Genomic DNA, 56,749 nt, shown 5'->3' on the forward strand with positions numbered 1-56,749 from the left:
CGCATCGGAAACAACGACTCCACAGGGAGAGCATCATGAACAAGTTCGACACCACCGCCGCCGTCACCGCCGTCCTGAACATCCCCGCCGGCCGCATCCAGGTCATCGCCGCCGACCGCACGGACGCCACCGTCGAGGTCCGCCCGAACGACCCGGCCAAGAACCGGGACGTGAAGGCCGCCGAGCAGACCACCGTCGAGTTCACCGACGGCGTCCTGCGGGTCACCGGCCCCGCCGCGGCGAAGCAGATGTTCGGCCCGTCCGGCACCGTCGAGGTCACCCTTCAGGTGCCGTCCGGCTCGCGGGTCGAGGCGACCGCGGGCGCCGCCGAGTTCCGCGGCGTCGGCCGGCTCGGCGACGTCACCGCCACCGGCCTGCACGGCACCGTCAAGATCGACGAAGCCGGCAGCCTCGCCATCGACGCCCTCGGCGCCGACATCACCATCGGACGGCTCACCGGCTCGGCCGAGATCAGCACGCAGAAGGGCGACATCACCGTCGCCGAGGCCACCGCCGGCACGGTCGTCCTGAGCGCCCAGATGGGCAACGTCACCGTCGCCGCCGCCAAGGGTGTTTCGGCCACCCTCGACGCCGGAACCGGCTACGGCCGAGTCCACAACACCCTGCTCAACACCGAAGGCGCCACGGCCGCCCTCACCATCAAGGCCACCACCGCCCACGGCGACATCACCGCCCGCAGCCTCTGACCCCCTCGCAACTGACGACCAGGAGAAACAGATGACCACCGGAATGATCGACGTCGACGACACAGCCCTCGCCTTCACCGACACGGGCGGCCCCGGCACTCCGGTGGTCTACCTCAACGGACAATTCGCCACCCAGGGCTACTGGCGGCGCACCATCGCCGACCTCGGCCCCGGCTACCGGCACGTCACCTACGACGAACGCGGGCGCGGCCGAAAGTCGAGAACATCCGCCGACTACTCCTTCGAAACCGTCGTCAACGACATCGACGCCGTCCTCGCCGACCGGGGCATCGACCGGGCCCTACTGGTCGGCTGGTCCTACGGCGCGTACGCCGCCGCCTACTGGGCCAGCCGCAACCCGAAGCGCACCATCGGCGCGGTCCTCGTCGACGGCGCCATGCCCTACGACTGGCTCGACGAGGTCACCGAGGAACGAATCCGAACCCTGTTCCGCCGGCTCCGCTGGATCAGTCCGGTACTGCGGCCGTTCGGCCTGATGCCCCGCCTGACCCCCGACCAGCAGGCCGACAGCAACATCGAACTCGGCCGCATCGGCGAAGAGAAGACACTCGGCCCGGTTCTCGACGCCATCACCGTCCCCACCCGCTACGTCATCGCCTCCGGCGCCTCGTTCGGCAGCCAAGGCGACGAGCAGGAACGCATCCGCGCCAACCTCGACACCGTCACCACCCGCAACCCCAACGTCAAAATCCACGCGAAAGTCCCCAGCAACCACGGCGCCATCCTCCGCAAGGACCACACCACGATCGCCGCAGCCATCCGCGAGATCACCACCCTCGACCGCGACTGACACACCGCAAGGCGGGTCCCCATCCGGCGCAAGCCCCGGGCGAGGACCCGCCCGCGGCGTCTGCCCCGCCGGTCCGCGCCATCGGGACGGAGACCGCAACCGCCGGCGGTGCCAGGTTCCTGGCAGTGCTGAGCAAGTGCGTGGTGCGTACCCACCGTCTCGCCCAGATCGAGCCTGGCCGGAAGACGGATCAGCACAGGGGGCCCGGAACTCCGGAAACTACGGCGAGCCGCGGACTGGGGAATCTTGATACTCGTGGTTCACCGGTCCTTGAGGCTGGGTGCTGTGATGATGTCCGGCTACGGTCGAGGCGCTGGACGAGCTGGCTAGCGACGGCGCGGCCAGTAGTTCGTTCATGTCGCGGAATCGTCCTGGCCGGGTGGAGAGTTCGGCGTGGGTGCCTGCTTCGACGATATGGCCGTGGTCGATGACGTATACCTGGTCTGCGTGGCGCAGGGTGGTCAGGCGGTGGGCGATGACCAGGACGGTGCGTCCTGCGGTGAGCCGGGCCAGCCCGCGCATCACGTAGGACTCGCTGACCGGGTCCAGTCCGCTGGTGGGTTCGTCGAGCACCACGATGGGGGTGTCCGCGGCGAGGGCGCGGGCGATGGCGACGCGCTGTCGCTGTCCGCCGGACAGCGAGAGGCCACCCTCGGCGACCTGGGTGTCGTACTTGTGTGGGAGGCGGTCGACGAACTCGTCGACGTAGGCGGCTTGCGCGGCGGCGAGCAGCTCGTCGCGGCTGGCGTGGGGGGCGCCGTAGGCGATGTTGTCGAGAATCGTGCCGGAGACCATCAGTGGTTCTTGGAGGACGACGGCGACCTGACTGCGTACCGAGCGGAGGGTGAGGTCGCGGACGTCGTGCCCGTCGAGGAGAACCTGGCCCGCGGTGACGTCGTAGAGGCGGGGTACGAGGGTGGCGATGGTGGACTTGCCGGCCCCGGTGTGCCCGGCGAAGGCGACGACCTGGCCGGGGCGGACGTGCAGGGACACCTCGTGCAGGACGGGTTGGTCGGGCTGATAGCCGAAGCAGACGTTTCTGAGTTCGACGTCGCCGGACAGCCGGGGAGCGGGTATGGCATCGGGGCGTTCGTGGACCACCGCGGTGGACCGCAGCACCTCTTCCACGCGTTCGGTGCCGGCCTGTGCCTTGCTGATCGTCGAGGTGAGCCGGGCAAGGGCTTTCATCGGGGCGTACACCTGTTGCAGGTAGGCCAGCAGCACCAGCAGGACACCCAGGCTGAGCTGGCCGCGCAATACGAGGGTGGCACCTACGAACAACACGGTGGCGCGGCCGGCCTGGGCCACGAGTTCGACCGCGGCGGGAAGCCGTGATTGCAGTTCGACGGCGCGGAGTCCGGCGTCGAGCCGGGCTCGGTTGTGGACGCGGAACCGCTCCAGAACGCGGCGCTCCGCGGCGAAGGATTGCACCAGGCGGATCGTGGTCAGGGTCTCGGTGACGTGGCCCGAGACCCGGCCCTCATGGGTACGCGCTTCGCGGGAGGCGTGCTTGATGGCGCCGCGGTAGTGCCGGACGACGGCATACAGCGCCGGGGTGACGCACAGCAGCAGCACGGCGAAGACCGGCTGGATCGCGATCGCCACGATGACGATGCCGATGAGCAGGGCCAGGTTGGGCAGTAGCGTGCTGAATGCGGCTACCAGCAGCGCCTGGATGGCTGTCACGTCGCCGGTCAGCCGGGTGGCGAGGTCCCCGACCCGTTGCTGGTCGTGAAACGTAAGGGACAAACGTTGCAGGTGGTCGAAGATGTCGGTGCGTAGGTCGGCGACGAGCCGCTCCCCGACGCCCTGCAGCAGCCGGGAGGCCAGGTAGGTGCCGAGCGCGGCCAGTGCGGCGAGCGCAACCAGGGACAGGGCGCAGACGGCGAGCACGGCTGTCGGGGAGTCGGCGACCGGACCGAGCAGATTGCCGAACAGGCCGCTGGGCGGGCGCTGTCGCAGGACGTCGTCGACGACGACCATCAGCGGCCATGGCTGCGCGAGTTCGACGGCCGCCACCAGCATCACCAGCACGCCACCGGCCATCATCCTGGGTCGGTAGGGGCGTAGGTTGGGGCCGAAACGGCGCAGGATCTCAAACACGGTCACTCCTTGCCTCTCGACGATGCTGGATCTCTTCGCGTATGGATCATGGTCGTGTTCACCTGGCTCCGACCGTCGTGGGCATCCTGTCGGTTTGCCTGGCCGGCGCGGCCGCGTGTAGTTGGGCGTTCGCGGCGGCGATGTGTGCCGCGCCGGTGCTGTCGTCGACCGGGCCGGTGCCCAGCACCAGGTGCAGGTGGCGGCCGCAGCCGTCGACGGCGCCGACCAGGGCGTGCCCGGTGGTCGGGCTGGTGGCGACCAACTGGCCGGTGTGTTCGGCCGGGTCGTGCGCGACCCATGCGTCGATCATGGGGGTGCTGGCGCCCCACCAGGTTCGGCCCTGGCGCAGGTCGGTGTGGCACCGGCCGGCCCGTAGCAGCGTCGGGTAGTTCGGGGACAGCGCGACGGTGGTGCGCAGTTCTCCGGGTAGGCCGCTGCGCCGTACGCACACCACCAGGGCGGTGCCGTCGGCGGTCAGGAGCATCTGCTTGGTCAGGCCCCGGTCGGGGCCGGGCTCGACGTCGATCAGCTCAACGACCGCGGCCGCGGGGGTGACTGTGACGCGGCCCAGCTCGTGCCGGTGGGTCTCGGTGCCGAGCACGGCCAGCGCGCCCGGATGGTTGGGCGGCGTCCGCATGTGCTGGTGCAGCTCGGCCTGGAAGTTCCAGTGGTCGGCCGGGTTGCCCACGAGCATCACCGCGCACGGAGCCGTGCCGGTGTGGGTGTCGCGGCGCACGAGCAGGCTGAGACGGCCCCCGTGACGCGGGGAGAGCACAGCGAACAGCCGGTCACTGCTGAGAACGACCTCGTCGCCGCCGTCCTCGTCCACGTCGGTGACCAGGACCCGCAGACCGTGCGGGCTCGGGTCGGCGGCCCAGCGGGCGGCGGCGAGCACGGGCAACGCGTCGGCGGCGTGGGCGGCGGTGGCCTGCACCCACGGGGCGGGGGCGCGGCCGCTTTCGGTGTCGGGATCCTGCCAGGCGGTCTCGTGGCGGCCGAGCAGCACCAGCCGTTCGGCCAGCGCGCACAAGGTGGGGTCGGCGTCGTCGTTCTCGGCCTGTTCGAGGGCGGCTTCCACGTGATCGAGGCGTTCGGCGCGCGGGCGCCAGCGTGGGTCGTCGGCCCATGGGGCGTAGTTCTCGCCGGCGCCGTGCTGGTGGGCCAGTTCGTAGTAGGTGCCGGCCTCGACGGGTAGCTCGGGTGCGGGGTCGATCTGACCGCACCAGTCGTCGAGCGCGACCGGGCGTACCGCGTGACTGTGGCTCAGCCAGCGCAGGAACCGTGCGTAGCGCTCCAGTCCTTGTTCCCAGCCGGCGACGCCGGCGACCCGTTCGAGGTCGTCGGCGAAGACGAGCAGTGATCCCTCGGGGGCCTGTCGGGCGTCTTCGCCGAGTTCGGTGAGCAGCCGGAGGTGGTCGGGGTTGTGCGGCGGCACCAGGTAGCGCAGGTGGGAGGCGATGGGGACGGCGACCAGCCCCTGGCCGTCGGCGATCCGGTACGGCATCAGCGATGGGCAGTGCAGCCGGCCGTGGACGCTGGCGGGGAAACCGTCGCTGTGCCAGCGGTACGGGCCGGCGGAGTCGAAGGCTTCCCGCGCGCTGCCCGGGTAGCGGCCCTCGCGCAGGGGATGGGCCAGCCGATCGTCGAGCAGCACCCGCTGGTAGCGCACGCCGGTAGCGGCGGTGTCGCGCAGCGGCGGCGCGCACGACGCGGTGTCCCACACCCGTTCGGGCACCCAGGCGGTCCTCAGCTGCTGGCGGGGAACTTCGAGTAGATCCTCGGCGAGATCGTGGAAGGCCCGCAGCTGTCGGCGGTTGTGTCGGGGCGAGGACAGCGGCATGACGTTCTCCCCGTAGGTGCCGCCGATCAGGGTGACCACCCCGCTGGCCAGGTGCTGGCGAAGCCGGGCCAGCAGGGCGGGCCGGTGCCAGGCGATGGCCTCCAGCACCGGGCCGGATATGTGTAGCGAAGCTGGGACGCCGAGTTCGACGTGCAGCGACAGGACCGCGTCGTAGCTGGCGGCGATGGTGCTGATCCCGTCCCGGTCGGCGTACCCGTCGGTGATCACGAACTGGTTGGCGTGGTGGACGAAGGCGATCGGGGCGGCAGTCATGGCACGGGCTCCTGGACGGTGGTGAGGGTGTGGAAGGCGGCACAGAGGCCGTCGGCGAGCACTGCCTCGGCGATGTCCAGCCAGCGGTCGAGCAGGGCTGTCCGGGCGGTGCGGTAGGTGATCAGCTCGAAGTGCAGGCTCTGCATCAGGGTGCGGGCGACCTCGGCCGGCACGGCGTCGGCGTCGGTGCCGTTGTGGGCAGTCCATCGGCGCCAGAACGCCAGGCCGGCGCCGGCTCCGGGCCGGAACGATCCGGTGCGCATCCATGAGGCGACCAGCAGTTGGGCCAGGGCATAGCCGACGTCGTAGGACGGCCGGCGCAACCCTGCGGTGTCGACGTCGATGGCGGTCACCGTGGGCGATCCACCCCGTGTCACGTGCAGGTTCTCCGGGTGTAGGTCTCCGTGGGAGGGCACCAGGCCGGGGCCGGCCGCCTGCCGGTTGTCGTGCAACAGTCGGTGGGTCGTCTCGGCGACCCGCAGCAGCCGGGTGGCGTGATCCGGATACTGGTCGGCGAGCCGGCCGGCTTGCCAGCGCAGCTGCTCCCCGGCGCGGTAACGGGTGCGGTCGGGCAGCGTCACCGACAGCGACTGCAACCGGATCAGCCAGTCGGCGGCGGCGACCGCGGCGGCGCAGCCGGCGGCTGGAGCCCGCAACCAGTGGGTCCAGGGATGACCGCCAGCCACGTCGGTGACCAGGGTGTGGTGGATACCGGACCATCCCCGCGCTGGAGTCACCGCGAATCGGGCCGGTGGGGCGAAACCCGCATCGGTCAGCCGCTGCAACCATTTCCGGGTCCAGGCGCCCTGGCTGTCGCGGTACTGCTTGAGCGCCAACCACCGGCCGTCGCAGAGTTCGAGCAGAGCCAACCGCCTGTGGCCATCACGCAGCATGACGACCTGGTCCAGGCTGCCGGCCAGAGGCGGAACCGCCGTGGCCAGGACGTTGCGCGCCCACCGCATGGCCTCCCGGGAAGCGATGGTGTCGAACCCTGGCCGCAGAGCTACGGCTGGGTTCACCTGACCGGACGTCAGCAGTCGTCCAGGGCTGGACGGGGGCTGGTGCTGCGAGACCGTCATGTTCACCCGCTCCTACGGCCGTTACCGGATTCCTCGTCTACGAGGTTGTGCGCCCCGGATGACACCCGCCTTGGCCCTGCCTTAGAGCCCTCTCATATCGGTCAGCGGGTCGTCGCCGGCCGCGAGCATCGCCGCGGACCTGAGAGTTTTCTCATCGTTGGCTCATCCGGCCGCAAGGCTGCGACGGAGACTTGATGGCATGACTGGTCGCCGGCTGGCGGCGCTGCTGGCGGTACCGCTGCTCTTGGCTGCCGCGTGGATGATCGGTGGAGCGTTGTTCACGCATCCACCGCTGGACGTGGGCGGCGTGGTCGTGGTCCCCGCCGGCAACCGGCCGACCGCGCCCGCGACCGCTCCCGCGATCGGCGCCTCGACCCAGCCGGGCGACCCGGCGACCCGCGCTCCCGCACCGCCTTCGTCGGGGACCGCCACCTCGGCTCCGGCCACCACCCCTTCCGCCCGAACCCCAGCACCGCCGGGAGCCACCAGGGTGACCAACGGACCCGCGCCGACAGCCGGAGACGACGACGATGACGACGACGGCATCGACGACGACTGCGCCGACAGGTGAATCGCCATGTTTCGCCACCCTGCGCCCCGTGCCGCGAGCTTGAGCGCCCGCAGCCGGATCATCGGCTGGATGATGCTGCTGGTGGCTTTGGCGCTGAGCGCGGAACTACTCATCGCCGCCCGCGTGCTGACCGAACGGGCCGAGGCCGAACTCGACCAGGAATTGGTCCATGAGGGCCATAAGCTGCGTGACTATGCGGGACGGACCGTGGACCCCGCAACAGGCAAGCCCTACCGTGAGGTTCGTGGCCTGCTCGCCGGCTACCTCGCGGAGGCCGTTCCCGACGCCGATGAGACGCTGTTCAGCCTGATCGACGGCCGTCCCGCGCATCGCGCCCGCACCGAGCCGCTGGCCCGGCTGGACACCGATCCGCAGTTCGTGGGCCGGATCGCCGGGCTGGGGCAGCCGCAGACGGGAACAGTGACCAGCACTGCCGGCCCGGTCCGGTACGCCGTCTTCCCGGTGCGCTTCGAGGGCGCTCCGGACCTCGGAGCCCTGGTGGTGGTCGAGTTCGCCGCACCGGTCAAGGAGCGCGTCGCCTCGACGGTCCGGGTGCTGGGCGTGGTCAGCTTCGTGGCGCTGAGCCTGGCGGGTCTGGCGAGCTGGCAGGTCGCCGGTCGGGTCCTGGCCCCGATCCGAACCCTCCGGCGGACCGCGGAGACGATCCGCGAGTCCGACCTCGATCAACGGATCACCGTGACCGGCACTGACGACGTCGCCGCCCTGGCCCGCACCTTCAACGAGATGCTCGACCGCTTGCAGAGCGCCTTCGCCGGCCAGCGGCAGTTTCTCGACGACGCCAGCCACGAGCTGCGTACCCCGATCACCGTGATCCGCGGCCACCTCGAACTGATCAGCGAAGACCCGGCGAAACGGACACGGACCCTCGCCCTCGTGCTGGACGAACTGCAACGGATGAACCGCCTGGTCGACGACCTGATGCTGCTGGCCAAAGCCGAACGCCCCGACTTCCTGGACCTGTCCGAAGTCGATGTCACCGACCTGGTGATGCAGGTCCTGGCCAAGGCCAGCGCCCTGGGCGACCGGCACTGGACGGTGTCCGGCCTCACCGAGCAGACGGTGCTCGCCGACAACCAACGGCTGACCCAGGCGCTGATGCAGCTGGCCGCCAACGCCGTACGCCACACCCGGCCCACCGACCGGATCTCCATCGGCGCTTCGACGGTCACCGACCGGCTGCGGCTCAGCGTCACCGACACCGGCACCGGCATCGCACCTGAGGACCGCACCCGCATCTTCGACCGCTTCACCCGCCTCGATCACCACGGCCGCCGAAGCCGCGGCGGCGCCGGCCTCGGCCTGGCCATCGTCGCCTCCATCGCCCACGCCCACGGCGGTCGGGTACTGCTGGACAGCACTCCGGGCAAGGGCTCAACATTCACCCTCGACCTGCCCCTGACCCCGGCCTGCCGTCCACACGATCCCGCTGCTGCCACCACAGCCGCCGACCTGCCCAGGACCCACCGATGAACCGCGTCCTGGTCGCCGAGGACGAACCCCGGATCGCCTCGTTTCTGGAGAGCGGCCTGAACAGCAACGGGTTCGTCGTCACCGTGGTCACCGACGGTGAGTCGGCCTACCAGTACGCCCGAACAGGCGCGTTCGACCTGATGGTGCTCGACCTCGGCCTACCTGTCACCGACGGCCTGACCGTTCTGCGCCTGCTGCGCGCCGAGAAGATCGACCTACCCGTGGTCGTACTGACCGCCCGCGACAGCGTCGCCGACACCGTCACCGGCCTGGAAAGCGGCGCCGACGACTACATCCGCAAGCCCTTCGGCTTCGATGAGCTTCTCGCCCGCGTCCGGCTCAGGCTCAGAGGGCCGGGACACGCACCGGAGCCGACAATGCTACGTGCCGGCGACATGACCCTCGACCTGCGCACCCGCAAGATTCTGATCGACGGCGGCGCGGCGGAGGTAGCGCTGACCGCCCGCGAGTACGCCCTCGCTGAAGTGTTGTTCCGCCACGTCGACCAGGTCCTGACCCGGGAACAACTGCTGAGCCAGGTATGGGGCCTGGACTTCGACCCCGGCTCCAACGTCGTCGAGGTCTATGTCCGCTACCTACGCCGAAAACTCGGCGACTCCCGGATCGAAACACTGCGCGGAATGGGATACCGCCTGCACGCACATCCTCCACCCCACACCACGGACTGAGCCGACGGCGGCGGCTGCTGAGACGCTGGTGGGCGGTATGCCCACCCGCTGCTCGTGACTCTGGGTCAGGTGCACGCCGACACGGCCCGCCGGTGGGTCAGCCATGGTCGGTGACGTGCGGGTGGCGAGGGGATGTCCGGCGGGCAGGATGGCGATCAGCTGCTCGGTCAACAGGTCTTCGGTGTCGAATCCGGCGAGGTCGTCGTGGGTGCCCGCGACAAGGCCCGGGGTGAGGCGGCCGTATCCCCTGGTGACCGCCCGGGAAGGGTTCGGCAAGATATCACACGATTTTAAACAATGTCGGTTGTCTATCTATTAACAAATGTTTCTACGCCGAGATTGTCAAGCTCAGGACGCATCGGACAGCACCAACTGTCCACTGTGGGTCAACTTCAGATGACGAAACCATGGGGTCGTTAACCTCGCATTCGCTCGGGTAGCAGGATGTTCAGCGGGAGTTACCGAAAAGACTCCAGAAGAACGATCGGCGTAGCGGATGTTCACCACCGCTTCGCCTCGACGGCGCTCGCCTGCCGGTTTCCGCCGGGCGCATCCACGACCTCACGACGGGATTCCTGCTGCCCTGAGCACGCCCGGAAACGAAGGAGCATCATGGCGTTACACCACCCTGCCTTGACCTCTCCGGCGAGCAACTCCTCGTCGGCGTACGGGATGCAGCGCGGCTCACCCGCCGCCCTGCTGGGCTCGAAGGCCGAAACACTCGAGCAGCTCGCGCCACTGGTCCGCACGGCCCGGGTGCTCCCTCTGCTGTACTTCCCGGTCGACGCCTGGCAGTCCGGCCCGGACCGGTTGCTCGACGACGTGCTGAGCCGGCCATGGGGCGGTCAGCCGCTGATCGTGCGCAGCAGCACCCGCAGGGAGGACGACGCCGGAACCCTGATGCCGGGCAGCTACCTGTCGGTGGCCGGCGTCGCCGGCAGGCAAGGGCTGCGCGAAGCGGTCGACGCGGTCATCGACTCCTACCGGCAGCGGCCGGAGACGGCGGTCCTGGACGGATTCGGCGAGGAGCTGGTGCTGGTGCAGCCGCTGGTCGTCAACGCCACCATGACCGGGGTCGTCTTCACGTGCGATCCCAACACCGGCGCCCCGTACCTGGTGATCAACTATGAGGAGAACGGTGACTCCGCGGCGGTCACCAGCGGGGCACGGGCCCGGCTGCGCACCTTCTACGCCTGGAAGACCAGCGGCACCGGCCGGGGCGATCCCCACCTGCAACGGCTGACGGATCTCTCCCGGGAGCTGGAGGAGCTGCTGGAGCGCGACAACCTCGACATCGAGTTCGCGTTCGACGACACCGGCGATCTCTATCTGCTGCAGGTGCGGCCGATGGTGGTCGAGACCCTGCTCGACAACGTCGACCACGAACAGGCGCTGACCGCCATCGCGACCAAGGTCCGCACGGCCGCCCAACCGCATCCCCACCTGCGTGGCAAGCGCACGGTCTTCGGGGTCATGCCGGACTGGAACCCCGCGGAGATCGTGGGCACCCGGCCGCACCCGCTCGCCCTCTCGCTGTACCGGCGGCTGATCACCGACGGTCTCTGGGCAGATCAGCGGGCCCGGTACGGGTACCGCGACGTCCGCGGGTTCCCGCTGATGGTGGACTTCTTCGGTCTGCCGTACATCGGTGTCCGGGAGAGCTGCAACTCGCTGATTCCCGCCTCGATCGACGACGAGCTCGCCGAACGGCTGGTCGACCACTACATCGACCGGTTGGCCGCGAACCCGGAACTGCACGACAAGGTGGAGTTCGACGTCGTGTTCTCCTGCTACTCGCTGACCCTGCAGGAACGCCTGAGCAACCAGGCGGAGCACCTGTTCAGCGTGCGGGAGCGCGACGACCTCGTCAGCGCGCTGCGGACCCTGACCAACCAGCTGATGGATCCGGAGCACCCGGCGCGCCGGGAGGACCTGGCGAGCATCGCGTCGCTGCGCGCCAAGCTGGGCGAGGTTCGCCAGTCCGACCTGGACCTGCCGACCCAGATCTACTGGCTGCTGGAGGACTGCCGCCGGTTCGGAACCCTGGCCTTCGCCGGCTTCGCCCGACTGGGGTTCATCGCCACCGAGATCCTGCGGTCGCTGGTGGACACCGAGGTGCTCACCGAGAAGGACGTCGCCCGGCTGATGGCCTCGCTGGACACGGTCACCAACCGGATGCTGCGCGACCGCACGGGGCTCTCGCGTGCCGAGTTCCTGCGCCGGTACGGCTTTCTGCGCCCCGGAACGTACGACATCCGCTCCCCGCGCTACGACGAGGAGCCCGACGGCTATTTCGACTGGCCGAACTCGCGGGTCAAGCTGGCGGCGCCCGAGCCGTTCCGGCTGCCGGCGCCGACCATGCACCTGATCGATGACCTGCTGCGCCAGCACCGCCTGGAGCAGGACGCGTACGGGCTGCTGAACTTCATCATCACCAGCATCGAGCTGCGGGAGAACTCCAAGTTCGAGTTCACCCGGCACCTGAGCGAGGCGCTGTCGCTCTTCACCCAGCTGGGCCGCGGTGTCGGCATGGACGCCGAGGAGATGTCGTACCTCGACGTGGACTGCGTCGACGAGCTGCACCGCGGCGCCGAGAGCCCCGCCACGGTGCTGCGCCGGTGTTCCGCGGAGGGCCGGCGGCGCTACGAGCTCACCCGCCGGCTGGTGCTCCCGCCGATGATCACCGAACCGGCCGACGTGAAGGCGTTCCACCTGCCCAGCACGGAGCCGAACTATGTCACCCAGGAGTGCGCGGCCGGGCGGGTGGAGCTGGTCTCGGCGCATCCGGCCGACCTGGCGGGCAAGATCATGATGCTGCCCAGTGGTGACCCCGGCTACGACTGGATCTTCTCCGAGGGGGTCGCCGGATTCATCACCCGCTACGGCGGCGCGAACTCCCACATGGCGATCCGCGCACACCAGTTCGGCATCCCGGCGTCGCCGCCGCCAAGGGTGTTTCGGCCACCCTCGACGCCGGAACCGGCTACGGCCGAGTCCACAACACCCTGCTCAACACCGAAGGCGCCACGGCCGCCCTCACCATCAAGGCCACCACCGCCCACGGCGACATCACCGCCCGCAGCCTCTGACCCCCTCGCAACTGACGACCAGGAGAAACAGATGACCACCGGAATGATCGACGTCGACGACACAGCCCTCGCCTTCACCGACACGGGCGGCCCCGGCACTCCGGTGGTCTACCTCAACGGACAATTCGCCACCCAGGGCTACTGGCGGCGCACCATCGCCGACCTCGGCCCCGGCTACCGGCACGTCACCTACGACGAACGCGGGCGCGGCCGAAAGTCGAGAACATCCGCCGACTACTCCTTCGAAACCGTCGTCAACGACATCGACGCCGTCCTCGCCGACCGGGGCATCGACCGGGCCCTACTGGTCGGCTGGTCCTACGGCGCGTACGCCGCCGCCTACTGGGCCAGCCGCAACCCGAAGCGCACCATCGGCGCGGTCCTCGTCGACGGCGCCATGCCCTACGACTGGCTCGACGAGGTCACCGAGGAACGAATCCGAACCCTGTTCCGCCGGCTCCGCTGGATCAGTCCGGTACTGCGGCCGTTCGGCCTGATGCCCCGCCTGACCCCCGACCAGCAGGCCGACAGCAACATCGAACTCGGCCGCATCGGCGAAGAGAAGACACTCGGCCCGGTTCTCGACGCCATCACCGTCCCCACCCGCTACGTCATCGCCTCCGGCGCCTCGTTCGGCAGCCAAGGCGACGAGCAGGAACGCATCCGCGCCAACCTCGACACCGTCACCACCCGCAACCCCAACGTCAAAATCCACGCGAAAGTCCCCAGCAACCACGGCGCCATCCTCCGCAAGGACCACACCACGATCGCCGCAGCCATCCGCGAGATCACCACCCTCGACCGCGACTGACACACCGCAAGGCGGGTCCCCATCCGGCGCAAGCCCCGGGCGAGGACCCGCCCGCGGCGTCTGCCCCGCCGGTCCGCGCCATCGGGACGGAGACCGCAACCGCCGGCGGTGCCAGGTTCCTGGCAGTGCTGAGCAAGTGCGTGGTGCGTACCCACCGTCTCGCCCAGATCGAGCCTGGCCGGAAGACGGATCAGCACAGGGGGCCCGGAACTCCGGAAACTACGGCGAGCCGCGGACTGGGGAATCTTGATACTCGTGGTTCACCGGTCCTTGAGGCTGGGTGCTGTGATGATGTCCGGCTACGGTCGAGGCGCTGGACGAGCTGGCTAGCGACGGCGCGGCCAGTAGTTCGTTCATGTCGCGGAATCGTCCTGGCCGGGTGGAGAGTTCGGCGTGGGTGCCTGCTTCGACGATATGGCCGTGGTCGATGACGTATACCTGGTCTGCGTGGCGCAGGGTGGTCAGGCGGTGGGCGATGACCAGGACGGTGCGTCCTGCGGTGAGCCGGGCCAGCCCGCGCATCACGTAGGACTCGCTGACCGGGTCCAGTCCGCTGGTGGGTTCGTCGAGCACCACGATGGGGGTGTCCGCGGCGAGGGCGCGGGCGATGGCGACGCGCTGTCGCTGTCCGCCGGACAGCGAGAGGCCACCCTCGGCGACCTGGGTGTCGTACTTGTGTGGGAGGCGGTCGACGAACTCGTCGACGTAGGCGGCTTGCGCGGCGGCGAGCAGCTCGTCGCGGCTGGCGTGGGGGGCGCCGTAGGCGATGTTGTCGAGAATCGTGCCGGAGACCATCAGTGGTTCTTGGAGGACGACGGCGACCTGACTGCGTACCGAGCGGAGGGTGAGGTCGCGGACGTCGTGCCCGTCGAGGAGAACCTGGCCCGCGGTGACGTCGTAGAGGCGGGGTACGAGGGTGGCGATGGTGGACTTGCCGGCCCCGGTGTGCCCGGCGAAGGCGACGACCTGGCCGGGGCGGACGTGCAGGGACACCTCGTGCAGGACGGGTTGGTCGGGCTGATAGCCGAAGCAGACGTTTCTGAGTTCGACGTCGCCGGACAGCCGGGGAGCGGGTATGGCATCGGGGCGTTCGTGGACCACCGCGGTGGACCGCAGCACCTCTTCCACGCGTTCGGTGCCGGCCTGTGCCTTGCTGATCGTCGAGGTGAGCCGGGCAAGGGCTTTCATCGGGGCGTACACCTGTTGCAGGTAGGCCAGCAGCACCAGCAGGACACCCAGGCTGAGCTGGCCGCGCAATACGAGGGTGGCACCTACGAACAACACGGTGGCGCGGCCGGCCTGGGCCACGAGTTCGACCGCGGCGGGAAGCCGTGATTGCAGTTCGACGGCGCGGAGTCCGGCGTCGAGCCGGGCTCGGTTGTGGACGCGGAACCGCTCCAGAACGCGGCGCTCCGCGGCGAAGGATTGCACCAGGCGGATCGTGGTCAGGGTCTCGGTGACGTGGCCCGAGACCCGGCCCTCATGGGTACGCGCTTCGCGGGAGGCGTGCTTGATGGCGCCGCGGTAGTGCCGGACGACGGCATACAGCGCCGGGGTGACGCACAGCAGCAGCACGGCGAAGACCGGCTGGATCGCGATCGCCACGATGACGATGCCGATGAGCAGGGCCAGGTTGGGCAGTAGCGTGCTGAATGCGGCTACCAGCAGCGCCTGGATGGCTGTCACGTCGCCGGTCAGCCGGGTGGCGAGGTCCCCGACCCGTTGCTGGTCGTGAAACGTAAGGGACAAACGTTGCAGGTGGTCGAAGATGTCGGTGCGTAGGTCGGCGACGAGCCGCTCCCCGACGCCCTGCAGCAGCCGGGAGGCCAGGTAGGTGCCGAGCGCGGCCAGTGCGGCGAGCGCAACCAGGGACAGGGCGCAGACGGCGAGCACGGCTGTCGGGGAGTCGGCGACCGGACCGAGCAGATTGCCGAACAGGCCGCTGGGCGGGCGCTGTCGCAGGACGTCGTCGACGACGACCATCAGCGGCCATGGCTGCGCGAGTTCGACGGCCGCCACCAGCATCACCAGCACGCCACCGGCCATCATCCTGGGTCGGTAGGGGCGTAGGTTGGGGCCGAAACGGCGCAGGATCTCAAACACGGTCACTCCTTGCCTCTCGACGATGCTGGATCTCTTCGCGTATGGATCATGGTCGTGTTCACCTGGCTCCGACCGTCGTGGGCATCCTGTCGGTTTGCCTGGCCGGCGCGGCCGCGTGTAGTTGGGCGTTCGCGGCGGCGATGTGTGCCGCGCCGGTGCTGTCGTCGACCGGGCCGGTGCCCAGCACCAGGTGCAGGTGGCGGCCGCAGCCGTCGACGGCGCCGACCAGGGCGTGCCCGGTGGTCGGGCTGGTGGCGACCAACTGGCCGGTGTGTTCGGCCGGGTCGTGCGCGACCCATGCGTCGATCATGGGGGTGCTGGCGCCCCACCAGGTTCGGCCCTGGCGCAGGTCGGTGTGGCACCGGCCGGCCCGTAGCAGCGTCGGGTAGTTCGGGGACAGCGCGACGGTGGTGCGCAGTTCTCCGGGTAGGCCGCTGCGCCGTACGCACACCACCAGGGCGGTGCCGTCGGCGGTCAGGAGCATCTGCTTGGTCAGGCCCCGGTCGGGGCCGGGCTCGACGTCGATCAGCTCAACGACCGCGGCCGCGGGGGTGACTGTGACGCGGCCCAGCTCGTGCCGGTGGGTCTCGGTGCCGAGCACGGCCAGCGCGCCCGGATGGTTGGGCGGCGTCCGCATGTGCTGGTGCAGCTCGGCCTGGAAGTTCCAGTGGTCGGCCGGGTTGCCCACGAGCATCACCGCGCACGGAGCCGTGCCGGTGTGGGTGTCGCGGCGCACGAGCAGGCTGAGACGGCCCCCGTGACGCGGGGAGAGCACAGCGAACAGCCGGTCACTGCTGAGAACGACCTCGTCGCCGCCGTCCTCGTCCACGTCGGTGACCAGGACCCGCAGACCGTGCGGGCTCGGGTCGGCGGCCCAGCGGGCGGCGGCGAGCACGGGCAACGCGTCGGCGGCGTGGGCGGCGGTGGCCTGCACCCACGGGGCGGGGGCGCGGCCGCTTTCGGTGTCGGGATCCTGCCAGGCGGTCTCGTGGCGGCCGAGCAGCACCAGCCGTTCGGCCAGCGCGCACAAGGTGGGGTCGGCGTCGTCGTTCTCGGCCTGTTCGAGGGCGGCTTCCACGTGATCGAGGCGTTCGGCGCGCGGGCGCCAGCGTGGGTCGTCGGCCCATGGGGCGTAGTTCTCGCCGGCGCCGTGCTGGTGGGCCAGTTCGTAGTAGGTGCCGGCCTCGACGGGTAGCTCGGGTGCGGGGTCGATCTGACCGCACCAGTCGTCGAGCGCGACCGGGCGTACCGCGTGACTGTGGCTCAGCCAGCGCAGGAACCGTGCGTAGCGCTCCAGTCCTTGTTCCCAGCCGGCGACGCCGGCGACCCGTTCGAGGTCGTCGGCGAAGACGAGCAGTGATCCCTCGGGGGCCTGTCGGGCGTCTTCGCCGAGTTCGGTGAGCAGCCGGAGGTGGTCGGGGTTGTGCGGCGGCACCAGGTAGCGCAGGTGGGAGGCGATGGGGACGGCGACCAGCCCCTGGCCGTCGGCGATCCGGTACGGCATCAGCGATGGGCAGTGCAGCCGGCCGTGGACGCTGGCGGGGAAACCGTCGCTGTGCCAGCGGTACGGGCCGGCGGAGTCGAAGGCTTCCCGCGCGCTGCCCGGGTAGCGGCCCTCGCGCAGGGGATGGGCCAGCCGATCGTCGAGCAGCACCCGCTGGTAGCGCACGCCGGTAGCGGCGGTGTCGCGCAGCGGCGGCGCGCACGACGCGGTGTCCCACACCCGTTCGGGCACCCAGGCGGTCCTCAGCTGCTGGCGGGGAACTTCGAGTAGATCCTCGGCGAGATCGTGGAAGGCCCGCAGCTGTCGGCGGTTGTGTCGGGGCGAGGACAGCGGCATGACGTTCTCCCCGTAGGTGCCGCCGATCAGGGTGACCACCCCGCTGGCCAGGTGCTGGCGAAGCCGGGCCAGCAGGGCGGGCCGGTGCCAGGCGATGGCCTCCAGCACCGGGCCGGATATGTGTAGCGAAGCTGGGACGCCGAGTTCGACGTGCAGCGACAGGACCGCGTCGTAGCTGGCGGCGATGGTGCTGATCCCGTCCCGGTCGGCGTACCCGTCGGTGATCACGAACTGGTTGGCGTGGTGGACGAAGGCGATCGGGGCGGCAGTCATGGCACGGGCTCCTGGACGGTGGTGAGGGTGTGGAAGGCGGCACAGAGGCCGTCGGCGAGCACTGCCTCGGCGATGTCCAGCCAGCGGTCGAGCAGGGCTGTCCGGGCGGTGCGGTAGGTGATCAGCTCGAAGTGCAGGCTCTGCATCAGGGTGCGGGCGACCTCGGCCGGCACGGCGTCGGCGTCGGTGCCGTTGTGGGCAGTCCATCGGCGCCAGAACGCCAGGCCGGCGCCGGCTCCGGGCCGGAACGATCCGGTGCGCATCCATGAGGCGACCAGCAGTTGGGCCAGGGCATAGCCGACGTCGTAGGACGGCCGGCGCAACCCTGCGGTGTCGACGTCGATGGCGGTCACCGTGGGCGATCCACCCCGTGTCACGTGCAGGTTCTCCGGGTGTAGGTCTCCGTGGGAGGGCACCAGGCCGGGGCCGGCCGCCTGCCGGTTGTCGTGCAACAGTCGGTGGGTCGTCTCGGCGACCCGCAGCAGCCGGGTGGCGTGATCCGGATACTGGTCGGCGAGCCGGCCGGCTTGCCAGCGCAGCTGCTCCCCGGCGCGGTAACGGGTGCGGTCGGGCAGCGTCACCGACAGCGACTGCAACCGGATCAGCCAGTCGGCGGCGGCGACCGCGGCGGCGCAGCCGGCGGCTGGAGCCCGCAACCAGTGGGTCCAGGGATGACCGCCAGCCACGTCGGTGACCAGGGTGTGGTGGATACCGGACCATCCCCGCGCTGGAGTCACCGCGAATCGGGCCGGTGGGGCGAAACCCGCATCGGTCAGCCGCTGCAACCATTTCCGGGTCCAGGCGCCCTGGCTGTCGCGGTACTGCTTGAGCGCCAACCACCGGCCGTCGCAGAGTTCGAGCAGAGCCAACCGCCTGTGGCCATCACGCAGCATGACGACCTGGTCCAGGCTGCCGGCCAGAGGCGGAACCGCCGTGGCCAGGACGTTGCGCGCCCACCGCATGGCCTCCCGGGAAGCGATGGTGTCGAACCCTGGCCGCAGAGCTACGGCTGGGTTCACCTGACCGGACGTCAGCAGTCGTCCAGGGCTGGACGGGGGCTGGTGCTGCGAGACCGTCATGTTCACCCGCTCCTACGGCCGTTACCGGATTCCTCGTCTACGAGGTTGTGCGCCCCGGATGACACCCGCCTTGGCCCTGCCTTAGAGCCCTCTCATATCGGTCAGCGGGTCGTCGCCGGCCGCGAGCATCGCCGCGGACCTGAGAGTTTTCTCATCGTTGGCTCATCCGGCCGCAAGGCTGCGACGGAGACTTGATGGCATGACTGGTCGCCGGCTGGCGGCGCTGCTGGCGGTACCGCTGCTCTTGGCTGCCGCGTGGATGATCGGTGGAGCGTTGTTCACGCATCCACCGCTGGACGTGGGCGGCGTGGTCGTGGTCCCCGCCGGCAACCGGCCGACCGCGCCCGCGACCGCTCCCGCGATCGGCGCCTCGACCCAGCCGGGCGACCCGGCGACCCGCGCTCCCGCACCGCCTTCGTCGGGGACCGCCACCTCGGCTCCGGCCACCACCCCTTCCGCCCGAACCCCAGCACCGCCGGGAGCCACCAGGGTGACCAACGGACCCGCGCCGACAGCCGGAGACGACGACGATGACGACGACGGCATCGACGACGACTGCGCCGACAGGTGAATCGCCATGTTTCGCCACCCTGCGCCCCGTGCCGCGAGCTTGAGCGCCCGCAGCCGGATCATCGGCTGGATGATGCTGCTGGTGGCTTTGGCGCTGAGCGCGGAACTACTCATCGCCGCCCGCGTGCTGACCGAACGGGCCGAGGCCGAACTCGACCAGGAATTGGTCCATGAGGGCCATAAGCTGCGTGACTATGCGGGACGGACCGTGGACCCCGCAACAGGCAAGCCCTACCGTGAGGTTCGTGGCCTGCTCGCCGGCTACCTCGCGGAGGCCGTTCCCGACGCCGATGAGACGCTGTTCAGCCTGATCGACGGCCGTCCCGCGCATCGCGCCCGCACCGAGCCGCTGGCCCGGCTGGACACCGATCCGCAGTTCGTGGGCCGGATCGCCGGGCTGGGGCAGCCGCAGACGGGAACAGTGACCAGCACTGCCGGCCCGGTCCGGTACGCCGTCTTCCCGGTGCGCTTCGAGGGCGCTCCGGACCTCGGAGCCCTGGTGGTGGTCGAGTTCGCCGCACCGGTCAAGGAGCGCGTCGCCTCGACGGTCCGGGTGCTGGGCGTGGTCAGCTTCGTGGCGCTGAGCCTGGCGGGTCTGGCGAGCTGGCAGGTCGCCGGTCGGGTCCTGGCCCCGATCCGAACCCTCCGGCGGACCGCGGAGACGATCCGCGAGTCCGACCTCGATCAACGGATCACCGTGACCGGCACTGACGACGTCGCCGCCCTGGCCCGCACCTTCAACGAGATGCTCGACCGCTTGCAGAGCGCCTTCGCCGGCCAGCGGCAGTTTCTCGACGACGCCAGCCACGAGCTGCGTACCCCGATCACCGTGATCCGCGGCCACCTCGAACTGATCAGCGAAGACCCGGCGAAACGGACACGGACCCTCGCCCTCGTGCTGGACGAACTGCAACGGATGAACCGCCTGGTCGACGACCTGATGCTGCTGGCCAAAGCCGAACGCCCCGACTTCCTGGACCTGTCCGAAGTCGATGTCACCGACCTGGTGATGCAGGTCCTGGCCAAGGCCAGCGCCCTGGGCGACCGGCACTGGACGGTGTCCGGCCTCACCGAGCAGACGGTGCTCGCCGACAACCAACGGCTGACCCAGGCGCTGATGCAGCTGGCCGCCAACGCCGTACGCCACACCCGGCCCACCGACCGGATCTCCATCGGCGCTTCGACGGTCACCGACCGGCTGCGGCTCAGCGTCACCGACACCGGCACCGGCATCGCACCTGAGGACCGCACCCGCATCTTCGACCGCTTCACCCGCCTCGATCACCACGGCCGCCGAAGCCGCGGCGGCGCCGGCCTCGGCCTGGCCATCGTCGCCTCCATCGCCCACGCCCACGGCGGTCGGGTACTGCTGGACAGCACTCCGGGCAAGGGCTCAACATTCACCCTCGACCTGCCCCTGACCCCGGCCTGCCGTCCACACGATCCCGCTGCTGCCACCACAGCCGCCGACCTGCCCAGGACCCACCGATGAACCGCGTCCTGGTCGCCGAGGACGAACCCCGGATCGCCTCGTTTCTGGAGAGCGGCCTGAACAGCAACGGGTTCGTCGTCACCGTGGTCACCGACGGTGAGTCGGCCTACCAGTACGCCCGAACAGGCGCGTTCGACCTGATGGTGCTCGACCTCGGCCTACCTGTCACCGACGGCCTGACCGTTCTGCGCCTGCTGCGCGCCGAGAAGATCGACCTACCCGTGGTCGTACTGACCGCCCGCGACAGCGTCGCCGACACCGTCACCGGCCTGGAAAGCGGCGCCGACGACTACATCCGCAAGCCCTTCGGCTTCGATGAGCTTCTCGCCCGCGTCCGGCTCAGGCTCAGAGGGCCGGGACACGCACCGGAGCCGACAATGCTACGTGCCGGCGACATGACCCTCGACCTGCGCACCCGCAAGATTCTGATCGACGGCGGCGCGGCGGAGGTAGCGCTGACCGCCCGCGAGTACGCCCTCGCTGAAGTGTTGTTCCGCCACGTCGACCAGGTCCTGACCCGGGAACAACTGCTGAGCCAGGTATGGGGCCTGGACTTCGACCCCGGCTCCAACGTCGTCGAGGTCTATGTCCGCTACCTACGCCGAAAACTCGGCGACTCCCGGATCGAAACACTGCGCGGAATGGGATACCGCCTGCACGCACATCCTCCACCCCACACCACGGACTGAGCCGACGGCGGCGGCTGCTGAGACGCTGGTGGGCGGTATGCCCACCCGCTGCTCGTGACTCTGGGTCAGGTGCACGCCGACACGGCCCGCCGGTGGGTCAGCCATGGTCGGTGACGTGCGGGTGGCGAGGGGATGTCCGGCGGGCAGGATGGCGATCAGCTGCTCGGTCAACAGGTCTTCGGTGTCGAATCCGGCGAGGTCGTCGTGGGTGCCCGCGACAAGGCCCGGGGTGAGGCGGCCGTATCCCCTGGTGACCGCCCGGGAAGGGTTCGGCAAGATATCACACGATTTTAAACAATGTCGGTTGTCTATCTATTAACAAATGTTTCTACGCCGAGATTGTCAAGCTCAGGACGCATCGGACAGCACCAACTGTCCACTGTGGGTCAACTTCAGATGACGAAACCATGGGGTCGTTAACCTCGCATTCGCTCGGGTAGCAGGATGTTCAGCGGGAGTTACCGAAAAGACTCCAGAAGAACGATCGGCGTAGCGGATGTTCACCACCGCTTCGCCTCGACGGCGCTCGCCTGCCGGTTTCCGCCGGGCGCATCCACGACCTCACGACGGGATTCCTGCTGCCCTGAGCACGCCCGGAAACGAAGGAGCATCATGGCGTTACACCACCCTGCCTTGACCTCTCCGGCGAGCAACTCCTCGTCGGCGTACGGGATGCAGCGCGGCTCACCCGCCGCCCTGCTGGGCTCGAAGGCCGAAACACTCGAGCAGCTCGCGCCACTGGTCCGCACGGCCCGGGTGCTCCCTCTGCTGTACTTCCCGGTCGACGCCTGGCAGTCCGGCCCGGACCGGTTGCTCGACGACGTGCTGAGCCGGCCATGGGGCGGTCAGCCGCTGATCGTGCGCAGCAGCACCCGCAGGGAGGACGACGCCGGAACCCTGATGCCGGGCAGCTACCTGTCGGTGGCCGGCGTCGCCGGCAGGCAAGGGCTGCGCGAAGCGGTCGACGCGGTCATCGACTCCTACCGGCAGCGGCCGGAGACGGCGGTCCTGGACGGATTCGGCGAGGAGCTGGTGCTGGTGCAGCCGCTGGTCGTCAACGCCACCATGACCGGGGTCGTCTTCACGTGCGATCCCAACACCGGCGCCCCGTACCTGGTGATCAACTATGAGGAGAACGGTGACTCCGCGGCGGTCACCAGCGGGGCACGGGCCCGGCTGCGCACCTTCTACGCCTGGAAGACCAGCGGCACCGGCCGGGGCGATCCCCACCTGCAACGGCTGACGGATCTCTCCCGGGAGCTGGAGGAGCTGCTGGAGCGCGACAACCTCGACATCGAGTTCGCGTTCGACGACACCGGCGATCTCTATCTGCTGCAGGTGCGGCCGATGGTGGTCGAGACCCTGCTCGACAACGTCGACCACGAACAGGCGCTGACCGCCATCGCGACCAAGGTCCGCACGGCCGCCCAACCGCATCCCCACCTGCGTGGCAAGCGCACGGTCTTCGGGGTCATGCCGGACTGGAACCCCGCGGAGATCGTGGGCACCCGGCCGCACCCGCTCGCCCTCTCGCTGTACCGGCGGCTGATCACCGACGGTCTCTGGGCAGATCAGCGGGCCCGGTACGGGTACCGCGACGTCCGCGGGTTCCCGCTGATGGTGGACTTCTTCGGTCTGCCGTACATCGGTGTCCGGGAGAGCTGCAACTCGCTGATTCCCGCCTCGATCGACGACGAGCTCGCCGAACGGCTGGTCGACCACTACATCGACCGGTTGGCCGCGAACCCGGAACTGCACGACAAGGTGGAGTTCGACGTCGTGTTCTCCTGCTACTCGCTGACCCTGCAGGAACGCCTGAGCAACCAGGCGGAGCACCTGTTCAGCGTGCGGGAGCGCGACGACCTCGTCAGCGCGCTGCGGACCCTGACCAACCAGCTGATGGATCCGGAGCACCCGGCGCGCCGGGAGGACCTGGCGAGCATCGCGTCGCTGCGCGCCAAGCTGGGCGAGGTTCGCCAGTCCGACCTGGACCTGCCGACCCAGATCTACTGGCTGCTGGAGGACTGCCGCCGGTTCGGAACCCTGGCCTTCGCCGGCTTCGCCCGACTGGGGTTCATCGCCACCGAGATCCTGCGGTCGCTGGTGGACACCGAGGTGCTCACCGAGAAGGACGTCGCCCGGCTGATGGCCTCGCTGGACACGGTCACCAACCGGATGCTGCGCGACCGCACGGGGCTCTCGCGTGCCGAGTTCCTGCGCCGGTACGGCTTTCTGCGCCCCGGAACGTACGACATCCGCTCCCCGCGCTACGACGAGGAGCCCGACGGCTATTTCGACTGGCCGAACTCGCGGGTCAAGCTGGCGGCGCCCGAGCCGTTCCGGCTGCCGGCGCCGACCATGCACCTGATCGATGACCTGCTGCGCCAGCACCGCCTGGAGCAGGACGCGTACGGGCTGCTGAACTTCATCATCACCAGCATCGAGCTGCGGGAGAACTCCAAGTTCGAGTTCACCCGGCACCTGAGCGAGGCGCTGTCGCTCTTCACCCAGCTGGGCCGCGGTGTCGGCATGGACGCCGAGGAGATGTCGTACCTCGACGTGGACTGCGTCGACGAGCTGCACCGCGGCGCCGAGAGCCCCGCCACGGTGCTGCGCCGGTGTTCCGCGGAGGGCCGGCGGCGCTACGAGCTCACCCGCCGGCTGGTGCTCCCGCCGATGATCACCGAACCGGCCGACGTGAAGGCGTTCCACCTGCCCAGCACGGAGCCGAACTATGTCACCCAGGAGTGCGCGGCCGGGCGGGTGGAGCTGGTCTCGGCGCATCCGGCCGACCTGGCGGGCAAGATCATGATGCTGCCCAGTGGTGACCCCGGCTACGACTGGATCTTCTCCGAGGGGGTCGCCGGATTCATCACCCGCTACGGCGGCGCGAACTCCCACATGGCGATCCGCGCACACCAGTTCGGCATCCCGGCGGTCATCGGCGCCGGCGAGGTCCTGTACAACCGCTGGGCGGCAGCCGAGTACCTCAGGGTGGACTGCCTCAACCACCGCGTGGAGATCCTCCGATGATGCGTATCGCCGTCACTCAGCGCGTGGTCGTCGACCCCGTGCACGGCACCCGCAGCGACGCGCTCGACCAGCGGTGGTGGCCGTTTCTGCACGACTGCGGCCTGGTCGGCATGCCGGTGCCGAACGACGCCGACGCCGCCGTACGCCTGGTGCGCGCCGCCCCGGTCCACGGCATTCTGCTCACCGGCGGCAACGATCTCGCCGAACTCGGCGGGGACGCGCCCGAACGGGACCGCACCGAGACCGCACTGCTCGACGTGGCGCACGAGTGCGGCCTGCCGGTGGTGGCCGTCTGCCGGGGCATGCAACTGCTGCTGCGCCGCTTCGGCATCCCCCTGCGACGGGTCGACGGGCACGTCGCGGCCCGGCAGACCGTGACCATCGGGACCCGCAGCCGGGTGGTGAACAGCTACCACCACTGGGCGGCGAACACGGTGCACCCGCCGCTGCGGGCGTGGGCCACCGGGCCCGGCCGGGTCGTCAAGGCGGTACGGCACGAGACCGAGCCGCTACTGGGCCTCATGTGGCATCCCGAGCGCCTCGCGCCGGACCTCGCCGAAGAGGACCGGCAGGTGATCCGGGAGCACTTCGGCGGTGCCCGATGAGGGGGATCATCCTCGCCGCGGGACGTGGCAGCCGCCTGGGCGGCCTGACCGCCGAACGGCCCAAGTGCCTGGTGCCGCTGGCCGGCCGGCCGCTGCTCGACTGGCAGCGTGCCGCGCTCACCGCCGCCGGGATCAGCGATCTGGCCGTCGTCGTGGGCTACCGTCGCGAACTGGTCGACGCCGCGGACCTGACGGTCCTGCACGCCGCCCGCTGGGCCGAGACCAACATGGTCGGTTCCCTGCTCGCCGCCGAGAAGTGGCTGTCCGCGGGGCCGTGCGTGGTCTCCTATGCCGACATCGTCTACAGCGCCGCGACCGTACGCCGCCTTGCCGCGGCGCCGGGCGAACTGGCCATCGCCTACGACCCGGCCTGGGCCGAGCTGTGGCGGCGGCGCTTCGCCGATCCCCGCGACGACGCCGAGACGTTCCGGCTGGCCGCGGACGGCGCGCTGGCGGACATCGGCGCCCGGCCGGCCACCATGGAGGAGGTCCAGGGCCAGTACATGGGCCTGCTGCGCTTCACCCCGCCGGCCTGGTCGGCGGTACGGGCGTTGCTGGACACGCTGTCGCCGGCCGAGGTGGACGCCCTGGACATGACCAGCCTGCTGCGGATGCTGCTGAGCGCGGGCCGGCGGATCGAGACGGTCGCCTGCGATGGCGCCTGGGGCGAGGTCGACAGCGGCACCGACCTCGCGGTCTGCGAGGACCTGGTGGCCCGGGGCGATCTGCGACTCGACGAGCAACGGAAGGAACTCTCATGATCGTTTGGCTGATCGGTCTCTCCGGCGCCGGGAAGACCACCGTCGGAACCCGGCTCGCCGCACGGCTGCGCCCGGAACTGCCGAATCTCGTCTACCTCGACGGTGATCTGCTGCGTGACGTCTGGGGCGGCGACCTGTCCCACGACGTCGCCGGGCGTGAGGTCAACGCCGCCCGGCTGAGCAAGCTCTGCCTGATGCTCGACCGGCAGGACATTCACGTGGTCGCCGCGGTGCTCTCCATCTTCCCGCGGTGGCAGGCGTGGAACCGGGAGAACCTGTCCAGCTACTTCGAGGTGTTTCTCGACGTGCCGATGGACGTCGTCGTCGACCGTGACACCAAGGGCCTCTACCGGGCGGCGCTGCAGGGCCGCGGTCACGACGTGGTCGGCGTCGACATCCCGTTCCCCCGGCCGGCCGACCCCGACCTGGTGCTGGACAGCTCGGGACGCGACGGCACACCCGACGAGCTGACCGACCGGATCCTCGCCGCGCTGCACGCCCGGACCGCCCGATGAGGGCCCGGCATCTGGCGGCTCTCGCGGCCGGATACCTGGCCGCTGAGTACGGCGTCAGCGTCCTCGTCAAACGCCTCAAACCCGTCTTCCCCTGGCTGATCACCCCGGCGGACCTGACGCCGCCGATCCCACCCGGCCTGGTCGAGCGGCATGTCGCCAAGTCGTTCGACCCGGAGCTGGGCTGGTGCCGGCGTCCCGGCGAACAGGGCGACGAGGCCACCGACGGCGGCCGGGTCGGCTACGCCGTCGACCAGCACGGCCGCCGCCGCAACCCCGGCTTCGAGCAGGACCCGGCGCTGGTCGCCTGCTTCGGGGACTCGTTCACGTTCTGCCGGCTGGTCGCTGACGACCAGACCTGGCCGCATCACCTGTCCCGGGCGCTCGGGGTCAACGCCGCCAACTACGGCGTGGGCAACTACGGCCTGGACCAGGCCCTGCTGCGCCTGGAACGCGAACTGCCGAACCTCGAGTCGCGGGTCGTCGTCATGGGAGTGGTCCCGGAGACCGTCGCCCGCGTGCACTCGTACTGGAAGCACTACTTCGAGTACGGCAACGTCCTGGCCTTCAAACCACGCTTCACCCTGGGCCCCCAGGGGCTGCGACTGCATGCCGGAGCGGTGCGCGAACCCGGCCAGTACGCGACCTACCGGCAGCGCCTCGCCGAGATCACCGCGCTCGATCCGTTTCACGCCGGCAAGTTCCGCCCGGATCTGCTGCACTTCCCGTACCTGCCGAAGCTCGTGCGGCGGGCCCGCCGGCATCTGCCGGTGCTGGCCCATCTCACCGCCGGCCTGGCGCGCGGCCGCCGCGAGGAGGCGGTCCGTGCGGCGTTCGGTGTGGTCCTGCGCGACAACGCCCGGTGGACGGCCCGGCTGTACGCGGACCCGCAGGCACGCCGGCTCATGCGCGCCCTGGTCGAACGGTTCGCGGCGGTGTGCCGGGACGCGGGCAGACATCCCGTACTGCTGATCATTCCGCAGCTGGCCGACCTGGAACGCGGCGACGGCGCGACGGCACATCATCAGTTCGCCGCGGAGGCGGCCGGCATCCTGCCGGTCGTCGACATGACCGGCAGGTTCCGGCGGGAACCCGACCGGGCCGGACTCTTCTCCTACGGCCGGCTGGGACCGCACTGCAGCGACCACGGCAACGCCCTGGTCGCCGATGAGCTACGGCCCGTCGTCGGCGCCCTGCTCCACTCCGACGCCGAATCCCACGCGGGGTGATGACCGATGCTTGACGCACTGGGGCTCACCCCGGCCGACCAGAGGGTGTACGCCATGTGGCTGCGGCATCCGCAGTGCACGGCCGCCGAGATCGCCCGGCGGCTCGGCGCGACCGAGGACGAGGTGACGGTCAGCCGCAGGGCACTGATCGGCGCCGGCATACTGATCGCCGACACCCAGCGGCCCGACCGGCTCACTCCGGTCGCGCCCGACGTGGTGGTGGACCGCCGGCTGGCCGACATCGAGGCCGCCGCGGCGCGCCAGCGGGCGCAGGCCATGCAGGCACGCGTGCACCTGTCCGCCCTGATGGCGCAGCAGATGTCAGGTGACGGCGGTGACCTTCCGGGTCAGCGCATCCGTGGACGGTTGCGGCAGGCCAAACTCGACGAACTGGTCCGTGGCGCCCGCGGGGAGATCGTCGCGTTGCAGGCGGGCCGGCCCACGGCCACCGGGCTCACCGGCGCGTCGACGGGCCTGGACCGGCGCGTGCTGCGCCGGGGCGTGGCCATCCGGGTGCTCTACCCGCACGACCGGCTGGCGCGCGGCGACGACGTGGCCCACGTGCGGCGCCTGGCCGGCGACGGCGCCGAGGTCCGCACCACAGCGCGGGTGCCGGCCGCGGCGCTCGTGGTCGACCGGGCCGCCGCGGCCCTGTTCGTCGATGGCGACGACGGCGAGACGGAGATGCTGGTGCTCATCGACCACGTCGTGGCGGGCACGCTGGCGGCGCTGTTCGAGTCGTGCTGGGGGCAGGCTCAGCCGCTCGGCGCGCCGGTCGACGGGCTGAGCGGCAACGACCGTACGTTGCTGCAGTTGCTCGCCCTCGGCGCCACCGACGAGACCGCCGCGCGCAGCATGGGGGTGTCGGTGCGCACCGTCCGGCGGCACGTGTCCCTGCTGCTGGACCGCCTCCAGGCGGTCAGCCGCTTCCAGGCCGGGGTGCAGGCCGCCCAGCGCGGATGGCTGTAGGGCCCGCACGTCGCGCTCATCGCCGGGGGATCAGCAGCAGGGTCAGCAGCGCGCCGGCCCCCACCACGAGCGCTCCGGTCAGCTCCACCGAGCGGAAGGCGATGCCCGCCCCGAGCATTGTCATGAAGGCGGCCACCGCCAGCGCCCCGCCGAGGTGGCTCATGCACTCGAAGAGCGCCGAAGCGGTTCCCCGGTCGTCCTCCGGCGCGTCGCTGATGCACTCACGGGTGAGCCCCACGTAGATCGGGCCGGAGCACAACCCCCACAGCAGCAGCCAGGGCACCATCCGCGGCACGCTGTCGGAGGTGGCGATCAGCGTCAGCGACACCGCGCACAGCGCCATCGCCGTCACCACGATCGTGCGTGAGCTGAAGCGGCGCATCAGCAGCGGGCCCAGGGTGGAGCTGACCACACCGCCCACCAGGACCGGCGACAGGGCCAGGCCGGCCGCGTCGGCGGAGAGCCCGTACTTCTCCTGCAGGGCCTGGCTACCGATCACGATCAGGGCGGTGTACCCGGCGCAGTAGGTGCCGAACGCGAGGTAGCTGCCGGCCCGGCGACGCGACGCGAGCAGGCCGGGTTTCACCATCGGGTACGCGGACCGGCGCTCCACCACGACCAGCAGCACCAGCAGGGCCAGCCCGGCGCCACCGAGCAGAGGCGCGCGTACGCCGCCGTGCTCCCCGATCTCCTGCAACCCGAGCAGCAGCACGATCAGCCCGGCGCTGACCAGCACGGCGCTGGCGACATTGAGCCGCTGGCCGGACACCGCGCCCGGCCGGTCCGCCGGCAGCAGCACCCGCGCCACCGCCAGCGCCGCCGCGCCGACCGGCACCGTCACCAGGAACACCCAGCGCCAGCCGAACTGCGTGGTGACCACACCGCCGAGCATGGCGCCGGCCAGCCCGGCCGACCAGGCCGCGAACGCGATCACCGAGAAGACGCGACTGCGCCACGGCTCGGTGTCGAACTCGCCGGCGGCGGTGGAGAGCGCCGCGGGCAGCGCGAACGCCGCGGCGACACCCTGCAACCCCCGGCCGGCCAGCAGCACGGCAAGGTTCGGCGCGAGCCCGGCCAGCAGGCCGGCGCCCGTGCACACGGCCAGCCCCGCCATCATGACCCGGCGGCGTCCCCACACATCGCACACCCGGCCGCCGAGGATCAGGAAGGCGCCGATGGTCAGCGAGTAGAGGCTGACCACCCACTGGAGCACGCCGGGCCGCAACGCGAACTCGTCACCGATGGCGGGCAGCGCCGTGGCGACCGCCAGGCTGTCGAAGAGCACCAGGAACGAGGCGCTGGCGAGCAGCAGGGCGATGGCCCAGGAGCGGCCGGCCGGCCGCTCCTGGGCCACACGTGCCGTCGGCGACGGCGCCGCGTCGGTCACCGCCGCGGCCGCAGGCGGGCGATCCAGCCCACCGTCTCGTACGGGATCTCCAGCTGATCGGAGCCGAGCGAACGCACGTAGGCGTCGATGTCCTCGAGGATCGCCGGGAACCGGTCACCGGCCTGGCTCTCCAGGATGCCGTGCGATCGCCACGCGGCCAGCCAGTCCTCGACCGGCACCCGGTGCAGGACCGGTTCGCGCACGGTGGTGGGCTGCTCGAACAGGCCGCTCTCGATGATCACCGGCGCCTGGTCCTCACGCCGGACACCGTAGCCGTAGTCCGGGATACGCCGGCGGATGATGGTCTCGACCTCGTTCTGGATCGGGTCGTTGAGGTCCCGGTGGTTCCAGATGCAGGTGAACCAACCGCGTTCCCGCAGGATCCGTGCCGTCTCCTTGAGGGCGAGCAGCCGGTCGGTGGTGGCGAACGAGGAACCGAACGTCACCAGGTCGTATGCGTCCGTCTCCAGGCCGGTGTCCTCGCCGACGCCGACGTGCCAGGTCACCGTGCCACCCTCGGTGCGCTCGATGCCGATCGTGCGCATCGCCTCGTTGGGTTCGACGGCGTCCACGACACAACCGCGGGCCAGCAGGTCGACCGTGAGATGAGCGTTGCCGGCGCCGACGTCGGCGACCCGCGGACCCTGCTTGCCGGTGGCCTCGACGATCTGGTCGATCGCCGTCGGCGCGTACGAGGGTCGCTGGGTGTAGGTGGCGGCGAGGTCGGTGTAGTCCCACTTCACGTACTTCTCAACGGCGGGCATGCGGTAGACCTTTCTTCTCGTCGGGGGAGTGCCGGGGCGGGTAGTCGAGGAACCCGCGGACCACGTCGATGAAGGCGCCGTACTCGTCGTCCTGCACGTTGTGGCCGCTGTTCTCGAACATCCGCAGTTGGGCGCCCGGGATGCGGTCGGCGATCTCCACCGAGAACTCCGGAGCGCAGATCCAGTCGTGACGCGCCCCGATCACCTGGGTGGGCACGGTGATCCCGGGAAGCTGGTCGGTCACGTCGTACTTGTGGAGATCAACGCCGTACGCGGCATTGATCGCCTCGTGGTTGAACCGGGGTTTGAAGGACTGCTCCTCGGCCGTGTCGAAGTGCTGGGCGTACATCGAGCCCATCGTCTCGAAGTAGTCCCGCATCTGGTCCACGTTCTCGAACCCGCCGCGGAACAGCCGTGCCGCGGCGGACTGCTGCCGGGCGGTGCCACGCTCCGCGACGATCTCCTGCGCCCGCGTCATGAAGCGGTGGTCGGGGGCGGTGACCACGAGGATCAGGTGGCTCAGGTGCTGCTGGTAGCGGGTGGCATAGGTCATCGAGACCATGCCGCCGTAGGAGATGCCGAGCAACCCGATCCGGTCGAGGCCGAGATGCGACCGCAGCGCCTCGACGTCGTCCACATAGGTGTCCATCGTGTGGGTCCCCGGCGGTGCGGGCGCGGACCATCCGCAGCCGCGGTAGTCGAAATACACCAGCTGGGCCTTGTCGGCCAGCGGTGCCAGGGTCGCCTTGAGCCGGCTGTGGTCGCCGCCCGGTCCACCGGGGACCACGAAGAGCACCGGCTTGTGGCGCATCGTGGCGCGGTCCCGCACGAGGCCCGCTCCGTCGATGTCGAAGAAGAGCCTGGCACCGCGGACATCTGCGTACACCTGTCAAACACCTCGTTTCACCTTGGGGGCGACAACGATGAGTAATGTCCCGCTCTCCCACCGGCAAACGGCCCGGCGCTGGCCGAAAGGTGCCGTGATCCCCTTTGGCCGGAAGCTGCAAGCCTGGGTTCCGTCCGGTGGTTCAGGGCATCGGTTCAGCTTCATCGACCGACGAGGAGAACTCGTTCATGACGACCCTGCCCGACGAGCGAACCGCCGATGCCCGAGTCAGCGATCTCTACCGCCGCAACGTCACCCGGCTCGGCCCCGACGACATCGTCATCGCCAGCCACGGCGGCTCCGGCCAGTCCCTGATCGGCAACATTCTCGCCGAACTGGGACTCAACTACGTCGACGCCTACACCGAGGTGCTCCACGCCGACGGCCGCGCCGTGGTCGCCGACCAGCACCTCTCGTACCGCCAGCACCTCGCCTCGCAGCACGACAAGGACCACGCCGCCGACGAGCGCACCACCCGGTTGTGGCCTCGATTCGTCAAGACCCACCATCCGCCGTCGGTCTTCGCCGGCGCGACCATCGGCGGCGTCTGGATCCTCGTACGCGACCCGCGCGATGCCATCTACGCCAGCTACCAGTGGCGCGCCGGCTTCGCCGAGGAGGAGTGGGACAAGGTTCCCGGCACGTTCGAACAGTGGCTGCGCGGCCCCGGCGACTTCAGCCCGAGCCCGGCCGACGACTGGCACGCCTTCTACACCGCCTGGGCCGGGCACGCGCGGGCCTACGACCGTACCGAGGTGCTGCGCTTCGAGGACCTGAAGACCCGCCCGGCCGAGATCGTCACCGGCGTGCTGCGCCGGGCCGGCGTCGACATCGACGCCGGCGCCGTCGCCGAGGCGGTGGAGGCCAGCTCCTTCGCCAGGATGCGCGCTCATGAGGACCAGGTCTCGGCCGGCGGTACGGCCCAGGCCGCACCCCGCGTGATCCGGGAGGGCAGGACCAACGGCTGGAAAGGCTGGATGACCCCGGAACTGGCGGACTTCTTCACGGGTACGGAGCTGCGGGCCGTGGCCGGGGAATACGGCTACGACCCGAGCTGCGCTGAGGGCCGGCGCCCGGCCGAGAAGGCCATACCAGGCATGTCGACGAATGATTTCCGGGATCCGCGCCACCTTTGATTGGCCTCCGCGACGTAGAGGCCCCCGTACGACGACCCGGTCACGTTGTCGACGCCGGTCAGCGGGGCGTCCCGGGGGCGACCAGGCTGTCGTCGTACGCCAGCTCGTACGTGCTGGTCAGCAGGTTGACTCGGGCACCGTCTGCCGGGAGCGGGCGATCACCGTGCTGGTGAAGCCGGCCGGCGGCTGGATGCCGTTGGCGTCGGCGGCCTGGAGCGCGCCGTAGGGTCCGGTCGCGTTCTGGGCGGGGCGGCGTACGCGGCCGACCACGCGGTGAAGGGCAGAGCCAAGCCTCCGGCTCCGGCCACGGTGCTGCGAAGAAGGGTTCGGCGATCCATGCGCCAGACGGTGGTGGAGATTGCTGACCATCAATCGATCTCATTGTTGACAGTGGGCGACCAATCGCTGTCCATCAGTGACGCCCGATTCACCGGATTTGCCTGGACCCCCGTCTCAGTAATTCCGAAACCGTTGGCGACGACCCATTCCGGGAGCACGCTTTCCACGCAGACAATCGTTTCGTCAGTGGGGAGAGAACATTGAGCAAGACGATTCCGCGCCTATTCGGAATTGCGGCGGCCGTCGCGATCGGCGCCGCCGGGATCACGCTCATCCCGCGTGCCGACGCCGCCACCGACAGTTTCCAGCGGGGCCCGGCGCCGAGCGCGAACAGCATCGCGGCGGCGCGCGGACCGTTCGCGATCTCGCAGACCGCCGTCGCCCGCGCCTCGGTGACCGGCTTCGGCGGCGGCGACATCTACTTCCCGGCGAGCGCCGGCGCCGGCACCTTCGGCGCGGTGGTCATCGCGCCCGGCTTCACCGCCCGCAGGTCCAGCATGGCCTGGCTGGCCCCACGGATCGCCTCACAGGGCTTCGTGGTGTTCAACATCGACACGCTGACCACCTCCGACCAGCCCGCCAGCCGCGGCCGCCAACTGCTCGCCGCCGCCGACTTCCTGACCGGCCAGAGCGGCGCCCGGACCCGGATCGACGCCTCCCGGGTGGCGGTGATGGGCCACTCGATGGGCGGCGGCGGCGCCCTCGAGGCGGCCCGCAGCCGGCCCGGACTGCAGGCGGCCATCCCGCTCACCCCGTGGAACCTGACCAAGTCGTTCCGCCAGGACACCGTGCCCACGCTGATCATCGGCGCGGAATCCGACAGCATCGCCCCGGTGCGCAGCCACTCCGAGCCGTTCTTCCAGAGCCTGCCGTCCGGCCCCGGCAAGGCCTACCTCGAACTGAACGACGCCAGCCACTTCGCGCCGAACACCCCGAACGCCACCATCGCCGCCACCAGCATCGCCTGGCTGAAGCTGTTCGTCGACGACGACACCCGCTACCGGCAGTTCGTCTGCCCCGGCCCGGGCGCGGGCGCGGCGGTCAGCGAGTACCGCAGCACCTGCGACGGCTTCACGGTGTAAGCAGCGCCCGCAGGGCCGGCTCGGCCGACTCGAAGGCGATCGGCCCGCTGCCCAGCAGCGGGCCGTACAGCACCGACTCGAGGGTGCGGACGTACATGAAGGCCCGTCGGCGCAGATCCCCGGCCTCGCCCTCGATCCCGGACTCGACGAAGATCGCGAGCTGGGCGTCGACCGCCCGGTGGTTCACGTCGCCGGCCGTCGTGAACAGCACCCGCGCCGCGGTCTGCGGCTCCTCGGCGATGAAGGCGCGCAGCTGCTGGGCCGAGTCGACCAGCTCGGCGAACTGCCGGGAGATCCCGATGACCCGGTCCCGGCCGGTCGCGGTGACCTCCCCGGACGCCTCCTCGATCAGCAGCCGCCCGATCGCCCAGAACACCTCGCCGAGCAGGGTGTCCCGGCTGCCGGCCGCCCGGTAGAGCGTCGCCCGGCTGATCGCCAGCTCGGTGGCGAGAACATCCATGTCCATTGTGGAATGCTGCAGGAAATGCATGGCAGCACCCCGGAGGAGGACTTCGGGAGCGATGACACGCCGTTTGATCAGCAAGATTCTCCCCCCTTCCGGAAAGGGGTACGGAAGAGAGGAGAAAACGGATCACTAATGGTGGCGGCGCCGCATGGCGAACAGTGTGACGGCGGCCCCGGCGAAGGCGATCCCGGCGATCATCGCGCCGACCGGGAACGGCCGGTCCAGAGGGGAGGTGGCGTCCACGACGGGGGACGGCGACGGCGATGGCGACGGCGGGACCGGCAACCCTGACGGGTAACGCGTCAGCGGCACCCCACCCTTGCCCTCGGAGACCGTCAACAGGGCGGTCCCGTCCGAGGAGTAGGCGATCGACTCGCCCTGCGGCTCGTCCGGCAACGCCACCGGCGTGGCCGTGCCCTCGGTGATCGCCCGCACCACGTCACCGTCCGGCACGTCGAACTCGAACGCGTCCGCGTACGTCCGCAACGCCACCCGCCGGCCGTCCGGGCTGACCGCGCCGCCGGTCACCACGGCCCGGCCCCGGATGCCGTACGGGTTGCTGGTCCCGGTGCCGATCGGGATCCCCCAGCCGCCGGCCCGGCGCAGCGCCGTGGTCCCGTCGGCGCGCAACTCACCGTCCGGCACGTACACCCCGGCGGTCAGCGGATCCTTCGTCACGATCACCGGTACGCCGTCCGCGCCCACCAGCAGCGCCTCCGCGTCGTGCGGCCCGTCCGGGTAGGACAGCCGGAACAGTTCCGGCTTCTTCGACCCCGGGTCCAGCCGCCACAGCGCGATGGAGTCCCGCTTCTTGTCGTTGTCGCCGGTGTCGCCCACCCACAGCGTCCCGTCGGCGGCGCGGGTCAGATCCTCGGTGTCCTGCGGCTCCGACGGGTACTTCACCGTCCGCGTCACCGCACAATCCTCGTCCAGGAAGAAGATCCGGCGCCGGTCCGCGTCGTCGGAGCTGTCGTTGACCACCACGTAACCGCTGCCGTCGCTGACCAGGCCGGAGATCTCCACGAGCCGGTCGTCCTCGATCCGGCACACGGTCTCGGCCGGTCCGGCCGTGGCGACGGGCGCTCCGGTCAGCGCGGCCACCAGTAGAACACCCATCACGGCCCATACCCTGCCATGGCGCCGCCACCGGCCGGCACGGGCGTCAGCAAGCCCACAGTGGGCTTCTGGTGGTCGACCTCGGCGCCCGTCCGGAGACAGATCAAACCCTTTCCCGGTACGCCGACCGCGGCGCCGTGGTGGCGCCGGCCCGTCCCGGCGCGGAGCGGTTCACGTAGGTGTACCGACCGGAATCGCGGAGTGGCGGTGCTTGCCACCACGCCGTGCCATCCTTACCTTCATGCAAATGAAAATCGCTTTCACTGGCAAGGGCGGCAGTGGGAAGAGCACCCTGGCGGCGCTGTTCGTGCAGCACCTGCGGGCGGCCGGGCACCGCGTGCTCGCCGTCGACGCGGACGTCAACGTGCACCTCGCACCCCTTCTCGGTGTGACCGCACGCGCTGAGGACGCGCTGTCGCACCCGGACAACGTGCGGTCGGTGCGCACCCATCTGCTCGGCGGCAACACCCGGATCGCCGGGGTGGAACATTTCGTGGCGACGACACCCCCGGGCCCCGGATCACGGCTGGTCACCCTCGACCCGGCGGACCCGGTCCTGGCCCGGCACGCGACACCGCTCGACGACCGGGCACACGTCCTGCACGTCGGGACCTACGAGCCCGCGGACATCGGATCCGGCTGCTACCACGGACATCTCGCCATCCTGGAGAACCTGCTCTCCCACCTGGATCCGGCCGACGACGGCTGGGTGGTCTGCGACATGGTCGCCGGGACGGACGCGTTCGCGAACTCGCTGCACGCCCAGTTCGACATGATCGTCGTGGTGGCCGAGCCGACGCCGGAGTCGGTGTCGGTGGCCCGCCGCTACCGGGAACTGGCCGCGGCGGCCGGCGTGGCCGACGCCGTGGCGGTCGTCGGGAACAAGGTGGCCGACGACCTGGACCGCCAGTATCTGGAACGGGAGCTGGGCGTCGCTCCGATCGCGGTCCTCGGCATGCAGGCCGGTCTGCGCCGGGCCCGCCAGGCCGGCAGCCCGCCACGGCCGCGGGACCTGGACGACGCCGCCCCGCTGGCGCGGATCGCGCGGCACGCCGAGTCCCGGCCGATCTCCGCCGCCCGGCGCGAGGACCTCATGCGCACACTCCACCTGCGGGTCGCCGGCAAGGGCTGGGTTCGCGCCGCGCACGGCGACGTCACCGGCCAGCTGGGCCCGGTCACGGTGTGAGAAACGCCGGAGTGCCCCGCCGGCAAACGGGGCATTCCGGCGCGGTCTCAGCGACTCCTGCTGGAAACGGTTGTCATTATAGGCATGATCCGCTCGCACAGGGTCCCGTCCCGGCGACTACTATGTTGCGCGATCTTCGAGGCGGCTGAGACGAGGCGACATGCGGTGGTTCCGATTCGGGTCGGGTGGACGGCAGGCGCAGACGGACCCCGGCCGCCAGCAGGAGCTGCTCCGCGAGCTGCGGACCCGGTTCGGCGGACAGGCAACGGCCCGGTTCGCCGGCCAGGCCGCTGAGGCGGCGGCGCTGCTCGACGGTGACGACGGGCTCGTCGCCGCGACTCTCGTGCTGCGCGAGTCCGCGGACACCGCGTTCGCGGCGATGGCCGCCCAGGGCTTCCCGGTCGAGCGCCGCGACTACCGCTGGACCTGGCAGAGCGCCGGCACGCGGCTCCGGTCACCCTTGACCACGGTGCCGGCCGGTGCCTTCCATCCGTACGTCCAGACGACCGCGGCCGTGACCGTCGCCGGGAACCAGGCCAAGCAGCTGGTCCGGATCGTCGACGCGAACCCGGTTCTGACCCACGTCCTGGAGCTGCTCGACCTGGTCACGGCCGGATGGGAGTACGGCGGCGTGCGCCCCGACGCGGACTCCGCCACCCTCGCGGCCCGCCTCATCGCGGCCGCCCGCGACATCCGCGACGCCATGTCCGACACGCCGCCGCTGCCGTCGCCGATCCGCGAGCAGATGCGCCGCAACAACACCGTCGACGTCCGCGATCCGGCCACCAACCGGGTCGTCGGCGGCTTCAACCCGGGCAAGGAGATGCGCGAAGCCCTCCTCGCCTAGCCCGTCCTGCTGGACCACGCCTCACACCCGCGCAATCGACCGGGCAGACCTAGACCAGCCGGAGCCGGCGGGACGCCACGCCGATCCGGACCCGTTGGCCCCAGGACAGCTCCAGCGCGTCCGACTCCAGCCCGTCCGCGAAGACGACCAGGCGCTCCGACTCGCTGGTCAGCTCCAGCTCGGCGGTCGCGGTGAGCCGGCCGGCGGTCTGCCGCACCCCGGTGGCGGGGGAGGGCCACGCCTCCCGGACGAACCAGCACAGCTCGGCGTCACCGGGCGCCGGCGGCGGCGGTGCGGCGGCCCGCTCCCGGGCGATCGACGCGCACCAGCCGGTCGCCCCGGTGCCGGTGCCGGCGATCAGCCCGGACGACGACTGCCGCTCCCGGTCACCGTCCGGGGTGGTCAGCACGTACCGGGCCGACTGGTGGCCGGCGTGGCCGACGTACACCTCGTTCAGGCCGTACAGCTCCTGGCCGTCGTCGAGCCGGGCCACCACCATGGTCCGCTCCTCGGTGTGCCGGCCGGCGTCGCGCAGCCGGGCCGCCACCCCGGCCGCCCGGTGCCGCGACAGCACCCCCGGATTGCGGCCCGGCTCCGGGTCCACCCCGATCACCGGCTGCCCGTCCAGGTACTTCGCCACGTTCGCGACCAGCCCGTCCTGGCCGACCGCGACCACCACGTCCTCCGGCGCGAACAGGAACCGCGGCAGATCGGCCCGCTCCACGTGACCGCGCCGCCACTCGGCCGGCACCGCCGCGCCCACCTCGGTGAGCGCGGCCCGCAGCGCCTCGTGCCGGGCGGTGACCTCGCCCAGATCACGGCCGCGCTGGCGCAGGAAGTACGCGGCCGCACCCAGCGTGCCGTGCCGGGCCAGCAACTCGTCGAGCTCACTGCGCCGCGACACGACCACCACCCGCGGAGCCAGGCTGCTCATCGCCCCGCCTTTGGTTGTAGCTCGCTCATTGGCCCAGCCGTCCGACCAGCTTGGTCAGCACGTCCGGGGTGATCGTCAGCTCGTTCACGGCGGGCAGGTGGCCGGCCAGCTCCTTGAGCGCCAGCGCCTGGAGAACCGCGGGCGGCAGATCCTGGTACGCGGCCAGGCGCGCCGCCTCCGCCTCCGCCTCGGCCAGACCGACGATCCGCGCCCCGGCCGCCCGGGCCTCGTCGCGCGCCCGGGTGGCCTCGGCCTCGGTGACGGCGCCGCGCCGGGTCCGCTCCCCGGCCGCGATGCTGGCGATCTCCTTGCGGTCGGCGTCCGCCTTCGCCGCTACGAGCTGTGTCTCGGCGTCCAGCTCGGCCTCCCGGCGGGTGTTGGCGCCGTGCTGTTCGACCAGCTCCTGCTGCCGGCGGGCCAGCTCGATCTTGCTCTGCAACTCGTTCTCGGCGATCTGCCGCTCCTGCTGCACGGCGTGCGCGCGGCGGGCGTACGTCGCCTTGTCCGCCTCCTGCTGCACCTGCTCACGGGTCGGCGTCTGCAACGCTCGTTCGATGTCCGGCTCCGGCCGGATCGCCACGACCCGGGCGCTGACCACCGAGACGCCCGTCTCGGTGAGCCGGGGGTCGCCGGCCAGCGCGTCCGCGACCGACTGGCGGACCGGGGCGATGCCGCTGGTCAGCGCCTCGCCGAGGGGCACCCGGGCCAGCACGTCGAGGGCCGGCTGCTGGGCCAGCTCGGCCAGCAGCGTCGCCACCTGGTCGAGGGGCTGACCGCGCCACCTGCCGGTGAACGGGTCGATCGAGAAGTCGAGGCGCCCCGCGGCCGCGGCCGGGTCACTGAACCGGTAGGTGACCGTCGCCTGCACGGTCACGTCGGCGAAGTCCCCGGTCCGGGCGTGGAACAGCAGCGGCAGCTCCCGGTCGTCCACCGGGACCTCGGACAGCACCGCGGTCAACGGCCGGTACCAGAACGACAGCCCTGTCCCGGCCCGCTTGGGGCGCCCCTTGACGGTGTGGCTGACCCAGCTGGTCGGGGCCCCGCGCAGGTGCCGCAGGTGCAGTCGTCGCGTCACGTCAGCCATCTCAGCCGTCCTTCACTCGCTTTTTCGTCGATCTGACGATAATCCCGGGACGCTATTATCGTCAACATGACGCTAAACGTGGTGTCGGTCACCGTGGACCTCGTGCTGCTGACCATCCGGCAGACCGCACTCCAGGTGCTGCTGATCCGCCGGGGCATCCCGCCCTACCCGGACCGGTGGGCGCTACCGGGCGGTTTCGTCCTGCCCGGCGAGGACCTCGGCGAGGCCGCCGCCCGCGAACTACGCGAGGAGACCGGCCTCGACCCGCAACACGGCCACTTCGAACAGCTGGCGACCTACGGCACCCCCGGCCGCGACCCGCGCGGCCGCGTCGTGACCGTCGCCTACCTGGCCCTGCTGCCCGACCTGCCGGCCCCGGTGCCCGGAAGCGACGCCGCCGGCGCGGGGTGGCGCCCCGCCGCCGACATCACCCCGGGCGAACTGGCCTTCGACCACGGCCGCATCCTCGCCGACGGCCTGGAGCGGGCCCGCGCCAAACTCGAGTACACCCCCCTGGCCACGGCCTTCTGCCCACCCGAGTTCACCGTCGCCGACCTGCGCGCCGTCTACGAGACCGTCTGGCGGACCCGCCTCGACCCGCGCAACTTCCACCGCAAGGTGACCGGCGCCGACGGCTTCATCGAACCCACCGGCGGCACGGTCATCCGCGACCGCGGCCGCCCCGCCCAGCTCTTCCGCCGCGGCCCGGCCACCCTCCTGCACCCACCCCTGCTGCGCCAGCGTGTGTAACGCCGGTCACCTAGCCCGCGATCTCCCGCAGCACGTCCAGAACCGTGCGCACCGACGCCCGGTGCAGCGTTTCCGGCCTGGCCAGCACGTCGATGTGCCGGCCGGCCGGGAGGTCCGCGAGCGGCCGCAGCGCCAGCCGCGGATCCGGCACCGTGGTGCGCCCCGGCAACAGCGCCAGCGCCGCCCCCGACGCGACCACCGACGCGGCCACGGTGAACTCGTTGATCCGGTGCGCCACGTCCAGCGGTCGCCCGGCCGCCGCCGCGATCGCGGTCAGCACGCCTTCGAGCGGGAACCCCTCGTGCACGCTGATCCACGGGAACGCGCTCACGGCGGCCGCGGTGAGCCGCTCCCGAGCGGCGAGCGGGTGGTCCACCGACATGGCGACGTACAGCGGCTCGTGGATCAGCGGCACGACTGTCAGCCGGCCGACCGGCCAGGGCGGGCTGTGCGCGAGCCGGTGCGCCAGCACCAGGTCGTAGTCGCCGACCAGTCGCGGGAAGCCGGCGTGTGCCACATCCTCGTCACAGCAGCGCACCGGTGGCCCGCCGGTCGCGGCGAGCCGGGCGATGAGCGGGGCGAACCAGGTGAGCCCGGCGCTGTGGAACGCGGCCACGGTCACCGGGGCGGCCGGATCGTCCAGATAGTCGCCGACCGCCCGGGACGCGCGGTCGAGCGCGGTCATCACCTCGACGGCGGCCGCGGCCAGGGCCCGCCCCGCCTCGGTGAGCACCAGCCGGCGGCCGCTGCGCTCGGTCAGCGGCACCCGCGCCGACCGTTGCAGGGTGTTCAACTGCTGGGACACCGCGGACGGCGTGATGTGCAGCGCGCGGGCGACGGCGGCCACGCTGCCCCGCTCTCCCAGCTCGCGCAACAGTCTCAGGTGATGCGGATCCATTAGGCCTACTACATCGTCGATTCACGGGTTGCCGTCTTGTCTACCGGATCGACCGCCCACACGCTTCCCGATGTGACCGGAGACCTTCTTCTGCTGGCTGTGGCCGTGATCTGGGGCAGCAGCTACCTGGCGGCCAAGACCCTGACCGTGGCCGGGGGCGTGCTCGTGGTGCTGGCGCTGCGCTACCTCGTGTCGACGGCCGCCCTGCTGCCGCTCGCGGTCACGCGCCGGCCGGGACGGCGGGAGCTGGGCGTCGGCGTGCTGCTCGGGTGCACTCAGGCGTCGGTGCTGGTGCTGGAGACGTACGGGGTGTCGCAGACCAGCGCCACCAACGCCGGGGTGCTGATCAGCCTGACCATCCTGCTCACCGCGCTGATGCAGGGCGGGCTGCCGGGCCGGTTCCTGCTGGCCGCCGCGACGGCGACGGCCGGGGTGGCGCTCCTGGTGGTGGGCCCCGGGCTGCGGGCGCCGTCGGCCGGTGACGCGCTGATCCTGGCCGCCGCCGTGGTCCGGGCCGCGCACGTGACGCTCTCCGGGCGGCTGGCCAGGCCGGGCTACGACACGCTCACGCTGACCACGGTGCAGACGGTCGTCGGGGCGGTGGTCTTCGGCGTGGCGGCCGGGCCGGCGCTTATGCCGGCCGCCGCCGGGTTCGGGACAGCGGAGTGGCTGGGTGTGCTCTACCTGGCGCTGGGGTGCAGCGTGTTCGCGTTCCTGGTGCAGTTGTGGGCGATCCGGCGGACCTCGGCAGCGCGGGCCAGCCTGCTGCTGGGCACCGAGCCGGTGTGGGCGGTGCTGATCGGTGTGGGCATCGGCGGCGAGCATCTGACCGGCACGGCGATTGCCGGGATCGGGCTGGTGTTGGCCGGCGTCTACTGGGGTCAGCGGGTGGAACGGTCCTCCAGGGCGCGGATCACGGCCGCCATGTCCGCGGCCCCGAACCCGGAACGCTCGGCCTCCGCGTACAACTGCGCGCAGACCTCCAGCAACGGCGACGCGAACCCGGCCCGGCGGGCGGCCTCGACCACGAGCCGGTTGTTGTAGTGCACGTCGCGAATGGACGCCTGCACCTCGAAATCGCCGTCGGCGAGCTTGCGGCCCTTGACCCGGGACACCGTGCTGGCCATCGGCCCGGCGTCCAGCACGGCGAGCAGCGTCCGCGCGTCCAGACCGTGCCGCCCGGCGAAGTGGAACGCCTCGGCCAGCCCGGTGACCATGCTGATCAGGAAGGTGTTGACGGCCAGCTTCATCAGCAGCGCGCCGGGCACGTCGCCGCAGCGCACAATTTCCCGGCACAGCGGCCGCAGCAGGGCCTCCACCTCCGGATCGCCTCCGGCGATCATCACCACCAGGTCGCCCGACTCCGCGGGTCCGCGCGAGCCCGAGACCGGAGCTTCGACGTACGTTCCTCCGGCGGCCCGCACGTCCGCGGCCAGCCCGGCCGCCCAGCCCGGCGCCACGGTGCCCATGTTGACCAGTGTGCGGCCCTCGACCAGCCCGGCGAACGCGCCCGAGCCGCGGTGCAGCACGGTGTCGGTGACGACGTCGTCGGCCAGCATCAGGATCACCGTGTCCGCCGCGGCGAAGACCTCCTCGGGGCCGTCCGCGACGAGAGCCCCGGCCGCCCGCAGCGGGGCGGCCCGTTCCGGTGTCCGGTTCCAGACGATCAGCCCGGTGCCGGCCCGTGCCAGGTTGAGCGCCATCGGCTGCCCCATCACGCCGAGCCCGACGAATCCCACCCTCATGCACTCCGACGTTACGGGCCGGGCGGCCGCCGGAAAGCGGCCAATCCGGCGCCCGTGGCCCGGCGCCGGGGCCAGGGCCGTCCCACTCCGCCCGACCTCCCGCCGTCCGACCTCATCCGACCCGGACCGGCCTCCCGCCGGCCGGGACCCGACTTCATCCCACCCGGCCCGGCCTCCCGCAGCCCGGCTCATGCCGTGAAGTAGGCCTTGATCGTGTCGGACTCGCTCGTGACGGTGTCGGCGGGGACCAGGTCGCTCGCGTGGGCGGTCAGCGCCGCGGCCCGCTTCCGGAGGATCTCGGTGGCCTTGCCGCTGGTGTAGAGGCTGGCCCTGAGGTCGGTGAGCGCTTTGTCGTACGCCGCTTTGAAGGTGGTGTCGGCGTTGAACCGCTGAACCAGGATGTTGTTGCGGCCGCCGGGCCGCCCACCTCCGCCGCCGTTGCGCTGGCCTCCGTCGGCCGGGGCGTTGCCGTCGGTCGGTGGCTGCATCTGGCCGCCGTCGGTCGGTGGCTGCATCTGCCCGCCGCCCGGGTTTCCGCCACGGCCACCGCCGCCGCCCATCCCGCCGAACGCCAGATTGTGGTCCCAGGCCACCACGGTGAACTGGTCCTTGGCGGTCGTATAGCGCAGGTACGAGTTGTTGCCGGGCCCGTCGATGTCGTCCGAGTTCTTGACCAGCTCCTGGAACGCCAGGTAGGTCGCGAACGCCGACACGTCCAGATGGGCGCCCAGATCGGACGTGAAGGCCGCGTCCTCGGACTGGTTGATGAACTTGAGGAAGGCGATCAGCGGGACCAGGTTGGGGTTGCCGGAGTCGGTCTCCTGGTCGAAGACGTCCTTGTAGGCCTCGGCGTCCTCACCCCGGTACGAGTAGTCGCCGCCGCTCTCCGCCTTGTAGAGGATCCCGGCCGCACCGAAGTTGTCGGAATCCCACTTGTCGCCCAGATTCTCGACGATCAGCCGCAGCACCTGGTCGCCGCCGTTGACCTTGAGCCGGGTGGACGCCGACCTCTGCGTGGCCAGCCCGGCCAGGCCCAGCAGCTCCAGGGCGACCGCCTCGTTCAGCGCCGACTTCGTGGTGTTCGAGCGGACCACGAACTCGGTGTACCCGCCGTACGCCTGCCCGGCGGTGAACTTGTCGAGCCGCACGAGCCACGGCAGGTCCTGCGGGTTCTCGGCGGAGACGCTGCCGCCCGGCCCGCCGCCACGCTGCTGCTGGGTGCCGGCGGTCGCGGTGCTGCCCGACTTGGTGAGCCCTTTCAGCGACGAGTTGCCCTTGAGCCGCAGCCCGGCCTTCTCGAACGTGGTGCCGTCGATCGTGACGTCCGCCTCGATCCAGTTCTTGTCGCCGTCTTTCAGGAAGGCGTCGATCATCGTGTCGTAGTCGGACTGCTCGAACGTGACGTCGATGTCGTGCACCAGCGTGGCGTCGAAGAGCCCGCTGCCGGCCGTCGATGCCGTCTTCCCGCTGCTGCCGCTCTGGATGCCGCAGCCGGCGAGGACGGCCACTCCGAAGGCGCCGGCGAGCGCGGCGCCGAACGAGCGGCGGGAGAGCTTGGGGTCGAGCATGCGGGCCATCCTTGATCGCGGTGCGGCGGGGACGGCTCAAGGAGACGTCGCGGGCTCAGGAGTGGGTTGTGCGGAGGCTGTGCGTCGCCTGACAGCCACGACCAGCAGGACGGCGAGCAGCACGGTGGCGATCGGGGCGCCGGGGAACTTGACGAACCGGGCCAGCCCGCCGCCGTCCGGCAGCACCGAGAACGCGCACACCACGGTGGCCACCATGATCGCCGTGGTGCGGCGGGTGGTGGCGGCGAGCAGGGTGAGCGGCCACAGCAGGTACCAGGGGTGCAGGACCGGGGCCAGCAGGACGGTCGCGGCCAGCGCCAGGGCGGCGCCGTGCAGGGCGGACCGGATGCGGTCGGGGGCGCGGTGAGCCCGCCACCAGAGGTAGGCCAGCGTGGCGGCGAGCAGGACGACGGCCAGGGCGCGGACCACGGGCACCGCGTCGAAACCGGGGTGCACGGTCTTGCCCAGGTAGGTCAGGGTCATCCCGACCGCGGTCGGCGGTGACGTGAACTGGATTATCGAGGTGCCCACGCCGGTGGCCGGAATCCACCCCCAGCCCAGGCCGCTCGCCACGGCGAGGGACATCAGAGCGGCGGCCGCTCCACCGCCGATCGTCACAGCGGCCCGGCGCAGTGGGCCGGCGGCCAGGATCGCGAACGGGACGATCACCAGGGCGGTGAGCTTCACGGAGATCGCCAGGCCGAGCAGCGCGCCCGCGGGGAGCAGCCAGGATGTGCGTGCTCCCGACCGTACGATCAGGAAGAGGGCGACCACCGCCAGGCCGAGCATGACCGCGTCGTTGTGTGGCGCGGCGAGCAGATGGGCGCCGACCAGCGGTCCGGCGAGCGCCAGCCAGAGGGCCCGCTGCGGCGGGATGCCGCAGCGGCGTGCCAGCGGCGGCAGGGCGACGGCGACCGCCACGATTCCGGCCAGCGCGGCCAGCCGCAGGATAAGGACGGCACCGGCCAGGCCGCCGCCGACCGCGACCGCCGCGGCGGCGATCAGGATGAAGAGCGGGCCGTACGGGGTGACCGTGTCCCGCCAGTTCATCGACACTGTGTCGATCCAGGTGCAGGGCAGCGCGTTCACGCCATACCGGTACGGGTCGATCCCGTGCCGGAACATCTCGCCCTGGCAGACATAGGAGTACACGTCCCGGCTGCCCATCGGCGCCGCCAGCAGGAACGGCAGGGTCCACAGCGCCGCCGTGACGAGAACCCAGCGCACCGACGGTGCCCGGTCTCGGCCGGACCACCAGGCGTACGCCTGCAGACCCGTCCCCAGCAGCCAGCACGCCAGGATCACCAGCCCGTGCGGGCCGCGCGCCACGCTCGCCGGTGTGGCGTCCAGGTCGGCGGTGGGCAGCGCGCCCCCGAGCCGTCCGCCGATCACCAACAGCACCGTTCCGGCCAGGCCGAGATAGCGGATCCCCGTCAACGACACGTCCACATCGTCGGGCCGCCCGGTGAACACCGTACGGCCGGCGTCGAACCGGCGGTGCTCCGCCGGCCGACGTCATGATGACCGGTGCGCGCCAGCGAGCTGTCGTGGACAGGGTTCGCGTTTCGCTTCCGGCTCCTTTCTCAGCCGCCGCACGGCCGGCGTACCCGGCGGTCGCCGCACGGCCGGCGCACCCGGCGGCCGGGCGCACACGGTCGGGCGGTCGATGCCGCGGTGGCCGCACACGGAAGACGCCGTGTGCGCGGCCACCACGGCTATATGCCATGTATGCGACCACGACCCCGCCACCGTGTGCACCCACCCTGGTGGAACCGCGACCACCCACTCAGGGAGACCGGCATAACGGCTGAAAGTGGGCAGCCCGGGTGCCTGGCCGGCAGGAGCGTGACCACCCGCTCAGGGCGACCGAATGGCGATCCGGCCGTGACCGGCGGCGCATGAGGAAGTGGGGGTCGGCTCGGCCCGCCCGGCCACCGATCTACGCCCGGCGGGCGCGGCACAGGCCGGAGCGGGCAGCAAGCACGCGCCGACCGGACGGGACGGTCCCAACGAGACGGCGACGACGTCACGCGTACAGGAAATAGAAGCTGGACGCGAAACGCGGACCCCGACCACAAAGATCTCTAGCCCACCCGGTAGGTGATGTGGGTGACCAGCGACGCGGCCCGGGAGCCGATCTGTTCCAGCTTGAGTGGCGGAATCCCGTCGAACAGTCGCTCGCCGGCCCCGAGCATGACCGGTACGACGTTCAGGGTCAGCTGGTCGATCAGCCCGGCGGCGAGATACTGGTTGACCGTCGACGCCCCGCCGGCGATCATGATCCGCCCGTCGCCGGTCGCCTCGCGCGCCCGGTCGAAGGCGTCGTGGATTCCGCCGGTGACGAAGTGGAAGGTCGTGCCGCCGGCCATCGACTGGTCCTCGCGGGGGTGATGGGTGAGCACGAAGACCGGTTTGTGGTAGGGCGGCTCGTCGCCCCACCAGCCCGTCCACGACAGATCCCACTCACCGCGGATGGGGCCGAACATGTTGCGGCCCATGATGTACGCGCCGGCGTCCGTGTGCGCTTCGATCTCCGGCCGGTTCTCCTCCGGCGTCTCGAACAGCCACCGGTGCAGCTCGATGGCCGGGGCCTCTCCGAGCGGCCGGTCGGCGGCCTGGTTCTTCCCGGCGACGAACCCGTCGACCGAGACCGAGATGGATGCGGTCACGAATGCCATGGCGATTTCCCCTCAACCTGATCGCGTCTTGCCGACATTCTGGCTCAGGTGGCCGCCTTGAGTGCCTCCACCAGACAGCGGGACAGGTGCCGGACCGCCGGGGAGCGGTCGGCGGTCCGGGTGGTGGCGTGGATCTGGCGGACCAGCCCGGTGGGCCGGGCGATCGGCAGGTGCACGAGCCCGCACTGCGCGGTGGCGGCGAGCCGCGGCACGAGGGCGACCCCGAATCCGGCGGCCACCATGGCGAGCGCCATCGGATAGCTGTGCACCCGCGTCTCGATCCGTGGTTCGAAGCCGGCGGCCCGGCAGGCCATCTCGGTGGCGGCCTGGAAGCCGGTGCTGGTCAGTGCCGCGACCCAGGCCGCGCCGGCGAAGTCGGCCAGGTCGATCGGGCCGCTTGCGGACGGCGCGTCTTTGCGGAGTACGGCGAGCAACATCGGTTCGCGGTAGAGCGGCCGCTGGTCGAGGCCGCGCAGGTCGGGCCGGGACAGTGGCGTGTGCGTCTGGCCGTGGAGCGGTAGCCGGCGTCATGGACGCCGGCCACCCCGGTCAGCTGTACCGGATGACGTAGGCGACCTCGGCTTCGTTCGCGTCGCCGGCGCCTTCGACGTCACAGCGCAGTTCGTCGGGGACGTCGCAGATGTAGTCGCTGCTCTGCGTCCACGGGTTGCTCAAATAGAATTCCACCTTGCCGAATCGTGTCTTGTAGGTGGCGGTGGCCGCGGTGCCGCCGGTGTCCTTCGTCGACTCCGCCGAGAATGTCACCGTCTTGTTCCGGTTGACGCCCTTCGGGGGTTTCACCAGCCATTCCCCCTCGGACACATCGAATTCGACCAGGCTCAGCCTTTCGTCGCTGTAATTCCGCACGGTCGCACTCACGCTCCGATCACCGGGATCTGCCCGGGCGGGACTGGGAACAGCCGCGCCGGCGGACGCCGCTGCCAGCACCGATGCGATCGCCAGATAATTGCGTGCCACGAAGGTTCTCCTCTTTCACGGGATTCGATCCGATTTCGCCTGCGGTCGATTCCAGTATCAGGTTCGGCGCGTTGTGGACCTGCCGGAACGGCACAGGCGAAAGGTATGACCTTTCACCCCATCAAGATCATCAAGCGTCGTGCCGGATGTGCACCGTTTCGTACGCCTTCGTCGTTGGACTCGGCATGAGCACCCGAGCCACCCGGCGCCCACCGCGACCGGGGTGCCCGCAACCACACACCACACCGGACACTCGATGGAATTCACATAGAACTCTCAGGTGAACCTTAGGCGAGACACCCTCGTAACAAAGTCGAGACTCTTGTAAAGTGCACAACCGCACCGCTCCGGCCGGGATAAAGATTCGGACTCAGACGATGCTCAATCGCACGGTCATGTTCGCCAAGCAGCACGCACCCGAATCCGTGCGTGTACTCGCACGAAGGGCGCAGCTCGAAGCCCACAACGCACGGCTTCGCCTCGCCGTGCCGGTCGTCGAGCGCAGTGAGTACGTGAACATCTATCACTGCGCGGTACGCAAGACCGCCAGCCAGTGGATCAAATCGCTGCTCAGCGACCCGATCGCGTACCGCTACTCAGGTCTGCTGACGTACGATCCGCGTTTCTACAACTGGAGCCACCCGCGGGTCTGCCCGCCGAACCGGATCGCGCTGTCGCTGTTCTTCTCCCGTAAACGTTTCGACACCACACCGAAGCCCGACGCTCACCGCGCGTTCTTCGTCTACCGCGACCCGCGGGACCTGGTCGTGTCGAGCTACTTTTCCACCAAGGACTCGCACGGTCCGATGGGCGACGTGCTCGAGGTCCGCCGGAACCTGCGGGAGAAATCGAAGAAGGACGGCCTGCTCTACCTGGTCGACCACCTCGCCCGCAAGGGCACGTTCAACGCCGTCCGCTCCTGGGTGAAGGCGCCGTCCTCCGCCGAGGTCGCGCTCTTCCGCTACGAGGACCTGGTCGGCCCGGACCAGGCCTCCCAGGTCGACCGCCTCTTCCGGCACTGCGGGATCATCGTCCCGCCCACCGAGATGGCGACGCTGCTCGACCGGTACAGCTTCGGCCGGATGAACGACAAGAAGGGCGCCGGCACGGTCTCGCACTACCGCAAGGGCGCGGCCGGCGACTGGCGCAACCACTTCGACGACGACATCACCGAAGCCTTCAACCGGGCCACCGGCAACCTGCTCCCGCTGCTCGGCTACGACGAGCCGGCGGCCCCGTCCGGGACCGAACTGCGCCGCCCGGCCACCACGTAGAACTGGGGACATTGTCACACCCCGCGCTTACGATGCCGGACATGACGGGGACCATCGATTACACCTCACCGGGCCCGCTCACCGACCTCGCGACGATCGACCGCGGCGCCCTCGCGGACCTGCCGGAGGATCCGGCGGCCATCCTGCGGCTCGCGCAGCACCTGGTCATCCAGCCCGGCGACGCCGGGCAGCTCAGCCCGCCACCCGGCCGCTTCGGGGAGAACCAGTTCCGGCCCGCGGCCCGCCTGATCCGCGCGTTGCTGGCGCTCGATCCGTCGCCGCTGATCGTGGCCCGCCCACCCGAGCGCCGGGTCATCGGCACCTGCCGCCATTTCGCCGTGCTGACCTGCGCGCTGTTGCGCCACCGGGGGATCGCGGCGAGGGTCCGCTGCGGGTTCGGGGCCTACTTCCGGCCCGGTCTGGCGCTGGACCACTGGGTGGTGGAGTTCCGCCCGGCGGCCGGGGCGCCGTGGGTCCGCGCCGATCCGGAGACCATCTCGGCGACCACGCTGCCGCCGTCGCCGTTCGGGCCGGGCGGCCGGCCGGATCCCGCGGCGCTGCGGCCCGGTGAGTTCCTGACCGGAGGTGAGGCGTGGTTGCTGTTCCGGGCCGGGCGGGCCGACGGGGCGGTCTTCGGCGTGCCCGGCACGGAGAATTTCGGTCCCGCCGAGATCCGGGGCAACGCGATCCGGGATCTGGCCGCACTCAACCGGGTGGAGATCCTCCCCTGGGACGAGTGGGGCCGCATGGAGGCGTCGTACCAGAACCGCACCGGCCCCGGCTACGACGCCCTGATCGACACCATCGCCGCCACCTGCGCCGCGGACGACCCGGCGGCCGTCGCGGCCCTCTACAAGTCCGAGGACCTGGAGGTGCCGCCGACCCTGCTGCTCTGAGCCGCCCTTTCCCGTCGGCCTCGGGCGTGAGATCGAACATCTCGCCCTGGTCGTCGGCAGGATCGGGAGGCCGACCCCGCTGATCGGCAGAAACCCGGCCTAGGACGGCGGCCCGGCCGCGGGAACCTCCAGGCAGGCCGTGAGGTGCGGCGCGGCGGCCCGCAGCAGCTGGTAGCCGATCCGGGTGAGCTGCTCCACCTGCTCCGGGGCGAGCACGTCGAAGACCAGCCGGCGGGCCTCCCGGACATGCGCCGGAGCGGCCGCCGTGACGGCGGCGGCGCCCGCGTCGGTGAGCACCGCCTCGACCCAGCGGCCCTCCGGGCAGTCGGTGGTGCGCCGCGTCACCCAGTCGTGTTTCTCCAGGCGGGAGACGGCGTGCGAGAGCCGGGACGGTGAGGCGCAGGCGAGGTGGGCGAGGCTGTTCATACGCAGCGCCCGGCCGGGGGCCTGGGCCAGCGAGAACAGGATCGTGTACTCGAAGAAGTTGAGCCCGGAGTCCCGCTTGAGCTGCGCGTCGATCGCGGCGGGAAGCGTGGTGAGCACCGTGGTGAGTGCCATCCACGCGCGCTGCTCGTCGTCGGAGAGCCAGGGGGCGGATGTGGGGTCGCTCACGACTGAGCAGAATACGCGATCCCTGCCCTTGAACTTTCAATAGTTGATGTGGCAACCTTCGTGTTGAACATTCAACTCCGATTTGGGGAGAAATCGATGGCAATCCTGCGTATCGACGCCAGCATCCAGGGCCCGAACTCCGCCAGCAGCGCGCTCGCCGATCTGGTGGAGAAGGAACTGGCCGGCGCCCCGATCGTGCGCCGCCACCTCGCCACCGACCCGATCCCCGCGGACGCCTGGGCGAACGCCATCCAGGGCACCTACACCCCGGCCGAGCACCGGACCGACGCCCAACGCGGCGCCCTCGCGCTCGCCGGCGAGCTGGCCGGCGAGCTGCGCTCCGCCGACGCGGCGATCCTCGCCCTGCCGTTCTACAACTACGGCGTCTCGCAGCACGTCAAGGCGTGGTTCGACCTGGCGATGGCCGGCGGCGAGCAGGGCGAGAAGTTCCTCGACGGCAAGCCGGCCGTCGTCCTCACCACCCGCGGCGGCGCCTACGGCCCCGGCACACCCCGCGACGGCTGGGACCACAACACCGACTACCTGCGGCGCGTCGTCGGCGACATCTGGGGCGCCGAGCTCATCCTCATCGAGCGTGAGTTCACCCTGGTCGGCGTCAACCCGGCCCTCGACGCCTTCGCCGAGACGGCCGAGCTCATGCACAAGACCGCCGCCGAGGCCGCGTCGGCCGCCGGCCGGGTGCTCGCCTCCCGCTGACGTCGTCTTTCCTTCTTGTACGGGCTGCGCCGTCCCGCGGAACTTGGACCGTTCCGCCGGACGGCGCGACCGTCTGCCCACTCCCGCCTTTGCCGCGCCCGCCGGGCTGAGCTGCCTACCCACCCTGATGGCCCCACCCGGCGGCGGTGACCCCGTGACCGCCGCCGGATGGCCGGATCAGTAGGACAGGCCGCCCGGAGCGCCGACGAGCGCCGCACCGTGGCCACTCAGCCAGCCCTCGGCCGCGGCGGCGTGCTGGCTGAACGTGTGCATGTCGCGGAACCGGCGCTGGACCGGCGACGCGTCCCGGGCCACCTGGCCGCCACCGGAGCGGTAGCACGTGTCCACCACCGACAGCGCGGCGTCGGTGACCCACGTCAGCGTGGCCGAAACCCGCGGGCCGATCGCCGCCAGCCCCGCCGGATCGCCCGAGCACAGCGCCCACACCTCGTCGGCGGTCGACTCCAGCAGCGCCCGAGCGGCCCGCAGACTGAGGTCGGCCCGCCCCAGGTTCGCCTGGAACAGTTGACTGTCGGCGAGCCGCGCCCGCGCGTACAACCGCTGTTTTCCGGATGTGGCGATCTCGACCGTCGCATCCAGCGCGCCCTGCGCGATGCCCACCGCGACCGCGCCCAGGTGCAGGATGAAATGGGTGAGCGGCGACGTGAACCCCGGGCCGGGGACCGACGGCGTCCCGGCGAACAGGTCGAAGGTGTGCTCGCCCGGCACCCGGACCCCGCGGATCTCGACGTCGTGCGAGCCGGTGCCGCGCAGGCCCAGCACCTGCCACGTGTCGACCACCCGCGCCTGCGACGCGGGCACCAGCACCGATCGCATCAGCGGCGTCCCCGGCACGGGCCCCGGCTGTGGTCCACCGTCGGCGCCGAGCACCACACAGTTGCCGAAGATCCAGTCGGCGTGGGTGCTGCCGCTGCCGAACGCCCAGCGACCGTCCACCTGGAACCCGTCACCGGCCGGAATCGCCGTGCCCTGCGCGTTGAAGCCGCCCGCCACGATCACGTCGGGCCCGGCCGCGTACATCTTGTCGAACGTCTCCCGGCCCAGGAACGCCATCAGCTGCGGGGTCTCCGAGCCGATCATCACCGTCCAGCCGACCGCCGGATCCGCGGTGGCCAGCGCCTCCAGGACCGCCATCCCGGTGCGCAGGTCGATCTCGTGCCCGCCGTGCGACCGCGGCACGAACATCCGGAAGAAGCCCGCCGACCTCAGCTCCGCGACCAGGTCCGACGGCAGCCGCCGCACCGTGTCCAGCTGATCGGCCCGGGCCTGCAGCGACGGCGTCAGAGCACGCGCGCGGTCGACCAGTTCCTGCATATCGTTCCCCCCCATGAGGTATCTCCGCTGACCAGCCCTCATCACAGTGGACGAGCGTCCCGGATCGCCAGGGACAACTGTCCCGGCCGGTCGGGATTGAACGGTAGGGACATGTCGGGAAGCTGTCGTCCGCCGCGATGCGGACCCGCCCTCACCCGCCGGACGGACCACGGGTGGCGGTGTCGAGAGCGGCGACCACGGCCGCGACCGCCGGATGGGTGGCGGCGCCGCGCCGGAATGCGACCCGGGTACGCCGCCGGGTGCCCAGCGCGGTCAGCCGAACCCCGGCCGGTGGCGTGACGGCCGCCAGTTCGGGCACGAGCGAGACACCCTGACCGGCGGCGACCAGCGCCAGGACGGTGGCGAAATCGTCGGCGTGATGACGCGCCCGCGGGGTGAATCCGGCGGCCCGGCAGACCCGCTGGGTGACCTCGTGACACAGCGTCCCGGGGGTGGCGAGAATCCAGGGCCTGGCCGCCGTCTCCGCCAGCGCACCGGCCGCCGTCCCCGCGGGTTCGGCCAGGAAGACCGTCTCCTGCAACAGCGGCACCGAGTCCAGCGCCGGATCGGCCTCGGCCGGCGCGACGTCGTAGTCGTGCAGCAGCCCGACGTCGAGGGCGCGTTCGCGCAGCGCCCCCGGAACCGCCACCGGGTCCAGCTCGGTGACCATCAGCTCCAGCGCCGGATGGTCGCGGCCGAGAGCCACCAGAGCCCGCGGCAGCAGCGTGCGCGCGGCACTCGGGAACGCACCGATCCGGATCGGCCCGGCCGGCCCGGTCCGGACCGCGGCGATCGCGGCGTCCGCCTCCTCCAGTGCTGCGAGGACCGTCTCGGCATGCCGGACCAGGACCTGCCCGGCCGCGGTGAGCGCCACCCGCCGGCCGGTGCGTTCCAGCAGCGGCACACCGGCCTCGCGTTCCAGCGCCGACAGCTGCTGGGAGACCGCCGAAGGCGTGTACGCCCGGGCCTCGGCCACCGCGGCGATGGTGCCGAGCCGGCGCAGATCACTGAGCAGACGCAGACGACGTGCATCGAGCATCAGTTCAGCTTACGGTTTCCGGTAGGAACGTGAACTGGACCTTATGCTGCGAGCGGCGGAATGCTGAACCGCATGCTGAACGGAATCCTCGTACCCCTCATCACGCCCTTCGACGATGCCGGCGCCGTCGCGCTCAGCGCGCTGGAACGCCTCGCCCACCAGGTTCTCGACGACGGCGCGGCCGGGCTGGTCGCCCTCGGCACGACCGGCGAACCGGGCTCGCTGGACCCCGCCGAGCGGCAGGCGGTCGTCGACGTCGCCGCCCGGGTGAGCCGTGAACGCGGAACGACGCTGCTGGTGGGAGCCGGAATCACCCCGCCCGGGGGCGCGATCGCGCTGAGCCTGGTGCCACCGTTCGTCCGGCCGGGCGAGGAGGGCGTGGTCGCCCACTTCGCGGCCGGCACCGGGCCCAGAGTGATCTACCACGTGCCCTACCGAACCGGTCAGGACCTGTCCACCGCGACCATCCGCCGGCTGGCCGCGATCCCCGGCGTGCTTGGCATGAAGTACGCGACCGGAGCCGTCGATGCCACCACCGTCGCCCTGCTCGCGGACCCGCCGCCCGGGTTCGCGCTGCTCGGCGGCGACGACGCGCTGATCTCGCCGATGCTGGCGCTGGGCGCGGCCGGCGGCGTCCTGGCCTCCGCGCACGTGGCCACATCGTCGTTCGTGGAGCTGTTCGAGACATGGCGCGCCGGCGACGTCAAAGCCGCACGCATCCTCGGCGCCCGCCTCGCCGAGGTGTCCGCCGCACTGTTCGCCGAACCCAACCCGACCGTGATCAAAGCGGTCCTGCACGCCCAGGGCCGGATTCCCACCGCGGCGGTTCGGCTGCCGCTGCTGGCCGCCGGACCCCTAACATCGGCTGATGCGTATCGCCTGGTCAACCGATAGCGGCCCGGATCCGGCGCTGGTGCGGACGTTCCCCGCGGACCAGCCGTCCGCGGTTGCCGACGCCGGTGATCTGATCGTCACGCTGACCGAGCACCACGAGGACTTCGACTGCCATCTCGGCGACCTGCACGACCGGCGCTGCCCGCCGGCCGGCCTGCGGATCTGGGACAAGACCTCCGGACGGCCGCTGCGGACCGTCTCCGGCGTCAACCCCGGCGGTACGGGCAATCCGATGCTGGTCACGGCCGTCCTCGACGGGCGTACGGTCGCGGTCGTCGGTCTCTGGCAGGAACCGCCCGTGATGCTGGACCTTGCCACCGGCGACCGGATCGGCGTGCTGCCCGGCCACGCGGACGCCACCGACGTACAGGCGCTCGCCCTGGCCGGAACGGACGTGGTGACCGCCGGATGGGACGGCATCCTCCGGATCGCCGGCCGGAACATGGCCTTCGAGACCGGCGAATGGTCGAACACGCTGGCGATCCTGGACGTGAACGGGCGGCGCGCCGCCGTGGTGACCGGGCGCGACGCCGTCACCCTGTGGGACCTCACCGACGGCGCCCCGCTCGGCCGCCTCGACGTCGGCGCGCACGCGCTCGCCACCTGGCCCGGCTCGCCGTCGGTGGCCGTTCAGGACCGGTTCGGCGGCATCGTGCTCTGGGACACGGCGACCGGCGCCCACCACCATCCCGCGACACCGCCGGTCCACGAGTTCGGCCGGCTCGGGGCGGTGACCACACCCGCCGGGCGCCTGCTGCTCACCCTGGACGGCGGCAGCGCGGTCCACCTGTGGGACGTGGCCGCGGACCGGGAGTTCGGGGCGCCGCTGCGCGGACCACTGCTGAACGCCCAGGTGATCCCCGCCGGACCCGGAACCCTGATCGCCGCGTCCGCGGACGACGACACCGTCTCGGTGTGGCGGCTCGGCGAGAACCGGGCGCCCGAGGAGATACGCGGTCCCGGTGACATCCGCCGGATCGAGGTGACCACGGACGGCTGGGTGGTCGGCGACGGCGGCCCGGTGCGGTGGCGGGTCGCGGACGGCGTACCCGGGACCGGCGGTGGCGACCTCCCAGCGGACCAGCCCCTTCACGTCTGGCTGGACGGCGAGCTGGTGGCGACCTTCCACGGCTCGCTGGGCGGTGTGCGGCTCGGTGGCGACCGTACGATCGAACACCCCTACCCGCCCCGCGGGGCCGCCGCCGGCCTGCTCGCCGGCCACCGCGCGATCGCCGTGAACTGGATGTTCGGGCCGTTCACCGTCTACGACCTGGACACCCTCACCCCGATCCCGGCACCCGCGGACGTGGCGATCGGCGAATCGCCCCGGGCCTGGGCCGGCGACGCGGTGGTGACCGTGCGCCTGGGGGAGGTGCTGGCCCACGACATGCGGACCGGCACGACCACGCCACTGCAACCGAAGGAGGACGAGCCGGTCACCGCGCTGGCCGCGTTCGGCACGGTCATCGCGGTCGCCCGCACCGACGGCAGCGTGGCGATCGTGGACGTCCCCACCGCG

The 56,749-nt window shown here is 71.0% G+C and carries 49 protein-coding genes and 1 pseudogene (1 of these 50 cut by a window edge); 26 read left to right on the forward strand and 24 right to left on the reverse strand.

All coding sequences use genetic code 11. From position 1 onward, the window contains the following. The first annotated feature begins 35 nt into the window (after nt 1-35). Together KZ829_RS26555 and KZ829_RS26560 are read left to right on the forward strand one after the other, a co-directional pair. On the forward strand, nt 36-707 hold the full coding sequence (locus tag KZ829_RS26555; RefSeq protein ID WP_220146651.1) for a DUF4097 family beta strand repeat-containing protein: 672 nt from the start codon (nt 36-38) through the stop codon (nt 705-707). Between the two features lie 31 nt (nt 708-738). Beyond that, on the forward strand, nt 739-1,518 hold the full coding sequence (locus KZ829_RS26560) for an alpha/beta fold hydrolase (protein ID WP_220146652.1): 780 nt from the start codon (nt 739-741) through the stop codon (nt 1,516-1,518). Between the two features lie 219 nt (nt 1,519-1,737). On the opposite strand, the gene KZ829_RS26565 is transcribed toward KZ829_RS26560, so the two are convergent. From KZ829_RS26565 to KZ829_RS26575, 3 genes are read right to left on the reverse strand one after another with little or no spacing between them, the layout of a single operon-like run. Further along, a complete protein-coding gene (locus KZ829_RS26565) occupies nt 1,738-3,621 on the reverse strand; it encodes an ABC transporter ATP-binding protein (RefSeq protein WP_220146653.1) in 1,884 nt (627 codons plus the stop codon). A gap of 58 nt (nt 3,622-3,679) precedes the next feature. Continuing rightward, nucleotides 3,680-5,734: a polysaccharide deacetylase family protein gene (locus tag KZ829_RS26570; RefSeq protein ID WP_220146654.1), complete on the reverse strand. Its 2,055-nt coding sequence runs from the start codon at nt 5,732-5,734 to the stop codon at nt 3,680-3,682. Next, on the reverse strand, nt 5,731-6,813 hold the full coding sequence (locus KZ829_RS26575) for a phosphotransferase (protein ID WP_220146655.1): 1,083 nt from the start codon (nt 6,811-6,813) through the stop codon (nt 5,731-5,733). The genes KZ829_RS26570 and KZ829_RS26575 overlap by 4 nt, the downstream gene beginning before the upstream one ends. Before the next feature lie 199 nt (nt 6,814-7,012). Between KZ829_RS26575 and KZ829_RS26580 the strand changes: the two genes are divergently transcribed. The 4 genes from KZ829_RS26580 (at nt 7,013) to KZ829_RS26595 (ending at nt 13,464) form a co-directional block, all read left to right on the forward strand. Beyond that, the gene (locus KZ829_RS26580; protein ID WP_220146656.1) at nt 7,013-7,384 is read left to right on the forward strand and encodes a hypothetical protein; all 372 of its coding nucleotides are present in this window, start codon (nt 7,013-7,015) and stop codon (nt 7,382-7,384) included. Between the two features lie 6 nt (nt 7,385-7,390). Next, nucleotides 7,391-8,875: a sensor histidine kinase gene (locus KZ829_RS26585; protein ID WP_220146657.1), complete on the forward strand. Its 1,485-nt coding sequence runs from the start codon at nt 7,391-7,393 to the stop codon at nt 8,873-8,875. After that, nucleotides 8,872-9,564 carry a response regulator transcription factor gene (locus tag KZ829_RS26590; protein WP_220146658.1) on the forward strand — a complete coding sequence of 231 codons (693 nt, stop codon included), beginning with the start codon at nt 8,872-8,874 and terminating at the stop codon, nt 9,562-9,564. The genes KZ829_RS26585 and KZ829_RS26590 overlap by 4 nt, the downstream gene beginning before the upstream one ends. A gap of 633 nt (nt 9,565-10,197) precedes the next feature. Beyond that, nucleotides 10,198-13,464 (forward strand): alpha/beta fold hydrolase, encoded by a 3,267-nt coding sequence (locus KZ829_RS26595; RefSeq protein WP_220146659.1) that lies wholly within the window; start codon nt 10,198-10,200, stop codon nt 13,462-13,464. A 219-nt stretch (nt 13,465-13,683) separates the two neighbouring features. Here KZ829_RS26595 and KZ829_RS26600 read toward each other — a convergent pair whose 3' ends face one another. From KZ829_RS26600 to KZ829_RS26610, 3 genes are read right to left on the reverse strand one after another with little or no spacing between them, the layout of a single operon-like run. Continuing rightward, entirely contained in the window at nt 13,684-15,567 is a 1,884-nt protein-coding gene (locus tag KZ829_RS26600) for an ABC transporter ATP-binding protein (RefSeq protein WP_220146653.1), read from the reverse strand. Nucleotides 15,568-15,625: 58 nt separating this feature from the next. After that, nucleotides 15,626-17,680, reverse strand: coding sequence for a polysaccharide deacetylase family protein (locus KZ829_RS26605; protein ID WP_220146654.1), 2,055 nt, complete (start codon nt 17,678-17,680; stop codon nt 15,626-15,628). Next, nucleotides 17,677-18,759: a phosphotransferase gene (locus tag KZ829_RS26610; protein ID WP_220146655.1), complete on the reverse strand. Its 1,083-nt coding sequence runs from the start codon at nt 18,757-18,759 to the stop codon at nt 17,677-17,679. Before KZ829_RS26610 ends, KZ829_RS26605 begins: the two co-directional genes overlap by 4 nt. Before the next feature lie 199 nt (nt 18,760-18,958). On the opposite strand from KZ829_RS26610, the gene KZ829_RS26615 reads away from it, so the two are divergent. From KZ829_RS26615 to KZ829_RS26655, 9 genes are all read left to right on the forward strand, one after another. Further along, nucleotides 18,959-19,330 carry a hypothetical protein gene (locus tag KZ829_RS26615; RefSeq protein ID WP_220146656.1) on the forward strand — a complete coding sequence of 124 codons (372 nt, stop codon included), beginning with the start codon at nt 18,959-18,961 and terminating at the stop codon, nt 19,328-19,330. A gap of 6 nt (nt 19,331-19,336) precedes the next feature. Next, the gene (locus KZ829_RS26620; RefSeq protein ID WP_220146657.1) at nt 19,337-20,821 is read left to right on the forward strand and encodes a sensor histidine kinase; all 1,485 of its coding nucleotides are present in this window, start codon (nt 19,337-19,339) and stop codon (nt 20,819-20,821) included. Continuing rightward, nucleotides 20,818-21,510 (forward strand): response regulator transcription factor, encoded by a 693-nt coding sequence (locus KZ829_RS26625; protein WP_220146658.1) that lies wholly within the window; start codon nt 20,818-20,820, stop codon nt 21,508-21,510. Before KZ829_RS26620 ends, KZ829_RS26625 begins: the two co-directional genes overlap by 4 nt. Nucleotides 21,511-22,143: 633 nt before the next feature. Beyond that, nucleotides 22,144-24,543, forward strand: a complete 2,400-nt coding sequence (locus tag KZ829_RS26630) for a PEP/pyruvate-binding domain-containing protein (RefSeq protein WP_220146660.1) — start codon at nt 22,144-22,146, stop codon at nt 24,541-24,543. Further along, nucleotides 24,543-25,148 carry a gamma-glutamyl-gamma-aminobutyrate hydrolase family protein gene (locus tag KZ829_RS26635; RefSeq protein ID WP_220146661.1) on the forward strand — a complete coding sequence of 202 codons (606 nt, stop codon included), beginning with the start codon at nt 24,543-24,545 and terminating at the stop codon, nt 25,146-25,148. The genes KZ829_RS26630 and KZ829_RS26635 overlap by 1 nt, the downstream gene beginning before the upstream one ends. Continuing rightward, a complete protein-coding gene (locus tag KZ829_RS26640; RefSeq protein WP_220146662.1) occupies nt 25,145-25,909 on the forward strand; it encodes a phosphocholine cytidylyltransferase family protein in 765 nt (254 codons plus the stop codon). Before KZ829_RS26635 ends, KZ829_RS26640 begins: the two co-directional genes overlap by 4 nt. Next, nucleotides 25,906-26,424 carry an adenylyl-sulfate kinase gene (locus KZ829_RS26645; RefSeq protein ID WP_220146663.1) on the forward strand — a complete coding sequence of 173 codons (519 nt, stop codon included), beginning with the start codon at nt 25,906-25,908 and terminating at the stop codon, nt 26,422-26,424. Before KZ829_RS26640 ends, KZ829_RS26645 begins: the two co-directional genes overlap by 4 nt. Continuing rightward, on the forward strand, nt 26,421-27,650 hold the full coding sequence (locus tag KZ829_RS26650; RefSeq protein WP_220146664.1) for an SGNH/GDSL hydrolase family protein: 1,230 nt from the start codon (nt 26,421-26,423) through the stop codon (nt 27,648-27,650). The genes KZ829_RS26645 and KZ829_RS26650 overlap by 4 nt, the downstream gene beginning before the upstream one ends. Before the next feature lie 6 nt (nt 27,651-27,656). Next, nucleotides 27,657-28,619, forward strand: coding sequence for a helix-turn-helix transcriptional regulator (locus tag KZ829_RS26655; RefSeq protein WP_220146665.1), 963 nt, complete (start codon nt 27,657-27,659; stop codon nt 28,617-28,619). 16 nt (nt 28,620-28,635) lie between these two features. On the opposite strand, the gene KZ829_RS26660 is transcribed toward KZ829_RS26655, so the two are convergent. From KZ829_RS26660 to KZ829_RS26670, 3 genes are read right to left on the reverse strand one after another with little or no spacing between them, the layout of a single operon-like run. Continuing rightward, nucleotides 28,636-30,006 (reverse strand): MFS transporter, encoded by a 1,371-nt coding sequence (locus tag KZ829_RS26660; RefSeq protein ID WP_220146666.1) that lies wholly within the window; start codon nt 30,004-30,006, stop codon nt 28,636-28,638. Beyond that, the gene (locus tag KZ829_RS26665) at nt 30,003-30,770 is read right to left on the reverse strand and encodes a class I SAM-dependent methyltransferase (RefSeq protein ID WP_220146667.1); all 768 of its coding nucleotides are present in this window, start codon (nt 30,768-30,770) and stop codon (nt 30,003-30,005) included. The genes KZ829_RS26660 and KZ829_RS26665 overlap by 4 nt, the downstream gene beginning before the upstream one ends. Continuing rightward, entirely contained in the window at nt 30,757-31,656 is a 900-nt protein-coding gene (locus KZ829_RS26670) for an alpha/beta fold hydrolase (RefSeq protein WP_220146668.1), read from the reverse strand. The genes KZ829_RS26665 and KZ829_RS26670 overlap by 14 nt, the downstream gene beginning before the upstream one ends. Before the next feature lie 188 nt (nt 31,657-31,844). On the opposite strand from KZ829_RS26670, the gene KZ829_RS26675 reads away from it, so the two are divergent. Beyond that, nucleotides 31,845-32,792 carry a sulfotransferase domain-containing protein gene (locus KZ829_RS26675; protein WP_220146669.1) on the forward strand — a complete coding sequence of 316 codons (948 nt, stop codon included), beginning with the start codon at nt 31,845-31,847 and terminating at the stop codon, nt 32,790-32,792. A 117-nt stretch (nt 32,793-32,909) separates the two neighbouring features. Here KZ829_RS26675 and KZ829_RS26680 read toward each other — a convergent pair whose 3' ends face one another. After that, complete coding sequence (locus KZ829_RS26680; protein ID WP_281428241.1) at nt 32,910-33,062, reverse strand: hypothetical protein; 153 nt, start codon at nt 33,060-33,062, stop codon at nt 32,910-32,912. Between the two features lie 269 nt (nt 33,063-33,331). On the opposite strand from KZ829_RS26680, the gene KZ829_RS26685 reads away from it, so the two are divergent. Further along, nucleotides 33,332-34,213: an alpha/beta hydrolase family protein gene (locus KZ829_RS26685; RefSeq protein ID WP_220146670.1), complete on the forward strand. Its 882-nt coding sequence runs from the start codon at nt 33,332-33,334 to the stop codon at nt 34,211-34,213. On the opposite strand, the gene KZ829_RS26690 is transcribed toward KZ829_RS26685, so the two are convergent. Beyond that, entirely contained in the window at nt 34,203-34,679 is a 477-nt protein-coding gene (locus KZ829_RS26690) for a QsdR family transcriptional regulator (RefSeq protein WP_220146671.1), read from the reverse strand. The two genes, KZ829_RS26685 and KZ829_RS26690, sit on opposite strands and share 11 nt — an antisense overlap. A 129-nt stretch (nt 34,680-34,808) precedes the next feature. After that, entirely contained in the window at nt 34,809-35,795 is a 987-nt protein-coding gene (locus KZ829_RS26695; RefSeq protein ID WP_220146879.1) for a hypothetical protein, read from the reverse strand. A 247-nt stretch (nt 35,796-36,042) separates the two neighbouring features. On the opposite strand from KZ829_RS26695, the gene KZ829_RS26700 reads away from it, so the two are divergent. Next, a complete protein-coding gene (locus KZ829_RS26700) occupies nt 36,043-36,981 on the forward strand; it encodes a nucleotide-binding protein (protein WP_220146672.1) in 939 nt (312 codons plus the stop codon). Between the two features lie 160 nt (nt 36,982-37,141). Further along, nucleotides 37,142-37,828: a hypothetical protein gene (locus KZ829_RS26705; protein ID WP_220146673.1), complete on the forward strand. Its 687-nt coding sequence runs from the start codon at nt 37,142-37,144 to the stop codon at nt 37,826-37,828. Between the two features lie 49 nt (nt 37,829-37,877). On the opposite strand, the gene KZ829_RS26710 is transcribed toward KZ829_RS26705, so the two are convergent. Both KZ829_RS26710 and KZ829_RS26715 read right to left on the reverse strand, forming a co-directional pair. Continuing rightward, on the reverse strand, nt 37,878-38,762 hold the full coding sequence (locus KZ829_RS26710; RefSeq protein WP_220146674.1) for an NAD(+)/NADH kinase: 885 nt from the start codon (nt 38,760-38,762) through the stop codon (nt 37,878-37,880). Between the two features lie 25 nt (nt 38,763-38,787). Continuing rightward, complete coding sequence (locus tag KZ829_RS26715; RefSeq protein WP_220146675.1) at nt 38,788-39,846, reverse strand: SPFH domain-containing protein; 1,059 nt, start codon at nt 39,844-39,846, stop codon at nt 38,788-38,790. A gap of 66 nt (nt 39,847-39,912) precedes the next feature. On the opposite strand from KZ829_RS26715, the gene KZ829_RS26720 reads away from it, so the two are divergent. After that, nucleotides 39,913-40,596 (forward strand): NUDIX hydrolase, encoded by a 684-nt coding sequence (locus KZ829_RS26720; protein ID WP_220146676.1) that lies wholly within the window; start codon nt 39,913-39,915, stop codon nt 40,594-40,596. A gap of 10 nt (nt 40,597-40,606) precedes the next feature. On the opposite strand, the gene KZ829_RS26725 is transcribed toward KZ829_RS26720, so the two are convergent. Beyond that, nucleotides 40,607-41,494: a LysR family transcriptional regulator gene (locus KZ829_RS26725; protein WP_220146677.1), complete on the reverse strand. Its 888-nt coding sequence runs from the start codon at nt 41,492-41,494 to the stop codon at nt 40,607-40,609. Between the two features lie 72 nt (nt 41,495-41,566). Here KZ829_RS26725 and KZ829_RS26730 point away from each other — a divergent pair. Beyond that, nucleotides 41,567-42,358: pseudogene (locus KZ829_RS26730) on the forward strand (DMT family transporter); the annotation flags it as partial. Nucleotides 42,359-42,375: 17 nt separating this feature from the next. Here the strand turns inward: KZ829_RS26730 and KZ829_RS26735 are convergent. From KZ829_RS26735 to KZ829_RS26760, 6 genes are all read right to left on the reverse strand, one after another. After that, on the reverse strand, nt 42,376-43,239 hold the full coding sequence (locus KZ829_RS26735; RefSeq protein WP_220146678.1) for an NAD(P)-dependent oxidoreductase: 864 nt from the start codon (nt 43,237-43,239) through the stop codon (nt 42,376-42,378). Between the two features lie 188 nt (nt 43,240-43,427). After that, complete coding sequence (locus KZ829_RS26740) at nt 43,428-44,807, reverse strand: CotH kinase family protein (RefSeq protein ID WP_220146679.1); 1,380 nt, start codon at nt 44,805-44,807, stop codon at nt 43,428-43,430. 36 nt (nt 44,808-44,843) lie between these two features. Continuing rightward, the gene (gene mptB, locus KZ829_RS26745; protein WP_220146680.1) at nt 44,844-46,250 is read right to left on the reverse strand and encodes a polyprenol phosphomannose-dependent alpha 1,6 mannosyltransferase MptB; all 1,407 of its coding nucleotides are present in this window, start codon (nt 46,248-46,250) and stop codon (nt 44,844-44,846) included. Between the two features lie 641 nt (nt 46,251-46,891). Beyond that, nucleotides 46,892-47,485, reverse strand: a complete 594-nt coding sequence (locus KZ829_RS26750; protein ID WP_220146681.1) for a dihydrofolate reductase family protein — start codon at nt 47,483-47,485, stop codon at nt 46,892-46,894. A gap of 44 nt (nt 47,486-47,529) precedes the next feature. Further along, nucleotides 47,530-47,976: a LysR substrate-binding domain-containing protein gene (locus tag KZ829_RS26755; protein WP_220146880.1), complete on the reverse strand. Its 447-nt coding sequence runs from the start codon at nt 47,974-47,976 to the stop codon at nt 47,530-47,532. 58 nt (nt 47,977-48,034) lie between these two features. Next, a complete protein-coding gene (locus tag KZ829_RS26760; protein ID WP_220146682.1) occupies nt 48,035-48,463 on the reverse strand; it encodes a hypothetical protein in 429 nt (142 codons plus the stop codon). Nucleotides 48,464-48,840: 377 nt separating this feature from the next. On the opposite strand from KZ829_RS26760, the gene KZ829_RS26765 reads away from it, so the two are divergent. After that, a complete protein-coding gene (locus tag KZ829_RS26765) occupies nt 48,841-49,737 on the forward strand; it encodes a sulfotransferase domain-containing protein (RefSeq protein ID WP_220146683.1) in 897 nt (298 codons plus the stop codon). 41 nt (nt 49,738-49,778) lie between these two features. Next, nucleotides 49,779-50,633 carry a transglutaminase-like domain-containing protein gene (locus tag KZ829_RS26770; protein WP_220146684.1) on the forward strand — a complete coding sequence of 285 codons (855 nt, stop codon included), beginning with the start codon at nt 49,779-49,781 and terminating at the stop codon, nt 50,631-50,633. Between the two features lie 99 nt (nt 50,634-50,732). Here the strand turns inward: KZ829_RS26770 and KZ829_RS26775 are convergent, their stop codons facing one another. Continuing rightward, complete coding sequence (locus KZ829_RS26775) at nt 50,733-51,245, reverse strand: MarR family winged helix-turn-helix transcriptional regulator (protein ID WP_220146685.1); 513 nt, start codon at nt 51,243-51,245, stop codon at nt 50,733-50,735. A gap of 96 nt (nt 51,246-51,341) precedes the next feature. Between KZ829_RS26775 and KZ829_RS26780 the strand changes: the two genes are divergently transcribed. Then, nucleotides 51,342-51,962: an FMN-dependent NADH-azoreductase gene (locus tag KZ829_RS26780; protein ID WP_220146686.1), complete on the forward strand. Its 621-nt coding sequence runs from the start codon at nt 51,342-51,344 to the stop codon at nt 51,960-51,962. 177 nt (nt 51,963-52,139) lie between these two features. Here KZ829_RS26780 and KZ829_RS26785 read toward each other — a convergent pair whose 3' ends face one another. Together KZ829_RS26785 and KZ829_RS26790 are read right to left on the reverse strand one after the other, a co-directional pair. Next, nucleotides 52,140-53,312, reverse strand: a complete 1,173-nt coding sequence (locus tag KZ829_RS26785; RefSeq protein ID WP_220146687.1) for an acyl-CoA dehydrogenase family protein — start codon at nt 53,310-53,312, stop codon at nt 52,140-52,142. Between the two features lie 136 nt (nt 53,313-53,448). Beyond that, nucleotides 53,449-54,336, reverse strand: coding sequence for a LysR family transcriptional regulator (locus KZ829_RS26790; RefSeq protein ID WP_220146688.1), 888 nt, complete (start codon nt 54,334-54,336; stop codon nt 53,449-53,451). 72 nt (nt 54,337-54,408) lie between these two features. On the opposite strand from KZ829_RS26790, the gene KZ829_RS26795 reads away from it, so the two are divergent. After that, on the forward strand, nt 54,409-55,230 hold the full coding sequence (locus tag KZ829_RS26795) for a dihydrodipicolinate synthase family protein (RefSeq protein ID WP_220146689.1): 822 nt from the start codon (nt 54,409-54,411) through the stop codon (nt 55,228-55,230). Further along, nucleotides 55,205-56,749: the 5' portion of a WD40 repeat domain-containing protein gene (locus KZ829_RS26800; RefSeq protein WP_220146690.1), read on the forward strand. The gene runs 111 nt beyond the window's last position; 1,545 of the gene's 1,656 nt are visible here — the first part of the coding sequence; its start codon is at nt 55,205-55,207; its stop codon lies beyond the right edge, outside the window. The genes KZ829_RS26795 and KZ829_RS26800 overlap by 26 nt, the downstream gene beginning before the upstream one ends.

The sequence above is a fragment of the Actinoplanes hulinensis genome, from assembly GCF_019429605.1.
Classification (GTDB): Bacteria; Actinomycetota; Actinomycetes; order Mycobacteriales; family Micromonosporaceae; genus Actinoplanes; species Actinoplanes campanulatus.

What these genes read in the sequence shown, in the direction of transcription:
- KZ829_RS26705 (WP_220146673.1), top strand. Translation starts at nt 37,142, where the DNA reads ATGCGGTGGTTCCGATTCGGGTCGGGTGGACGGCAGGCGCAGACGGAC.
- KZ829_RS26575 (WP_220146655.1), bottom strand. Translation starts at nt 6,813, where the DNA reads ATGACGGTCTCGCAGCACCAGCCCCCGTCCAGCCCTGGACGACTGCTG.
- KZ829_RS26790 (WP_220146688.1), bottom strand. Translation starts at nt 54,336, where the DNA reads ATGCTCGATGCACGTCGTCTGCGTCTGCTCAGTGATCTGCGCCGGCTC.
- KZ829_RS26655 (WP_220146665.1), top strand. Translation starts at nt 27,657, where the DNA reads ATGCTTGACGCACTGGGGCTCACCCCGGCCGACCAGAGGGTGTACGCC.
- KZ829_RS26750 (WP_220146681.1), bottom strand. Translation starts at nt 47,485, where the DNA reads ATGGCATTCGTGACCGCATCCATCTCGGTCTCGGTCGACGGGTTCGTC.
- KZ829_RS26580 (WP_220146656.1), top strand. Translation starts at nt 7,013, where the DNA reads ATGACTGGTCGCCGGCTGGCGGCGCTGCTGGCGGTACCGCTGCTCTTG.
- KZ829_RS26740 (WP_220146679.1), bottom strand. Translation starts at nt 44,807, where the DNA reads ATGCTCGACCCCAAGCTCTCCCGCCGCTCGTTCGGCGCCGCGCTCGCC.
- KZ829_RS26620 (WP_220146657.1), top strand. Translation starts at nt 19,337, where the DNA reads ATGTTTCGCCACCCTGCGCCCCGTGCCGCGAGCTTGAGCGCCCGCAGC.
- KZ829_RS26695 (WP_220146879.1), bottom strand. Translation starts at nt 35,795, where the DNA reads ATGGGTGTTCTACTGGTGGCCGCGCTGACCGGAGCGCCCGTCGCCACG.
- KZ829_RS26615 (WP_220146656.1), top strand. Translation starts at nt 18,959, where the DNA reads ATGACTGGTCGCCGGCTGGCGGCGCTGCTGGCGGTACCGCTGCTCTTG.
- KZ829_RS26570 (WP_220146654.1), bottom strand. Translation starts at nt 5,734, where the DNA reads ATGACTGCCGCCCCGATCGCCTTCGTCCACCACGCCAACCAGTTCGTG.
- KZ829_RS26795 (WP_220146689.1), top strand. Translation starts at nt 54,409, where the DNA reads ATGCTGAACGGAATCCTCGTACCCCTCATCACGCCCTTCGACGATGCC.
- KZ829_RS26665 (WP_220146667.1), bottom strand. Translation starts at nt 30,770, where the DNA reads ATGCCCGCCGTTGAGAAGTACGTGAAGTGGGACTACACCGACCTCGCC.
- KZ829_RS26560 (WP_220146652.1), top strand. Translation starts at nt 739, where the DNA reads ATGACCACCGGAATGATCGACGTCGACGACACAGCCCTCGCCTTCACC.
- KZ829_RS26780 (WP_220146686.1), top strand. Translation starts at nt 51,342, where the DNA reads ATGGCAATCCTGCGTATCGACGCCAGCATCCAGGGCCCGAACTCCGCC.
- KZ829_RS26625 (WP_220146658.1), top strand. Translation starts at nt 20,818, where the DNA reads ATGAACCGCGTCCTGGTCGCCGAGGACGAACCCCGGATCGCCTCGTTT.
- KZ829_RS26610 (WP_220146655.1), bottom strand. Translation starts at nt 18,759, where the DNA reads ATGACGGTCTCGCAGCACCAGCCCCCGTCCAGCCCTGGACGACTGCTG.
- KZ829_RS26690 (WP_220146671.1), bottom strand. Translation starts at nt 34,679, where the DNA reads ATGGACATGGATGTTCTCGCCACCGAGCTGGCGATCAGCCGGGCGACG.
- KZ829_RS26720 (WP_220146676.1), top strand. Translation starts at nt 39,913, where the DNA reads ATGACGCTAAACGTGGTGTCGGTCACCGTGGACCTCGTGCTGCTGACC.
- KZ829_RS26645 (WP_220146663.1), top strand. Translation starts at nt 25,906, where the DNA reads ATGATCGTTTGGCTGATCGGTCTCTCCGGCGCCGGGAAGACCACCGTC.
- KZ829_RS26770 (WP_220146684.1), top strand. Translation starts at nt 49,779, where the DNA reads ATGACGGGGACCATCGATTACACCTCACCGGGCCCGCTCACCGACCTC.
- KZ829_RS26700 (WP_220146672.1), top strand. Translation starts at nt 36,043, where the DNA reads ATGAAAATCGCTTTCACTGGCAAGGGCGGCAGTGGGAAGAGCACCCTG.
- KZ829_RS26585 (WP_220146657.1), top strand. Translation starts at nt 7,391, where the DNA reads ATGTTTCGCCACCCTGCGCCCCGTGCCGCGAGCTTGAGCGCCCGCAGC.
- KZ829_RS26735 (WP_220146678.1), bottom strand. Translation starts at nt 43,239, where the DNA reads ATGAGGGTGGGATTCGTCGGGCTCGGCGTGATGGGGCAGCCGATGGCG.
- KZ829_RS26710 (WP_220146674.1), bottom strand. Translation starts at nt 38,762, where the DNA reads ATGAGCAGCCTGGCTCCGCGGGTGGTGGTCGTGTCGCGGCGCAGTGAG.
- KZ829_RS26785 (WP_220146687.1), bottom strand. Translation starts at nt 53,312, where the DNA reads ATGGGGGGGAACGATATGCAGGAACTGGTCGACCGCGCGCGTGCTCTG.
- KZ829_RS26640 (WP_220146662.1), top strand. Translation starts at nt 25,145, where the DNA reads ATGAGGGGGATCATCCTCGCCGCGGGACGTGGCAGCCGCCTGGGCGGC.
- KZ829_RS26765 (WP_220146683.1), top strand. Translation starts at nt 48,841, where the DNA reads ATGCTCAATCGCACGGTCATGTTCGCCAAGCAGCACGCACCCGAATCC.
- KZ829_RS26635 (WP_220146661.1), top strand. Translation starts at nt 24,543, where the DNA reads ATGCGTATCGCCGTCACTCAGCGCGTGGTCGTCGACCCCGTGCACGGC.
- KZ829_RS26715 (WP_220146675.1), bottom strand. Translation starts at nt 39,846, where the DNA reads ATGGCTGACGTGACGCGACGACTGCACCTGCGGCACCTGCGCGGGGCC.
- KZ829_RS26555 (WP_220146651.1), top strand. Translation starts at nt 36, where the DNA reads ATGAACAAGTTCGACACCACCGCCGCCGTCACCGCCGTCCTGAACATC.
- KZ829_RS26725 (WP_220146677.1), bottom strand. Translation starts at nt 41,494, where the DNA reads ATGGATCCGCATCACCTGAGACTGTTGCGCGAGCTGGGAGAGCGGGGC.
- KZ829_RS26650 (WP_220146664.1), top strand. Translation starts at nt 26,421, where the DNA reads ATGAGGGCCCGGCATCTGGCGGCTCTCGCGGCCGGATACCTGGCCGCT.
- KZ829_RS26590 (WP_220146658.1), top strand. Translation starts at nt 8,872, where the DNA reads ATGAACCGCGTCCTGGTCGCCGAGGACGAACCCCGGATCGCCTCGTTT.
- KZ829_RS26675 (WP_220146669.1), top strand. Translation starts at nt 31,845, where the DNA reads ATGACGACCCTGCCCGACGAGCGAACCGCCGATGCCCGAGTCAGCGAT.
- KZ829_RS26605 (WP_220146654.1), bottom strand. Translation starts at nt 17,680, where the DNA reads ATGACTGCCGCCCCGATCGCCTTCGTCCACCACGCCAACCAGTTCGTG.